This window comes from Streptomyces sp. NPDC048192, from assembly GCF_043202415.1.
Lineage (GTDB): Bacteria > Actinomycetota > Actinomycetes > Streptomycetales > Streptomycetaceae > Streptomyces.
Genome location: NZ_JBIDAL010000003.1, coordinates 222,303 through 279,234, shown reverse-complemented (window position 1 = coordinate 279,234; position 56,932 = coordinate 222,303). Strand labels below are relative to the sequence as shown.

Sequence of the window (56,932 nt, the reverse complement as noted above, 5' to 3'; positions counted from 1 at the left end):
ACCACGGCCCGTGATCTCCCCGTCCCCGGGCGGGAGCTGAAGGGCATCTACCAGGCGATGGAGTACCTGCCGCTGGCCAACAAGGTCCAGGAGGGCGACTACGTCACCGCTCCGATCTCGGCCGAGGGCAAGCACGTCGTCGTCATCGGCGGCGGCGACACCGGCGCGGACTGCGTGGGCACCGCCCACCGGCAGGGCGCGGCCTCCGTCACCCAGCTGGAGATCATGCCCCGGCCGAACGAGGAGCGGAACCCGGTCAGCCAGCCCTGGCCGACCTTCCCGATCCTCTACAAGGTCACCTCGGCCCACGAGGAGGGCGGTGAGCGGATCTACTCCGCCTCCACCACCCACTTCGAGGGCGACGAGGACGGCAACGTCCAGTGGCTGCACCTGACCGAGGTGGAGTTCGTCGACGGCAAGCTGACCCAGAAGCCGGGCACCGAGCGCAAGATCCCGGCCCAGCTGGTCACCCTCGCCATGGGCTTCACCGGCACCGACCGGGAGAACGGCCTGGTGGAGCAGTTCGGCCTGGAGCTCGACGAGCGCGGCAACATCGCCCGCGACGCCGACTTCCAGACCAACGTGCCGGGCGTGTTCGTCGCCGGCGACGCCGGCCGCGGCCAGTCCCTCATCGTGTGGGCGATCGCGGAGGGCCGCTCGGCCGCCCGCGGCGTCGACCGCTTCCTGACCGGCGCCAGCGACCTGCCGGCCCCGATCCGTCCGACCGACCGCGCCCTGGCGGTCTGACGGCACCCCGATAGACGTTCCCGTACAACGGCGTACGGAACACCGACGACGCCTGCCCTGTCCCCGACCGGACGCCTGGGCAGGCGTCGTTGCATGTCCGGGCAAGAGCGTCACTCGTACCAGACGCCGGAAAGCGGCCCCCGCTCGGTGACGGCCCGCACCCCGGACGGCAGCACGGCCCGGCCCAGATCGCCGCGGATGTGCTGGTAGAGCGTGGGCGTGGGCAGTCCGGCGGTCTGGATCCAGCCCCGCCCGTGCACATGCCCGGCCGCGATCAGCTCCTCCGCCTGCCCGGCCGGGGCCAGGTGCTCGTTGTACAGCTGGCTGATCGTCTGGTCGTCGTCGGCATAGGCGAAGCGGGCCGCGTAGGCGTACCGGTCGGCGTTCAGCCAGACGTACAGCACGACGGGCTTGTCCAGGACCGTGCGGAACCAGGCCGCGGACCGGTCGGCCAGCTCCTCGACGCCGCCGGCGGCCTCCAGCGCCCACCGGGAGGGCCGGTCGGTCAGGGTGAACAGCTGGTTGTGCAGACGGTCGCCGCGGACACGGTCGCCGTAGAAGTGCACGCCGACGTCGATCAGATGGAGCCGCGCCGCCGGATCGCTGAAGGACAGGCGGGCCACGAGCGAGTCCCAGTCGTCCGTCCGCAGCAGCTCACTGCCCACGCCGGTCCCGGCCTCGGCCCACCCGGTGGTGCGCTCGCGCAGCGCGGCGGCGAACGCCCGCTCCTCGTCGGTGAACTCGAACTCCTCGTCGTCTTCCGGTTCGATGGCGAACCAGGGATGCTCAGGCATGTCCGGAAGCGTACGGTCGTGTCACCGGTCGGGACACTTCTTTTCAGCCGGTCAGGCGGGCCGCTGCGGCGCGCTGCCGCTCGCTCATCACGGACAGGAAGCGGACGACGGTCCGCAGCTCGTCCGTGCTGAACTCCTCGCACGCCTCGACGACGTCGTGCCTCCAGTCCTCGAAGAACTCCGCGAGTTCGGCGATCTTGTCCTGGTTCAGCTCGACGAGCACCCGGCGCTTGTCGGTCGGGTGCCGGACGCGGTGGACGAAGCCCTTGGCCTCCAGCCGGTCGATCAGCCCCGTGACGGAGGCGGGGGCGAGTCCGGTCAGCTCGGCGAGGTCCTTCGCGGTGAGCGCGCCGTGCCGCTGGAGCAGGTCCAGGGTCTTCTCCTCCGTCGCGTTCAGGCCCTGCTTGGCGGCGATGGCCGAGTGGAACATGACCGTGACCCCGCTGTGGATCCGGCCCACCGTCATCAGCTGCTCCAGCGTCTCCGCCCTGGCCGCCTCGTCCCGCTTCTCGTCTGCCGTGGCCATGACCCCAGGCTAGCAAAAATTTCGTTCGGTCAAACTAAGGACTTGCGGAGGCGGTCCTGCCGGTGCAACTCTTTCGTTAGCTCGAACGAAATAAATCCGGTGGGACGCCGGATCCCGACCACCCAGGAGACCCCCGTGTCCGCAACGCTCACCGAACCCCCCGCCACCACGGCGGAACCGCACCCGCGGCGCTGGGCCGCCGCCGTCGTCATGATGATCGCGGCGCTCATGGACCTGCTCGACACCACGATCGTCAACGTGGCCGTCCCCTCCATCAGCCGCGACCTGCACGCCTCGCCCAGCGACCTGCAGTGGACCGTCTCCGCCTACCTGCTGGGCTTCGCCGCCGCCCTGATCGTCTCCGGCCACCTCGGCGACCGCGTCGGCCGCCGCCCGCTCTTCCTCACCGGCACCGCCGGCTTCGGACTGGCGAGCCTGGCCTGCGGGATCGCCCAGTCACCGGCGCAGCTGATCACCGCACGCGCGGTGCAGGGCGTGCTCGCGGCCGTGCTGGTGCCGCAGGTGATCGGCTCGTTCCGCACCCTCTTCCAGGGCAAGGAACGCGGTGCGGCCTTCGGGATGTACGGCGCCGTCGCCGGCTTCGCCTCCGCCGTCGGACTGCTGCTCGGCGGAGTCCTCACCGACGCCGACCTGTTCGGCTGGGGCTGGCGCTCGGTGTTCCTGGTGAACGTGCCGGTGGCCGCGGCGACCTTCGCCGCCGGATGGCTGCTGGTCCCGGCCACGCGCGAGCGGTCGGCGGGCCGGCCGGACGTCCTGGGCAGCCTGCTGCTCGCCGGCGGCCTGGTCGCGATCGTGCTGCCGCTGGTGCAGGGCCGGGAGAACGACTGGCCGCTGTGGGGCTGGATCTGCCTCGGCGCGGGCCTGCTGACCGTGGCGGGCCTCGGCGTGTACGAGGCCCGGCGGCACCGGCCCGGAACCGTGCCGCTGCTTCCCGCCCGTGCCTTCCGGCTCCCCGCGTTCTCCGTGGGCGTCCTCGTCCAGCTGCTGTTCTCCGTCGGCATGCAGGGTTTCTTCCTGGTCTTCGCCGTCTGGCTGCAGGCCGGCGAGCGGTACACGCCGATGCAGGCCGGGCTGGTGACCGTCGCCTTCTCGGCCGGCGGCTTCCTCACCGCGCCCGCCGCGGACGCCCTCGCCGTACGGTACGGGCGGCTGGTGCTCGGCGCCGGGGCGCTGATGATGGCGGGCGGCCTCGGCTGGGCCGGCGCGGTGATCGACGGCGCGCCCGCGGCGCACACCGGGGCCTGGCCGCTGGTGCCGGGACTCGTGATCGCCGGGGCCGGGCTCGGGTTCCTGGTGGTGCCGCTGGTGAACGTGGTGCTGTCCGCGGTGCCGGGGGAGCTGGCCGGCGGGGCGTCCGGGATCTTCTCCACAGCCCAGCAGTTCGGCGGCGCGGTGGGGGCCGCGGTGGTCGGCACCGTGTTCTTCGGGGCCGTGGGGAAGGGGATGACCGGGGCGCTGGCCGGCGCGATGCCGTGGGTCGTCGGGGCGTTCCTGGTGTGCGCGGGGCTGTGCGCGGCGCTTCCTCGCCGGGCGGTGTCCGAACAGCTCGGCTGACGTGCCCGCACACCCGGGGGCGAAGCCCCGGCCGCGGCGGCGTGCACCTAGGTGTCGCACTCCAGCACCGTCCGGCACAAGCCGCACCGCGCCCGTACCCGCCCCTTCACCGGCACCCGGATCCGCTGGTGGCAGGTCGGGCAGGGGAACGTCACGCGCAGCCGGCCCGCCGGGTCGGGGCTGAAGGCGTAGGGCGCCGTCGGCTGGACCCCGGACGCGTGCCGCCGGTCGTGGGCGTAGCGCCGCCGCCCCGCCCAGCCGGCCCCGGTCAGCGGCGGCTGCTGCCCGTCCCGGCGGGCGAGAGCCATCCCCTCGACGTACGCCTCGTACGCCTGCGGGCTGGTGAACCACACCGAGGGGTCCTCATGGAACAGCAGCGCCCGCTTGGCCAGGACGTACCCGAACTCCTCCGGGGTGAGATAGCCGAGCTTCTGCGAGGACACCCCGTCCTGCCGGAAGGCGTCCAGCAGCAGCCACCCCGCGCCCAGGTAGGTCGTCACCGTGTCCGTGAGGATCTCGTTCTCCGGCGTGCCGGGGAAGGAGAGGTCCAGCCGGTGCAGGTACACGTGCGCCACCTCGTGGGCCAGCGCCGCGCCGATGTCGCGGCGGTGGGTGCGGAAACGGTCGTTCAGTTCCACGAAGTACTCCGGCCCCGCGGCCAGTTCGACGTTCGCCGCGTGGGTCATCTCCCGGAAGCCGACGATCAGCCGCGCGTCCGGGAGCCGGAAGTGCCGCACGATCTCGCGGGCCACCCGCTGCGCGCCCAGATGCAGGTCGTCGGTGTCGCAGAAGGCCACGTCGGCGGGGGCCACGCTGGCCGCGAACGTCCGGACGGTGTCACAGGACAGCCGCTTGTACAGCGCGGTGATGGCGGCCCGCACCGTCTCCAGGTGCGGGTAGCCGTGCTGGACCGGTCCGCCGTTCGCCACCGTCCGCACCCCCAAAGACGCCGGAACTCCCCTCCACTCTAGGCGCGCCGGCCGTCCCGCCACACGGTCCACGGCCGCGGCGCGCACCGGCCGGCCACGTCCGGCTGGCAGCGCTCCGGGCGCCGGGTGACGTGCGGGTCCGCCGCAGCGGGTCCGCCAACACGGTGGGCCGCCTGGGCAGTTCGGGCAGCGGCTCGCCGTGGTACGTGGCCCGCACCTCGCGGAGGTGCCGGACTTCCGCCGGACAGCAGCCGCACCGGCCGCCCGTCCGGCAGGGAGCCGGATCCCCGCACCGTGGACGCGCCCATGCGCCCCGGCCGAGGCTCTTCCGGCCGCCGGCGCCATGGACGAAGATCGGCCCTGCCGGACACCGGAACGCCCTCACGAAACGCCTGGACACAGCGCGCGGCCGCCGACGCCGGGAGGAGCAGCGATGTACCAGACCTGGATGCGGTTCTTCAGCCCCGGCCCCGCGCACCACCGGCTCGGCCTGGTCTGCCTCGGCGTCGGCCTCCAGCACGGCGCGCTGCCCACGGTCGGCCCGCGCGCCCTCGACCACCACGTGGCCGTCGTGATCAGCTCCGGCCGCGGCTGGCACCGGGGCGCCGACGGCCGCCGTACGGCCGTCACCGCTCCCGCGCTGCTGTGGCTCACCCCCGGCGTGCCCCACCACTACGCGCCCGATCCGGACACCGGCTGGGACGAGGGCTTCGTGGACTTCGCAGGACCCGCCACCGCGACGTACACCGATCTCGGCTACATCGAGCCGGACCGGCCCGTCGTGCCGCTCTCCGACGCCTCCGGACCCCGCGCGGTCGTCGCCCGCATCGCCCGCGCCGCCCGCCGCGGCAACCCGCTGCTGGAAGTGGAGACCGGCGCCGCCGTGCACGAACTCCTCGTCGCCCTGCGCCGCGCCCGCGCCGACCTCGCCCCCGACGGCGACCAGGTGCTCCAGGCGCTCGCCCGCGACGCCTGCACGCCGATGAGCGTCGCCGACCACGCGCGCGTGCACGGTATGACCCCCGCCGAGCTGCGCAGCGCCGTACGCCGGGCCGCCGGATGCAGCCCCAAGGACTACCTGCTCGGCATCCGCCTCGGCCGCGCCAAGGAACTCCTCGCCGGCACCGAGCTGCCCGTCGCCGCCGTCGCCCGCCGCGTCGGCTACGACGACCCCGCCTACTTCTCCCGGCTCTTCACCCGCAGGGTCGGCCTCGCCCCGGTCCGCTTCCGCGCCCAGCAGGGCCGCAGCGTGCCCGGCGGCTGGAGCGACCGCGTCCCCGACCCGGACGATCCGCCGGTGATCCACTCTCCGGACAGCCCGGAGGAGCGGCCCGCGAAACCCATAGGGTGACCCGCATGACCACCAGCGACATCGGAACCGGTGACGTGGACCCCGAGGTCCGTCAGGAACTGGAGCGGCTGCGCGACAGCATCGACAACATCGACGCCGCCGTCGTCCACCTGCTCGCCGAGCGTTTCAAGGCCACCCAGCAGGTCGGCCGGCTCAAGGCGGTGCACCAGCTGCCGCCCGCCGACCCGGCCCGCGAGGCCCGCCAGATCGCCCGGCTGCGCCGGCTCGCGGAGAACGCCAAGCTCGACCCGGCCTTCGCCGAGAAGTTCCTGAACTTCATCATCGCGGAGGTGATCCGCCACCACGAGCGCATCGCCGAGGACACGGCCAACGGCCAGCAGCCGGAGGCCCGACCGGAGGCCTGACAGGAGGCCTGACCGGAAGCTGACCGGAGGCCTGGCCGGGGGAAGACACCGGAGGAGTGCGCGGGAAGACACCGGGAGTGGGCGGGGGAGCGGGCGGCACCGGACGGGAACGCGCAGGAACCGCCGGGGAGCCGGACATACACCGTGAAACCGCCCACCCCCTGTGCGCTGTCGGTGCGATCAGGCAGCATGGCCTGCATGTCCGTACTCACGCGCGATGAAGCGCAGCTCCGAGCACAGCTCCTCGACGTCCACCGCTACACGGTCGAACTGGACCTCACCACCGGGGACGAGACCTTCGACTCCCGCACGGTGATCCACTTCACCGCGCGGTCCGCCGGGGACACGTTCGTGGAGCTGAAGCCCGCCGCATTGCGCGCCGCCACCCTCGACGGGCAGCCCCTCGACCCCGAGTCCCTGGACGACGGCCGGCTCCCCCTGCGCCACCTCGCCGCCGGCGAGCACGAACTGCGCGTCGACGCCGCCATGCGCTACTCCCGCACCGGCGAGGGCATGCACCGCTTCACCGACCCCGCCGACGGCGAGACCTACGTCTACACCCAGATGTTCATGGACGACGTCCAGCGCGTCTTCGCCGCCTTCGACCAGCCCGACCTCAAGGCCGTCTTCGAGGTCGCCGTCAAGGCCCCCGACGGCTGGACCGTGCTCGCCAACGGCATCACCGAGCGGCGCCCCGACGGCGTCTGGCAGGCCGCCCCCACCCCCCGGATCTCCACCTACCTCGTCGCCGTCGCCGGCGGCCCCTGGCACTCGGTGCGCACCGAACACCGCGGACTGCCCTTCGGCATCCACTGCCGCCGCTCCCTCGCGCCGTACCTGGACACCGACGCCGAGGAGATCCTCGACATCACGCGCGCGTGCTTCGACCGCTACCACGAGAAGTTCGAGGAGCCCTACCCCTTCGACTCCTACGACCAGGCCTTCGTCCCGGAGTTCAACGCGGGCGCCATGGAGAACCCCGGCCTGGTCACCTTCCGCGACGACTTCGTCTACCGCTCCGCCGTCACCGACACCGAGCGGCAGACCCGCGCCATGGTCATCGCCCACGAGATGGCCCACATGTGGTTCGGCGACCTCGTCACCCTCGCATGGTGGGACGACATCTGGCTGAACGAGTCCTTCGCCGAGTACATGGGCTACCAGACCACCGCCGAGGCCACCCGCTTCACCGACCCCTGGACCGAGTTCGGCGTCACCCGCAAGGCCTGGGGCTACGACGCCGACCAGCGCCCCACCACCCACCCCGTCGCCCCCGAGAAGGTCGACGACACCGCCTCAGCCCTGCTCAACTTCGACGGTATCTCCTACGCCAAGGGCGCCTCCGCGCTGCGCCAACTCGCCGCCTGGCTCGGCGAGAAGGACTTCCTCGCCGGCATCAACACCCACTTCGCCCGGCACAAGTTCGGCAACGCCACCCTCGCCGACTTCATCGACTCCCTCGCCTCCGCCACCGACCGCGACGTGCCCGCCTGGGCCGACAGCTGGCTGCGCACCACCGGCGTGGACACACTCACCCCCCGCATCGCCTCCGCCGACGGCACCTGCACCCTCGCCGTCGAGCGCGCGGGCAGCCGCCCGCACCACCTCACCGCCGGCCTGTACGACCACGACATCGCCGACGAAGGCAGCCTCGTGCTGCGCACACGCCTCGGCCTCGACGTCCCGCAGAGCGCCCCCCAGCCCATCGGCAAGCGCCCCGCCCTGCTCCTGCTCAACGACGGCGACCTCACCTACGCCAAGATCCGCTTCGACGCGGACTCCTTCACCACGCTGCGCAGCAGCCTCTCCGGCCTGCCCGACCCCCTCACCCGCGCCGTCGCCTGGAACGCCCTGCGGGACGCCGTACGCGACGGCGAACTGCCCCCCGCCGCCTACCTGGACACCGCCCGCGCCCATCTCCCGCGCGAAACCGACCTCGCCCTCGTCCAGGGCGTCCTCGCCTTCGCCTCCGGTCAGATCGCCGACCAGTACCTCGCCCCCGAGGACCGCCCGGCCGCCCTGACCACCCTCACCGCCCTCTGCCGCGACCTGCTGCGCCGCACCGAGGACGGCGACCACCCCGGCCTGCGGCTGCTCGCCGTACGGCACCTGATCGGCGTCGCCGCCCACCCCGACACCATCGCCGCCTGGCTCGCCGACGGCACCGTCCCCGGCGGCCCGGAACTCGACCCCGACCTGCGCTGGAGCATCCTCGCCCGGCTCGCCGTACTCGGCGCCACCGACGAAGCCGCCATCGCCGCCGAGCTGGAGCGCGACCCGAGCGCCACCGGCCAGGAAGGCGCCGCCCGCTGCCGCGCCGCCCTGCCCGACCCGGAGGCCAAGCGCGCCGCCTGGGAGGCGATGTTCGCCGGCGACGACCTGTCCAACTACCTCTTCACGGCCACCGCCCAGGGCTTCTGGCAGCCCGAACAGGCCGACCTGGTACGGCAGTACGTGCCCCGCTTCTACCCGGACGCCGTCGCCGTCGCCGCCCGGCGCGGCCCCGCCATAGCGACCGCCGCCGCCCGCTGGGCGTTCCCCGCCCACGCCGTCGACGCCGAGAACCTGCGGCTCGGCCAGGCCTGCCTGCGCGACGCCGACCCCACCCCCGCCCTGCGCCGCACCCTCGCCGACCGCCTCGACGACCTCGCCCGCGCCCTGCGCGTCCGCGGCGACCAGCAGACGCCGGCCGCACAGGAGGCGGAGCCACAGATGGCACAGGAGGCGCACCAGGACTAGGTCCGGCGGCCTGCGGCACGGCTGGTCCCCGCCGACGATGCGGCGGCCCCGACGGCCCTCCCAGGGGCGAGCCGTCAGGACGGCCAGCCACCCCGGAGGCACGTGATCGCAGAGACCGGCGCGACCGGCAACGCCGGCCGTGCCCTCGTCGACCGACTCCCCGCCGCAGGCCGGCCCGTGCGGGCGCTCACCCGCGACCCGCAGCGGGCCGCCCTGCCCGACGGCGCCGAGGCCGAACAGCACATCCGCGACAGCGGCCTCGACCGGACCTTCCTGCGCCCGAACCCCTTCGCCACCAACGCCCTGCAGCGGGCGCCCCGGATCCGCGCCGGAAACACCGTCGCCCAACAGGTCCCCGCCATCGGCGTCCCACCGGAGATCACCGGCACCGTGGAACAGGTGACCGGCACCCCGGCCCGCACCTTCGCCCGATGGGCCCACGACCACGCGGAGGACTTCACCGCACACAGCTGAGCACGCACTTCCGCCGTACCCACTTTCGGGTCTCGCTCGTTGAGCACCAGGGACACACCGGGTTCATCCCGGACAACCCGCAAGCCCACGAGTCGGTCCGCGAGCGGAGGGACAGGCGATGAGCGGTCAAGGACCCCGGCACACCCCACCCCTCGCCTCGGGCCCGCACGGCCCCACCGCCCTGCGCCCCCTCCTCGACACCGTCCTCGACGCCCTCACCACGGGCACCCGGGCACGCGGCGGGCCACTGCCCGGCGGCGGACCGCAGGCCGTCACCGCCCGGGTCACCGCCGTCCTCGCCGACGTTCTGCCCGACCACGGCGACCCCGACGCCCTGCGCGCCCTCGTCCACGCCCTCGCCGAGGGCGCCGCCGACCCCGCCGACCCGCTGTGCGCCGCCCACCTGCACTGCCCGCCCCTCGCCGTCGCCACCGCCGCCGACCTCGCCGTCAGCGCCCTCAACCCCTCCCTGGACTCCTGGGACCAGGCCCCCGCCGCCTCCGCCCTCGAAACCGCCGTCACCCGCGCCCTCGCCCGCACCACCGGACTCGCCGACGCCCTCGTCACCACCGGCGGCACCGAATCCAACCAGCTCGCCCTGCTCCTCGCCCGCGAGACCCACGGCGCCGGCGTACGGCTCGTGTGCGGGGCCAACGCCCACCACTCACTGCCCCGCGCCGCCTGGCTGCTCGGCCTGCCCGACCCCGTCGTCGTCCCCGCCCCCCACGGCACCCTCGACCTCACCGCCCTCGAACAGACCCTCACCACCCTCCCCGGGCCCCTGCTCGTCGCCGCCACCGCCGGCACCACCGACGCCGGCCTCATCGACCCCCTCCCCGAGATCGCCGCCCTGTGCGCCGCCCACGGCGCCCGCCTGCACATCGACGCCGCCTACGGCGGAACCCTCCTGTTCAGCGACCGGCACCGCGACAGACTCCACGGACTCCAAGCCGGCCACACCGTCACCCTCGACCTGCACAAACTCGGCTGGCAGCCCGTCGCCGCGGGCCTCCTCGCCGTCGCCCACCCCACCGAACTCACCGCGCTCCACCACCGCGCCGACTACCTCAACGCCGACGACGACACCGACGCCGGACTCCCCGACCTCCTCGACCGCTCCCTGCGCACCACCCGGCGCCCCGACATCCTCAAGATCGCCGTCACCCTCAAGACCCTCGGCCGCACCGGACTCGGCGCCCTCGTCGACCAGGTCTGCGACCACGCACACCACTTCGCCGACCTCATCGCCGAACACCCCGGCCTCGACCTCTACGACCGGCCGACGATCAGCACCGTCCTGTTCCGGCCCACCGGCGCCGACGACGACACCGTCGCCGCCGTACGCCGCAGACTCCTGCACAACGGCCGCGCCGTCCTCGGACGCGCCCGGCTCGACGGACGCCTCTGGCTCAAAGCCACCCTCCTCAACCCCCACACCCGGCCGGACGACCTGGCCCAGCTCCTGAAACTCGTCACAGAAGGCACCCCCGCATGAGCACCCCCCCACGACACGAGGCCACCTCCCCCCGCGACCTCGTCGGCATCGGCATCGGCCCCTGCAACCTCTCCCTCGCCGCCCTCGCCCACCCGCTCGCCGAACTCGACGCCGTCTTCTACGAACAACGCCCCGGCTTCGACTGGCACCCCGGACTCCTCATCGACGGCGCCACCATCCAAGTCCCCTTCCTCGCCGACCTGGTGACCCTCGCCGACCCCACCAGCCCCTGGAGCTTTCTCAACTACCTCAAGAACCGCGAACGCCTCTTCCCCTTCTACTTCGCCGAGCACTTCCACATCCAGCGCGCCGAATACGACGCCTACTGCCGCTGGGTCGCACAGAACCTCCCCGGACTGCGCTTCAGCCACCAGGTCGACGCCGTCCGCTGGAACCCCGAACGCGACGTCTTCGAAGTCGACTTCACCCAACTCGACACCGAAGGCGAAGCCGAAGCACTCGGCCGCACCTACACCCGCAACGTCGTCCTCGGCGTCGGCAGCGAACCCCTCGTACCCGACCCCCTCAAACCCCTCGTAAACACCCCCGGCGTACCCGTCGTCCACGCCGCCGACTACCTCGACCACCGCACCGAGATCCTCGCCGCCGACCACATCACCGTCGTCGGCTCCGGACAGTCCGGCGCCGAAGTCTTCCTCGACCTGCTCCGCCACCGCCCCGCAGGCCGCGAACGCATCCACTGGATCGGCCGCAGCGAAGCGTTCGCCCCGATGGAATACTCCAAACTCGGCCTCGAACACTTCACCCCCGACTACACCCGCTACTTCCACGCCCTCCCCGAACCCGTACGCGACCGCCTCGTCCCCGCCCAATGGCAACTCCACAAGGGCATCGACGCCGGCACCCTCGCCGCCATCCACGACGAGCTGTACCGGCGCACCCTGCACGGCGGCTGGCCCGACGCCGTCCTCACCCCCGGCGTCCGCGTCCGCACCGCCGGCCGCATCGCCACCACCAAGATCGAACTCCACCTGGAACACCTCCAGCAGGACAGCCGCTCCCGGCTCACCACCGACGCCGTCGTCCTCGCCACCGGCTACCGACCGCGCCCCCTGGACCGCATCCTCGCCGGACTCGACCCCTACCTGCGCCGCGACAAGAGCGAACGCCTGCGCATCGACCAGGACTACCGGCTCGTCCTCGACCCCTGTGTGACCGGCTCCGTCTACGTCCAGAACGCCGAACTGCACACCCACGGCATCGGCGCCCCCGACCTCGGCCTCGCCGCCTGGCGCAGTGCCACCATCCTCAACAACCTCACCGGAAAAGAGCCCTACCCCCAGCCCCCCCGGACCGCCTTCACCACCTTCGGCCTCCAGGAAGACCGCCACCGGGTACCACCCACCCGGCAGGTACGGCACCTCACACCACTCGTCGACGGAACGTGACCGCAGACCCGGCCACCGTCCGGACGGCCACCCGCCCCACGCGGCCCGCATGCAGCCGGCCGCCGGCGGCCGTCCGGACCCGTCCGCCGGAATTCGCTCATCGGAGCGAAGGCTCGCACAATTCAACACTTGTCAATAACGCTTTACTCAAAGGTCCTTGAGTGGTCATGTGCGACCGATTCTCTACCCGCGGGTAAGGCCTAGGCTCGACCCATGCGCCGAGCAAAGATCGTCTGCACTCTGGGGCCCGCCACCGACTCATACGACCAGATCAAGGCACTGGTCGACGCCGGAATGGACGTCGCCCGATTCAATCTCAGCCACGGCACCCACGCCGAACACGAAGAACGCTACCGGCGAGTCCGCAAAGCCGCCGACGAAACCGGCCGCAGCGTCGGAATTCTCGCCGACCTCCAAGGACCGAAGATCCGACTCGGCCGATTCACCGAAGGCCCCGTACTCCTTGAACGCGGCGACACCTTCACCATCACCGTCGAAGAAGGCGCCGAAGGCGACCGCCACCAGTGCGGCACCACCTTCGCCGGCCTCGCCGCCGACGTCACCGCCGGTGAGCGCATCCTCGTCGACGACGGCAAGGTCTGCCTCGAAGTCACCGCCGTCGACGGCCCCCGTGTCCACACCCTCGTCGTCGAGGGCGGCATGATCTCCGACCACAAGGGCCTCAACCTCCCCGGTGTCGCCGTCTCCGTCCCCGCCCTCTCCAAGAAGGACGAGGACGACCTGCGCTGGGCACTGCGCACCGGCTTCGACGTCATCGCCCTCTCCTTCGTCCGCAGCGGCGACGACGCCAAGGACGTCCAGCGGATCATGGCCGAAGAGGGCCGCCGCCTCCCGGTGATCGCCAAGATCGAGAAACCGCAGGCCGTGGAGAACCTCGACGACATCATCGCCGCCTTCGACGGACTCATGGTCGCCCGCGGCGACCTCGGCGTCGAGATGCCCCTCGAACAGGTGCCCATCGTCCAGAAACGCGCCGTCAAGCTCGCCAAGCGCAACGCCAAGCCGGTCATCGTCGCCACCCAGATGCTCGACTCGATGATCGACAACGCCCGGCCCACCCGCGCCGAGGCCTCCGACGTCGCCAACGCCGTCCTCGACGGCACCGACGCCGTCATGCTCTCCGGCGAGACCAGCGTCGGAAAACACCCCGTCGAGACCGTACGCACCATGGCCAAGATCGTCGAAGCGGCCGAGGAGGACATGCTCGCCAAGGGCCTGCCCCCGCTCACCGAACGCAACAAACCCCGCACCCAGGGCGGCGCCGTCGCCCGCGCCGCCGCCGAAATGGGCGACTTCCTCGGTGCCAAGTTCCTCGTCGCCTTCACCCAGTCCGGCGACACCGCCCGCCGCCTGTCCCGCTACCGCTCCCCGATCCCCCTGCTCGCCTTCACCCCCGAACCGGCCACCCGCTCCCAGCTCAGCCTCACCTGGGGCGCCGAGACCTTCCTCGGCCCGCACGTCGACTCCACCGACGCCATGGTCGACCAGGTGGACGAACTGCTGCTGAAGTACGGCCGCTGCGAGAAGGGCGACACCGTGGTCGTCACCGCCGGCTCCCCGCCCGGCGTCTCCGGCTCGACCAACATGGTCCGCGTCCACCGCATCGGCGAGGACGACAGCCCCAGGTAGTTCTTCAGCGCTTGGGGCCGACGCGGGCGTCCATGAGCGCGACGGAGGCCTTCTTGGCGACGGAGACGGTGACGGCGGCGCGGCTCTGGTTCAGCGTCCTCCACTCGACGCCGACCTTGTCGAGGGTGTACGTGAAGAGACGGACGATGTCGGTCGAGGTGTTGGTGAAGAAGTAACGCGGATATTCGTACCGCTTCCGCTCCCCGGCGACCACGCGGGTGGTCCAGTTGGTGATGCGACATCCGTCCGAGTGGACCAGGCCCCGGATGAACTCCCACGGGTGAGCGTCGACGATGGCCTGCTGCCAGGGTTCGAGGACGATCGGACGCTCGTGCTTCCTGCCGGGGCCGTGCTGGGGGAAGAGGCAGGGCAGGTGCTTCGAGTCGACCTTCACGTTGCGGCATCCGGTCTTCCGGACCCGGCACACGGAGTTCTCGGGGAAGACGGCGCGCATGGCTTGCTCGCAGTCGTCCATGAGCCCGGGCCACGATTCCGTGCACGTGATCATGAGGTTCGGCACGCGATGCTCGGAGTAGCGGCTGATGTGGCCATCACCGAGATAGAGGCCGAGCAGGTAGCTGTACGACGATTCGTCCAGGTCGCTCCCGTCGCACCGGGGGCACTTCGGATCGCGCCTGCCGGGGCACTCACCGCGTTTTGCGCGATCGACATGCTTCCAGTAGCCGATGGTGCCGAGCGGAACGTTGAGCCGACGGGCGACATCGGCGTTCTTCGTGCCGTCGCGCAGCAGCGTGAGGGCCTTCTGTCGCACTTCAGTGCCACGGAAGTTCATGCGAGCACTCTGGATAAGTGATCGCGGGGACACGCAGCGATAAGCGGAGAATCACGCGAACGTGATCCTCCGCTTATGCGTGGTAACCTTGGAATCGAAGGAAAAGTGCCCCGGGTGGGACTCGAACCCACACTGTATGGTGTTTGAGACCATCGTCTGCTGCCAATTGGACTACCGGGGCCTGGGAATCGAAGGTTGCCCCCGACTCCCTGCTCCCTACCTTACCGCAGCTAGGTAGGCTCTTGTCAGCAGTACCAGCCTGCCCTGGACCAAGGAGCCTCAGTGACCGCGCCCGAGTCGCCCCAGCCCGTAGACGCGCCCGACGACGACAAGTCGCACGTGCCTCCGCTGACGACCCGTGTCGTCATCGCCGAGGACGAGGCCCTGATCCGGCTCGACCTGAAAGAGATGCTGGAGGAGGAGGGCTACACCGTCGTCGGCGAGGCCGGGGACGGCGAGCAGGCCGTGGCGCTGGCCCGCGAGCACCGCCCGGACCTGGTGATCATGGACGTGAAGATGCCGAAGCTCGACGGCATCTCCGCGGCGGAGAAGATCGCCGAGGAGTCCATCGCGCCGGTGCTGATGCTGACCGCCTTCTCGCAGCGTGACCTGGTGGAGCGTGCCCGGGACGCGGGGGCGATGGCGTATCTGGTGAAGCCGTTCAGCAAGAGCGATGTCGTTCCGGCCATCGAGATGGCCGTCTCGCGCTTCACGGAGCTGAAGCAGCTGGAGAAGGAGGTCGCGGACCTCACGCAGCGTCTGGAGACCCGGAAGCTGGTGGATCGGGCGAAGTCGATCCTGCAGACGGAGTACGGCCTGACGGAGCCGGCCGCGTTCCGGTGGATCCAGAAGACGTCGATGGACCGCCGTATGTCGATGCAGCAGGTCGCGGAGGCCGTGATCGCTGACAACGAGGAGAAGAAGGCGGCCAAGAACGGCTGAGCGGCGTTCTTCGTACGACGCGGCCCGCACCCCGCCAGAGGGGGTGCGGGCCGCGTCGGCGTGTGCGGGCGGGTCAGTCCTCGCCGAGGTAGGCCTTGCGGACGGATTCGTCGTGGAGGAGGTCCTGGCCGGTGCCGGACAGGACGATGTTGCCGACTTCCATGACGTGGCCCTGGTCGGCGAGGGAGAGCGCCGCCTGGGCGTTCTGTTCGACGAGCAGGATGGTGGTGCCCTGTGCCTTGAGTTCGGCGATGGTGGACATGATCTTCTGCATCATGATCGGCGAGAGGCCCATGGAGGGTTCGTCGAGCATGAGCAGTTTGGGCTGGGACATCAGGGCGCGTCCCATGGCGAGCATCTGCTGTTCGCCGCCGGAGAGGGTGCCGGCGGCTTGCTTGCGGCGTTCTCCGAGGATGGGGAAGAGGTCGTAGGCGCGCTGGATGTCTTTTTCGATGCCGGGTTTGTCGTTGCGCAGGAAGGCGCCGAGGCGGAGGTTGTCCTCGATGGTCATGCGCGGGAAGATGTGCCGTCCCTCGGGGGAGTGGGCGAGGCCGAGGGAGACCACCTGGTGGGCGGGGACCTTCTTCAGGGACTTGCCGTTGAAGCGGATCTGGCCGCCGACGGGCTTGAGCAGGCCGGAGAGGGTGCGCAGAGTGGTGGTCTTGCCGGCGCCGTTGGTGCCGATGAGGGTGACGACCTGGCCGGCTTCGACCTTGAAGGAGATGCCTTTGACGGCTTCGATCTTGCCGTAGGCGACCCTGAGGTCCTCCACTTCGAGCAGTGCGGTCATCGGTCGTTCTCCTTGCCGGGCGCGGCGTCGGTGGTGTTCTCGGCGTTGCCTTCGGCCGGTTGGGCCGCCGCGGGTGTGTCGTCGGTGCCGGTGGCCGCCTCGGCTGCCTCGACCTCGGCCGCCTCTTCGTCGCCGGGGGCGTTTTCGAAGGGTTCGCCGAGGTAGGCGGCGATGACGCGTTCGTCGCCCTGGACGGTGGCGCTGTCGCCCTCGACGAGTTTTTCGCCTTGGACGAGGACGGCGACGCGGTCGCAGAGGTTGAAGATGAAGCGCATGTCGTGCTCGATGACGAGGACGGCGATGCCCTTGTCACGGATGGCGAAGACGAGTTCCTCGGTGGCCCGGGTCTCCTGGGGGTTCATGCCGGCGGTGGGCTCGTCGAGGAGGAGCAGGCCGGGTTCGCTGGCGAGGGCGCGGGCGATCTCGAGTTTGCGCTGTTCGCCGTAGGGGAGGTTGCGGGCGAGGTGTTCGGCTTTGCGTTCGAGGCCGACGAACTCGAGGAGTTCCATGGCGCGTTCGCGGGAGGCCTTCTCGGCGCGGTGGAAGCCGGGGCCGCGCAGCAGTGCGGACCACAGGCCTTCTCTGGTGCGGGTGTGGCGGCCGACGAGGACGTTCTCCAGGACCGTCATGTTGGCGAACAGGCGGATGTTCTGGAAGGTGCGGGCGATGCCGGCGGCGGTGACCTTGAAGGATTTGGGCGGCAGGACCTGGCCTTTGTAGCGGACTTCGCCCTCGGTGGGGACGTACAGGCCGGTGAGGCAGTTGAAGAAGGTGGTCTTGCCGGCGCCGTTGGGTCCGATGAGGCCGACGATCTCGCCGCTGTTGACGGTGAGGTCGACGTTGCGTACGGCGGTGAGGCCGCCGAAGCGCATGGTGACGCCGCGGGCGTCGAGGACGGTGTGGCCGGAGGCGGGGGCGCCGGGCGTGGCGTCCTTGGTGGTGGTGTCGGTGGTCATGGTGGTCAGGCCCCTGCCTTGGTGAGGACGGCGGGCGCTTCGGTGTCTTCGTGGAACTCGAGTTGGCGGCGCCGGTTGGGGATGAGGCCTTCGGGGCGGAAGCGCATCAGGAGTACGAGCGCGACGCCGAAGGCGAAGAGCTGGTAGTCGCCCAGGAACTGGAGCTTGGCCGGGATGAGGTAGAGGAGGGCCGCGCCGACCAGGGGTCCGGAGATGGTGCCCATGCCGCCGAGGACGACGGCGGCGAGGAGGAAGGCGGAGTTGGGCGGGACGACGTGGGCGAACTGGTACTGCTCGGGGGTCACGGTGTAGGTGACGTGGGCCTGGACGGAGCCGGCGAGGCCGGCGAGGCAGGCGCCGAGGGCGAAGGCGATGAGCTTGACGCGGAAGCCGTTGATGCCCATGGCGAGTGCGGCGGTCTCGTCCTCGCGGATGGCGATCCAGGCGCGGCCGATGCGGGAGTCGCTGCTGCGCCGGAACACCACGACCACGATGAGGGTGATGAGCAGCATGAGCAGGAAGTAGTTCGCGAAGCGGCCGATGGTGGCGCCGAGGAACTGGTGTTCCTGGCCGAAGTCGAAGCCGAGGATCTTCAGGTTGGGGATGGAGGAGATGCCGTTGGATCCGTTGGTGACGTCGGGGCCGGAGGTGCCGTCCATGTTGAGGACGGTGATGCGGAAGATCTCACCGAAGCCGAGGGTGACGATGGCGAGGTAGTCGCCGCGCAGTCGCAGGGTTGGGGCGCCGATGAGGACGCCGAAGACCATGGCGACGGCGGCGCCGAGCAGTGCGGAGGCCCAGAAGGGCCATTGGACGTGCAGCGGGGAGGAGGGGGAGCCGGAGACCAGGGCGGCGGTGTAGGCGCCGACGCCGAGGAAGGCGACGTAGCCGAGGTCGAGGAGGCCGGCGAGGCCGACGACGATGTTCAGACCGAGGGCGACGGTGGCGAAGATGAGGATGTAGACGCCGATGGTCGCGTACTGGTCGTCGGACTGGGTGAGGGGGAAGGCGGCCGCTGCGACGAAGGCGCCGGTCATGGTGATGCTGCGGTGCCGTGTGGTGATCGCCGAGAGGCGGGAGACGAGTCCGGCCTTGACGAGGGTGGCGAAGCCGAAGCCGGCGGTGATGAGGAAGCCGATGAACAGCTCGTCGTAGGAGGTGTCGATGCCGTAGGAGAAGACCGCCAGGCCGATGGCCATGGCCGCGGCGATGACGAGGATCTCGGCCCAGGCGGGGAGCCTGCGGCCGGGGCGCGGGGTGTCGGCGGCGAAGGAGGCCTTGAAGACGTTCCAGTTCTGCCGGGTGTTGTGCTTGAACAGTTCCCAGCCGGTGTCGTCGGGGTCGGCGGGGTCGGGTTCGGGCCGTTCGAAGGGCAGGGCGAGTGCGCCGACGAGGGCGGCGAGGGTGGCGACGGCGACGATGAAGCCGCCGGGTTCGAGGTTGACCAGTCCGCCGAGTTCGGTGCTGATGGCGATGACGGTGTACCAGGCGGTGGCGAAGGTGCCGAGCGCGGCCATCTTCAGGGCGGCGTCGGGGGTGCCGGGGGTGAGCCAGCCGAGGCCTTTGACGCCGTAGGAGGCGATGCCGAAGAGGGTGGTGAGGATGCCGCCGATGAGGACGAGGACCTGCAGGCCGCCGGGGTAGCCGTAGACGGTGAGGTCGCCGGGGAAGTCGGTGGTCCAGGTCCAGGACAGGAAGGTGGAGGCGATCGCGAGGGCGCCGCCGCCGGTGGCGAGGGCTCGTCCGAGGGGGGCCGGCAGACCGATGAGGCCGGAGCGGGTGGCTTCGGGTGCGGTGGTGGTCTGCGGGGTCTCGGGGGAGCCGGATGCGGTGGTCTGTGTGGTCATCGCGATCACGCCCTGTCCGCGACGCGCTCGCCGAGCAGGCCCTGTGGCCTGAACAGGAGCACGAGGATGAGGAGTACGAAGGCCCAGACGTCTGCCCAGGACTGGCTGCCGAACTTGTCCATGCCGGGGATGTCCGCGATGTATGCGGTGGAGAGGGCCTCGGCGACGCCGAGGACGAGTCCGCCGAGCATGGCGCCGTAGATGTTGCCGATGCCGCCGAGGACGGCCGCGGTGAAGGCCTTGAGGCCGAGGATGAAGCCCATGCGGAAGTCGATCTGACCGTATTTCAGTCCGTAGGCGACGCCGCCGACCGCGGCGAACGCGGCGCCGACGGCGAACGCGACGACGATGATGCGGTCGGTGTTGACGCCCATCAGCTTGGCGGTGTCCGGGTCCTGGGCGGTGGCCTGCATGCCGCGGCCGGTGCGGGTGCGCATCACGAAGTAGGCGAGGATCGCCATGCTGATGGGGGCGGCGGCGACCAGGAAGATGTCACCGGTCTGGATGGTGACGTTTCCGATGTTGAAGGGGCCGCCGGGGATGCTGGGGAAGGTGCGGGCGGACTTCGCCTGGGGGTACCAGGCCCAGACGGCCTGCTGCAGCGCCAGGGAGAGGCCGATGGCGGTGATGAGGGGCGCGAGGCGCGGGGCGGTGCGCAGGGGGCGGTAGGCGAACCGTTCCGCTCCGACGGCGACGGTGACGGCGACGAGGATGGCGCCGATCAGCATCAGCGGCAGGGCCACCCACATGGAGGTGCCGTCGGGAAGGATGTACGCGTAGACCGTGAGCGCGCCGAAGGCGCCGGTCATGAAGATCTCGCCGTGGGCGAAGTTGATGAGCTGGACGATGCCGTAGACCATTGTGTAGCCGATGGCGACCAGCCCGTACATGGATCCTAGTAGCAGGCCGTTGACCAGCTGCTGCGGCAGCTCGTTCACCGCAAGTCCTCCGGGACGTTCGGGAAGTTCGACGGATGAAGCCGGATGCGAGTCCGCGCGGGGCGCCAGTGGAACAGCGCCCCGCGCGGCTCTCGGCAGGTGCGGGTGTGGGGGTCAGCCGCCGTTGTAGGTGCCGGACTCCACGGCCTTCCAGGCGCCGTTCGTCACGGAGTAGACGGTGAGCTGCTTGTTGGTGGCGTCACCGTACTGGTCGAAGGAGACCTTGCCGGTCACGCCGTCGAAGGAGACGTTCTGGACGGCGGCGGTGACCTTGGCGCGGGCGTCGGAGGGCAGCTTGCCGCCGTTGTCGTCGACGACCTTCTTCACGGCCTCGATGATCGCCCAGGCGGAGTCGTAGGAGTAGCCGCCGTAGGCCGCGTACTCCTCCTTGTAGCCGGCTGCCTTGTAGTTGGCGACGAAGTCCTTGGCGGAGGGGAGGGTCTCGACCGGGGCGCCGACGGAGGTGGCCATGTCGCCGGTGGCGGCACTGCCGGCGAGCTTGATGAAGTCGTCGGCGTAGATGCCGTCACCGCCGACGAGCGGGATGTTGGCGCCGGCGGACTTGATCTGCTTGCTCAGCGGGCCGGCCTGCGGGTACTCGCCGCCGTAGTAGACGACCTGGGCGCCGGAGTTCTTGACCTTGGTGGCGACCGCGGAGAAGTCCTTGGTGTCCGGGTTGATGTGCTCGGTGCCGACGACCTTGCCGCCGAGCTTCTTGAACTCCGAGGTGAAGGTGGCGGCGAGGCCGGCGCCGTAGGTCTTCTTGTCGTCGATGACGAAGACCTTGGTCTTCTTGGCCTTGTTGTAGACGTACTGCGCGGCGAACGGGCCCTGGATGGCGTCGGTGGTCGCGGTGCGGAAGTACGACTTGTACGGGCGGGACTTGGTCTTCTGCCAGTCGGCGCCCTGGGTCAGGGCGGGGTTCGTGTTGGCGGGCGAGACCTCGACCAGCTTGGCGTCGTCGAAGACCTTCTGCATCGACTCGGCGACGGAGGAGTTCAGCGGGCCGACGACGCCGAGGACGCTGTTGTCGGAGACGAAGGCGGAGGCGTTCTGCTGGCCCGAGGAGGGCTGCGCCTGGTCGTCCTTGGCGGCGATCTTGAAGGTGACGCCCTTGACGTAGTTCTTCTTGTTGGCCTGGTTGACGGCCAGGTCGACGGAGTTCTTGATGCCCAGGCCGAGCGCGGACAGGTCGCCGGTCAGTGGGGCGTCGACGCCGATGGTGACGGTGGTGCCACCACCCTTGCCGGAGTCGGAGCCCTTGTCGCCGCTGTCGCGCGAGCCGCAGGCGGTGAGGGTGAGTGCTCCCGCTGCCAGCGCGGCGGTGATGGCGATGAGCGAACGTTGACGCACGATCAGTCCTTTCCCCTGGACGACCGCCTCCCCCTGGAAGCGGTCGAGCCGCGCGCCCGACCGAAGTGACAGGCCCAGTGGGCAATTGGGGGGCGCGGTGACTGGCCGTGACTCTAAGCGTGTGTGGGGAACGTGGAGGAGTGTCTGACCAATGCTGTGACTCTCTTGTTATGACACGACGTAATGCAGAGCGGTACGGCGTGGGAGTTAGGGCGGAATTCCGGCCGATTCGCCCCGTCCGCAATGTGAGAATCCGCAGGACCCACCATGATCAATTCAGGTGTCTCGAGGGTTTTGGTGATGACGAGGTGTTGTTGCCGCAGGCGTCTTTCAGTGCCCGGGAGAGATGCCGGGCGTAGCGCGTGCCGAGGATGTAGCTGTGAATCTGTATTGCGCGCGCATTACGCAGAGTTACGTCCAGGAAAGGAAGCCCGGCGTCCATGGGCAGATTTCCGCACCGGATCACGTGCATGGTTATGGTGATCTTGCGGTCCGAACCTGCCTTTGTCCGGAAGGGCGTCGGCGGGTCCGTCACCAGCGAGAGTCCCGCGTACGGCTGGGTCACCCGGGTCACGGTCACCGGGGGCCCGGAGTCCACGCTCAGTAGCACCGCGAAGCTGAAGCTGCGGGGCGGGGCGCCGGCCGGGGTGGGACGCCCGCTGGCGTACTCGACCTCGACCACCTGGGCGGGGTACGGCGCCGGGGGCGGCGGCTGCTGCCGGGGCCGGGCGGCGTAGAGGTAACCGCCGCCGGCCAGGAGGACGGCCACCGCGGCGAACGCCAGCATGGCGCGCCGGTGGCGGGCGTAACGGGTCGCCAGTAAAGACCGAACTCGGGGCGCGCGGCCGGTGGTTGGGGACGCGGAGGGCTGTGTGTCCCACGCGTGCGTGCCCTCGCCCGGCTCCAGCGGGCCGATGCCGCTCATCGCCAGGGGCCTCCGCTCGGGGTTCCGTGCCGGTACCGCTCGGCGCAGGCCGCGTGCGCCTGACGGTCGATCAGCCGCTCGGCAGCAACAGTGCCCTGACGCTGTTTCACGGCCCGCGCCGCGTCGACGACCTCGCGCAGGATCGCGTACTGCCCGTTGGACAGGCCCATCGACTGGTAGTCGCCGTAGGTGCCGCTGTCGAGCACCTCACGGGCCCAGTGCGCGACGAGGCGGGTGCACAGGGCGGCGGGAGAGGTGGGCATGGGGGCGGCGGAGGCCGAAGCGCCGGGGGAGTCGGCCGGGGCGGGGGTGGCGGCCGAGGTGGTGCCGGCACCGGAGGCGGTGGAGTGCGCGGGGGCGGCGGTCCGGCCGCAGGCCGTCGCGCCGAGCAGCGCCGGAAGCGCCAGACCGACCCCCAGGAGCCTCGCCCCCGGCCGGGGGTTCCCTCGCCGTCCCATGACCAGAAGCTAAGGGGAGGGACGGCGGAGAGCAACGGGCCGACACGGGCGGGCCGGGGCGGCGGGAGCAGGGGGCCGCCGGAAGTGGGCCGACGGGAGTAGCGCGCCGGTGCGGGCGGATCGGGGCGGCGGGAGCAGCGGGCCGGTGCCGCCGGGCCGAGGTGTGGGTGGGCCGGGTCGGTCAGGCGCCGGTGGGCGGGATCTGGGCCGCGTCAGCGGGGCGGGCGTCGCGCAGGAGGCAGGTCAGCCGGGCGGTGCACACGCGGCGGCCCTCCTCGTCGCTGATCACGATCTCGTACGTCGCCGTCGACCGGCCCCGGTGCACCGGCGTGGCCACCCCCGTCACCAGACCCGAACGGACCCCCCGGTGGTGCGTGCAGTTCAGGTCCACGCCGACCGCGATCTTCGAGCTGCCGCCGTGCAGCATGGAGCCGACCGAGCCCAGGGTCTCCGCCAGCACCGCGGAGGCACCGCCGTGCAGCAGGCCGTACGGCTGGGTGTTGCCCTCCACCGGCATGGTCCCGACGACCTTCTCCGCCGAGGCCTGAAGGATCTGCACACCCATCCGCGTGCCGAGGTGTCCGGCGGAGAACAGGGCGGGCAGGTCGACACCGAGCGCCGCGTACTCGTCGACGACGTCCTGCGGGAACTGAACTTCCTGCTGCTCACCCATGGGCCCGGCTCCGTTCTTCGTGCGGCTCTCTGCTCGCTGAGCAAACGCTCAGCCGGTCGCCGATTGTTCCAGACGGCCGCCCGCACCGGCGGTGTGATCTTCGAGACGTACGACCACGGACTTGCTGGCCGGCGTGTTGCTGGTGTCGGCGGTGGCGTCGAGCGGGACCAGGACGTTCGTCTCGGGGTAGTACGCCGCCGCGCAGCCCCGGGTCGTCGGGTAGTGCACGACCCGGAAACCGGGCGCGCGCCGCTCCACGCCGTCCTTCCACTCGCTGACCAGGTCCACGTACGCCCCCTCGGCGAACCCGAGCGCCCGCGCGTCCTCCGGGTGCACCAGCACCACCCGCCGGCCGCCCGTGATCCCCCGGTAGCGGTCGTCCAGACCGTAGATCGTGGTGTTGTACTGGTCGTGCGAGCGCAGGGTCTGCAACAGCAGCCGGCCCTCGGGCAGTTCGGGGTACTCCACCGGCGCCGCCGTGAAGTTCGCCCTGCCCGTGGCGGTCGGGAAGCGGCGCTCGTCGCGCGGCGCGTGCGGCAGCGCGAAGCCGCCCGGCCGGGCCACCCGCGCGTTGAAGTCCTCGAAACCGGGGACCACGCGCGCGATGCGGTCACGGATCGTGGCGTAGTCCTTCTCGAACTCCTCCCACGGCACCACGCTGCGCTCGCCGAGCACGCGGCGCGCGAGACCGCAGACGATGGCCGGCTCCGACCTGAGGTGCGGGCTCGCGGGCGCGAGCCGCCCGCGCGAGGCGTGCACCATGCCCATCGAGTCCTCGACGGTCACGAACTGCTCACCGCCGGCCTGCACGTCCCGCTCGGTGCGCCCCAGCGTGGGCAGGATCAGCGCACGCGCGCCCGTGACGACGTGCGAGCGGTTCAGCTTGGTCGACACGTGCACGGTCAGCCGCGCGCGCCGCATCGCGGCCTCGGTGACCTCGGTGTCGGGAGAGGCGGAGACGAAGTTGCCGCCCATGGCGAAGAACACCTTCGCCTCGCCGTCGCGCAGCGCGCGGATGGCCCGTACGACGTCGAAGCCGTGCTCGCGCGGCGGCGCGAACCCGAACTCCTTCTCCAGCGCGTCCAGGAAGGCGGGCGCGGGCCGCTCGAAGATGCCCATCGTGCGGTCGCCCTGGACGTTGCTGTGCCCGCGCACCGGGCACACGCCCGCACCCGGCCGGCCGATGTTGCCGCGCAGCAGCAGGAAGTTGACCACCTCGCGGATGGTCGGCACGGCGTGCTTGTGCTGGGTCAGGCCCATCGCCCAGCAGACGATGGTCCGCTCCGAGGCGAGCACCATGGCGAGGGCCTGCTCGATCTCCGCGCGGGTGAGGCCCGTGGCCCTGAGCGTCTCGTCCCAGTCGGCGCCACGCGCGACCTCGGCGAACTCCTCGAACCCGTGGGTGTGCTCGCGGACGAACTCCTCGTCGACGGCGCCCTCGGTCTGGAGGATCAGCTTGTTGAGCAGCCGGAAGAGGGCCTGGTCGCCGCCGATGCGGATCTGCAGGAACAGATCGGTGAGGGCGGCGCCCTTCAGCAGGCCCTGCGGGGTCTGCGGGTTCTTGAACCGCTCCAGGCCGGCCTCGGGCAGCGGATTGACGCTGATGATCTTCGCGCCGTTCGCCTTCGCCTTCTCCAGCGCGGAGAGCATGCGCGGATGGTTCGTCCCCGGGTTCTGCCCGGCGACGATGATCAGGTCGGCCTGGTACAGGTCCTCCAGCAGGACGCTGCCCTTGCCGACGCCGATGGTCTCGGCGAGCGCGGAACCGGACGACTCGTGGCACATGTTGGAGCAGTCCGGCAGGTTGTTCGTGCCCAGCTCGCGCGCGAACAGCTGGTACAGGAACGCGGCCTCGTTGCCGGTGCGGCCCGAGGTGTAGAAGACGGCTTCGTCGGGGGAGGAGAGGGCGGCGATCTCCTCGGCGACGATGTCGAAGGCACGGTCCCAGCCGACCGGCTCGTAGTGCGTGCCGCCCTCGGGCAGGTACATGGGGTGGGTGAGCCGGCCCTGCTGCCCCAGCCAGTACCCGCTCCGGGTCGCCAGGTCGGCGACGGAGTGCGCGGCGAAGAACTCCGGGGTGACCCGGCGCAGGGTGGCCTCCTCGGCGACCGCCTTCGCGCCGTTCTCGCAGAACTCCGCCTTGTGCCGGTGGTCCGGCTCCGGCCAGGCGCAGCCCGGGCAGTCGAACCCGTCCTTCTGGTTGACCCGCAGCAGCGTCAGCGCCGTGCGCCGCACGCCCATCTGCTGCTGGGCGATGCGCAGTGTGTGCCCGATCGCCGGCAGTCCCGCCGCCGCGTGCTTCGGCTCCACGACCTGCGGCGCGTCCTGAACCGGATCACCCTTGGGCGGCTTCGTCGCCATCGCACGCTCCCCTTCGACTGCGTGTGACAAGTACGACGCCGATCCTGCCATGCGGCACCGACAGCCGTGCCCCCCGGGACTCGACGCCGACGCCGGCACGCTCGGTGACCGAGGGACACGCTGCGCAGCCCCTCCGCTCCCCGGCGTCCGTCCCGGACCGGACTGTCAGTGCGGCGTGGCAGGATCGGGGGCGTGGCAGAGACAGCATCGAAGCAGACCGACAAGACCCCCGGCGGCACCCGTCCCCGGCTGATGCTCATGGACGGGCACTCGCTGGCCTACCGCGCGTTCTTCGCGCTGCCCGCGGAGAACTTCACGACCGCGACCGGCCAGCCGACGAACGCGATCTACGGTTTCGCGTCGATGCTGGCCAACACCCTGCGTGACGAGGAGCCCACGCACTTCGCGGTGGCCTTCGACGTCTCGCGCAAGACCTGGCGCTCGGAGAAGTTCACCGAGTACAAGGCGAACCGCTCCAAGACCCCGGACGAGTTCAAGGGGCAGGTCGAGCTGATCGGCGAGCTGCTCGACGCGATGAACGCCCCCCGCTTCGCCGTGGACGGGTACGAGGCGGACGACGTCATCGCCACCCTCGCCACCCAGGCCGAGGCCGCGGGCTTCGAGGTGCTCATCGTCACCGGCGACCGCGACTCCTTCCAGCTGGTCACCGACAGCATCACGGTGCTCTACCCGACGAAGGGCGTCTCCGAGCTGACCCGGTTCACACCGGAGAAGGTTTTCGAGAAGTACGGCTTGACGCCCGCCCAGTACCCGGACTTCGCGGCGCTGCGCGGCGACCCGTCCGACAACCTCCCCGGCATCCCCGGCGTCGGCGAGAAGACCGCGGCGAAGTGGATCAACCAGTTCGGCTCGTTCGCGGAGCTGGTGGAGCGCGTCGACGAGGTCAAGGGCAAGGCCGGGCAGAACCTCCGCGACCACCTGGAGTCGGTCAAGCTCAACCGCGTCCTCACCGAGCTGGAGCGCCAGGTCGAGCTGCCGAAGTCGGTCGCCGACCTGGAGCGGACCGCGTACGACCGCAAGGCCGTCGCGATGATCCTGGACACCCTGGAGATCCGCAACCCGTCCCTGCGCGAGCGACTCTTCGCCGTCGACCCGGGCTCGGTGGAGGCCGAGGCCACGCCGGTCGCCACCGACGGCGTGGAACTGGACGGCACGATCCTGCGCACCGGCGAGCTGGCCGGCTGGCTCGCCGGGCACGGCGCCGAGACCCTCGGCGTGGCCACCGTCGACGCCTGGGCGCTGGGCGCCGGCTCGGTCGCCGAGGTCGCCCTGGCCGCGGCCGGGGGAGCGGCGGCCTGGTTCGACCCGGCCGAGCTGGACGAGGCCGACGAGAACGCGTTCGCGGCCTGGCTGGCCGACCCCGCCCGCCCCAAGGTGTTCCACAACGCCAAGGGCGCGATGCGGGTCTTCGCCGAGCACGGCTGGTCCGTCGAGGGTGTGACCATGGACACCGCGCTCGCCGCCTACCTGGTCAAGCCGGGCCGCCGCTCCTTCGACCTGGACGCGCTGTCCCTGGAGTACCTCCACCGCGAGCTGGCCCCGGCCGCCGCCGCCGACGGCCAGCTGGCCTTCGGCGCCGACGAGGGGGCCGAGGCGGAGGCCCTGATGATCCAGGCCCGCGCGGTCCTCGACCTGGGCGCGGCCTTCGAGGCCCGCCTGGCGGAGGTCGGCGCCGCCGACCTGCTGCGGGACATGGAGCTGCCCACCTCCGCCCTGCTCGCCCGCATGGAGCGCCACGGCATCGCCGCCGACCGCGCGCACCTGGAGGCGATGGAGCAGATGTTCGCGGGCGCGGTGCAGCAGGCCGTGAAGGAGGCGCACGCGGCCGCCGGCCACGAGTTCAACCTGGGCTCGCCCAAGCAGCTCCAGGAGGTCCTCTTCGGCGAGCTGGCCCTGCCGAAGACCAAGAAGACCAAGACCGGCTACACCACCGACGCCGACGCCCTGGCCTGGCTCGCCACCCAGACCGACAACGAACTCCCGGTGATCATGCTCCGGCACCGTGAGCAGGCGAAGCTGAGGGTGACGGTCGAAGGCCTGATCAAGACCATCGCGGGTGACGGCCGTATCCATACGACGTTCAACCAGACGGTGGCCGCGACCGGCCGTCTGTCCTCCACGGACCCCAACCTGCAGAACATCCCGGTCCGCACGGACGAGGGCCGGGCGATCCGCCGCGGTTTCGTGGTCGGCGAGGGCTTCGAGTCCCTGATGACCGCCGACTACAGCCAGATCGAGCTGCGGGTGATGGCGCACCTCTCCGAGGACGAGGGCCTGATCCGGGCGTTCACCTCCGGCGAGGACCTGCACACCACGGCCGCGTCCCAGGTGTTCGGCGTCGAGCCGGCCGCGGTGGACGCCGAGATGCGCCGCAAGATCAAGGCGATGTCGTACGGCCTGGCCTACGGCCTGTCCGCCTTCGGCCTCTCCCAGCAGCTGAACATCGAGGCGGCGGAGGCCCGCGCCCTGATGGACGCCTACTTCGAGCGTTTCGGCGGCGTCCGCGACTACCTCCGCCGCGCGGTCGACGAGGCCCGGGCGACGGGCTACACGGCGACCCTCTTCGGCCGCCGCCGGTACCTGCCGGACCTCAACAGCGACAACCGCCAGCGCCGGGAGGCCGCCGAGCGCATGGCCCTCAACGCGCCCATCCAGGGCACCGCGGCGGACATCGTGAAGATCGCCATGCTCAAGGTGGACAGCGCGCTGCGGGCGGCGGACCTGAAGTCCCGCATGCTCCTCCAGGTCCACGACGAAATCGTGCTGGAGATCGCCCCGGGCGAGCGCGCGGCCGCCGAGCGGATCGTCCGCCAGGAGATGTCCAGCGCCGTCCAGCTGCGAGCCCCCCTGGACGTCTCGGTCGGCGTGGGCCCGGACTGGGAATCAGCAGCGCACTAGCCCACGGCGCTCGGCCGGAGGGGGCGCTGCGGCGAACCAGCACCGCAACGCCCCCTGCGTCACCCCGGCCCTCACCCCCACCGGTGCAGAACCCGGCAGCCGCCCTCGGCAAGCCGGCCGAGCCCCCGGAGGGATCCGTCACTCACGTGGCCCCCGTCAAAACGCCCCTCCGCGGCGGGCCGCGCAAAACTGCGGGCATGGGTATACGCATGCTTCACCGCCGGACGCCCGAGGCAGACATTCGGGCCTGGGCGGACACCGCCTCGGCGCAGGCCATGCTCGCCTCGCCGGTCCCGGCCCTCGCGGCCGACGCAAGCACCGCCCGCATTCCCGCCGACCTGACCCAGACCGTGCGCAGGGCCGCCGCCGGCCTCCGGCACAGACTCACCGGTCTGACCGCGCACGCGGAGCACGCCCCCGACTGGCGTCAGTGGGCCGACCTCGCCCGCGGCTACCTCGCCCTCGCGCTCGCCGCGCTTCCGAGGCCGCGCCCCCGGCACACCCTCACGGTGTTCGTCGCGTCCCTCACCGAGCGGCCGGCCGCCCCCGCCCCGCACCGACCACCCCGCCAGGACCACCAAGAGCACCGGGACCACGGCGATCACCGGGACCGCCCGGATCCCGGCGCCGGCCCCACGCCCTGATCCCGCCGGCGTACAGCGCCAGCCCCAGGACGAGTCCCGCGCCCGCCCCGAAGCACAGGGTGGGCACCAGTTCCCACGGCCGCTCCGGCGCCCCCGTGAGCGCCCACCAGCGCGCCGCCCGCTGTACCGCCCCGGCCGCCGCACAGCCGCCGATCACCGCGCCGGCCCACCACCGGTCCCGCGCGGACAGCACCGGCACCCCCGCCGGCCACCCGTCCGCCGCACGCCGTAGCGCACGCGCGGCGAACGCCGCGATCGCGATCACGCCCGCCACGGACGAGCCGTACTGCAGCCAGGTGAACAGCGGCGCGCCCGCCGGCCGGTCCCGCCCGATGGCCGGAACCAGCCGTGTCCCCCACCGCCCCTGATGGGTGAAGGCGTCCCACACCACATGGGTCAGCGCGCCCAGCACCGCGGAGACGTACCACCGCAGCACCGTGGCGGCGTCCGCACGCGCGCGTGGCGCACCGCAGCGCAGCAGCACGGCCGGCCGCCCCTGCCGGCTCCGGGGCAGCAGCGCGAGCAGCGGCTCGCGGACCAGCAGCCACAGGCCCACCAGCGCCCAGGAGATGGGCACGTCGACGGTGCAGACCCCGGCGAACGCGTGCGTGACCGCACCGAATTGCATGGCACCGGGCAGGACATTCGCCGCATAGAACGGCATGTCGGGCGCGAAGGATCCCGCGATCAGCACCGCCGGCACCAGCGGACCGCGGCCGGTCCCGTCCCGGCGGACCGCGGGCAGGACGGCCGCCGCATGGCTGAGAGTGAACGGCAACAGGTCCCCCGGGAAGCGGTCGTGGACGCGGTGCGCGCACCGGTGATCGGGCCGGTCCAGTATGCGCGCCCTCCCGGCCGGACCGGCGCGCGGCAACGCGAGGTGGCCATCCGGTGAAAACGGGGCTTGAACGGGTCCCGATGCACAGCAAGTTGTCGTAGGGTCACCTGCGGTGCCGTGCCGGGCGCACGGCCGGAACACGGGTCACAGCGCGGAAAGGGCGTCACAGGGGCAACCAGAACACCGGGTCAACCGTCACACCACAGCGAGGCAGACAGACGGAGACGGACGCACGGCGTCCACGGGAGGGTTCACTCGATGGCGGCGCATTTCGGAAGGCGGCTGCGCAAGGGGGCGGCGACCACCGCCGTGGCCGCGGCGGCGGTCGCGGCTCTGTCGGCGTCCCAGGCTCCGGGAGCACCCGGCGAGGACCACGGGAGACAGGCGACGGCCGGCGCCGCCGCCCCCGTGCCCGACGCGGCCTCCGACGGCAACGCCACCGGCAACTCGCCGTACTACACGGACCTCCCGCCGCTGAACAGCCCGAACCCCAGCCCCTCGCCGAGCGCCACCGGCACCCCGGTCGCCCAGGGCGACGCCGAGGCCGGCATACCGGCGACGGTCCTCGACGCCTACAAGAAGGCCGAGGCCGAACTGCGTTCGTCCAAGCCCGGCTGCAACCTGCCCTGGCAACTGCTCGCCGCGATCGGCAAGGTCGAGTCGGGCCAGGCCGAGGGCGGCCGGGTCGACGCGGACGGCACCACGATCGGCAGGATCCTGGGGCCGGCCCTCGACGGCAACGGCTTCGCGCTCATCAAGGACACCGACCACGGCGCCTACGACGGCAACACCCGGTACGACCAGGCCGTCGGCCCCATGCAGTTCATCCCCTCGACCTGGGCCTGGGCCGGCCGCGACGGCAACGCGGACGGCAAGAAGGACCCCAACAACGTCTACGACGCCGCCCTCGCCGCGGGCCACTACCTGTGCCGCAACGGCTGGGACCTCTCCCGCGAGAGCGACCTGCACAGCGCGATCCTCAGCTACAACAACTCGCAGGACTACCTGAACACCGTCCTGTCGTGGCTGGAGTACTACCGCAAGGGCACCCACTCCGTGCCCGACGGCACCGGCAGCGTGCCCACCCACCGCAGCGACGACGGCTCCCCGCACGCCGAGTCCCCGAAGCACACCAAGGCGCCGAAGACCAAGCCGGACCCGAAGCCGGACCCCACGCCCAGCACCCCCGGCGGCGGCAGCCCCAGCCCGACCCCGCCGAAGACGCCCGCGCCGCCGACCACTCCGCCGACCAACACCGACACCGTGGACCACCTGGCGGACGCGGACACGGCCAAGCTCACCGCGATGGCCGGCCACGGCTTCGACCAGCGGATCGGCACCCGCGCGGTGACCAAGTCCGGCAAGGCCGTCGCCAAGGTCAGGATCCGCTTCACCATCTCCGGGGACACCGACGCCACCTTCACCGGCGGCGAGACCGTCGCCACGGTCGCCACCGACGCCCAGGGCGTCGCCCTCGCACCGGCGCTCCAGGCGGGCGAGAAGACCGGCGACTTCCAGGTCACCGCGACCGTGGTGGGCCGCTCGGTCAAGGCCCTCGGCTACACCGCCACCGTCACCCCGCGCGCCGCCGACACCCTGACCCGCACCGCCGACACCCCGCTGACCTGCACGCCGGGCGGCGAGTTCGCCGACCAGGTCCAGGTGAAGGCGACGTACAAGGGCGCCGTCGCGGACAAGGTCGCGGCCACCGCCACCCTGATCAAGTCCGGCACGGACGCGACCGAGAACGACAAGGGCCCGTACTTCAAGGACGCCGACGGCAAGCCCGTACGCACGCTCACCGGACTCCAGACGGACGCCAAGGGCCTGCTGACCCTGCCCAAGCTGTACGCGGACGACGCCACCGGCACCTTCCTGCTCCGCATCACCACCACCGGCGGCGCGACACTCACCGTCGAGCTGAAGGTGGCCGCCGCGGACTCCACGGCGACGCCGTCCCCGTCGCCCAGCCCGTCCGCCTCCTGACCCCGACGGGAACCGGCAGGGCGCCCTCCGCCGCACCAGCGGCAGGGCGCCCTGTTCCGTGCGTGCCTCGCTGTCGCCACGGCACCTGACCTGACGACCCATCAGGATCCGGCGGGTGCTGCGCGGATCGAGCCTGAACCGGTCAGCGCCCGAGCCGCGCGTTCGTGTGCCGGGTGGGCTCGGCGGTCGCCGGGTCCTCGGGCCACGGATGCTTCGGGTACCGGCCGCGCAGCTCGGCCCGCACGCTCCGGTAGCCGTCCTTCCAGAAGGAGGCGAGGTCGGCCGTGACGGCGGCGGGCCGTCCGGCGGGCGAGAGCAGATGCACGAGCAGCGGTACGCCGGCCACCGTCGGCGTCCGGTGCAGCCCGAACATCTCCTGCAGCTTGACGGCGAGCACCGGCTGCCGAGGATCCCCGTAGTCGATCCGGATCCTCGACCCGCTCGGCACGGTGATCCGCTCGGGCGCCAGCTCCTCCAGCCGTGCCGCGTCCCCGCTCGCCCAGGGCAGCAGCCGTGCGAGCGCCTGCCCGGCGTCGATCCGCCCGAGATCGGCGCGCCGCCGGCACCTGCTCAGCTCCGGTTCCAGCCAGTCGTCCACGCGCGCGTACAGCGCGTCGTCGGACACGTCCGGCCACGGCTCGCCCAGGTGGGCGTGCAGGAACGCGAGCCGCTGCCGCAGCGCCCGCGCCTCCGCCGGCCATCGCAGCAACCCGAGCCCTTCCTGCCGCAGCCCGTCCAGCAGGGCCCCGCGGACGAGCGACGGGTCGGCGTCCTTCAGCGGCCGTACGGCCAGCTCGACGGCGCCGAGCCGTTCGACGCGCCGGGCGACGACGTCCCCGTCGGCCCAGTGCACCTCGTCCCGCTCCTGAAGCAGCGCCCCGGCGGCGCCGACCGCCACCCCCTCCTCCACGGCGGCTCCGAGCAGCACGCACGCGTGCCCCTTTCCGGCGGGCCGGTCGGCAGCCGCGACGACGATCCAGGGCGCACCCCGCAACGCCGACCCGTCCCCGAGCCCGGCCCGGGTGCCGGAGGCCATGAGGTACGACCCGCCGTCCAGCCTGGCGACACGCTCGGGAAAGGCGAGGGCGGCGACGAGCCCGGCGAGCCGCTCCTCCCCGGCACCCTCCTCCACCAGGCGTGCGGCGGCCTGTTCGGCGGCTTGTGTCCGACGGTCACGGGCGGGCGAGCGGGAGAACTCCGCCGAGACGGCCCGCAGCCGCCGCACCTCCGCGGCCCACCGCCCGGCGTAGGCGTCACCCCCGCGCCGGGCCCGCCGCAACGCACCGGCGAGGTCATCGCCGTAGTCCCGGGGCACTTCCTCGGACAGCAGGGCGACGACCTCGGCCCCCGCAGCGGAGGTGTCCAGCAGCGCCCGCCCCAGCCGGGGGTGCACACCGAGCCGGGCCAGCCGCACCCCGGTGTCCGTGGCCCGGCCGGCGCCGTCCACCGCCCCCACCGCCGCCAGAGCCGAGCGCGCCGCCGCCATCGCCCCGCCCGGCGGGGGATCGAGCAACGCCAGCCCGGAGGCGTCCGGATCGCCCCAGCAGGCCGCCTGCAGGGCGAACGCGGTGAGGTCGGCCACCTTGATCTCCGGCGCCGGGAAGGCCGGCAGGCGGACGTCCTCGGCCTGTGTCCAGCACCGGTACACCCAGCCCGGCGCCTCCCGCCCGGCCCGCCCCGCCCGCTGCCGCCCGGCCGCCCGCGACGCCCGTACCGTCGTGAGCCCGCTCAGCCCCCGCGCGTGATCCACCCGCGGCTCCCGCGCCAGCCCCGAATCCACCACGACGCGCACCCCGGGCACGGTCAGCGAGGACTCCGCCACCGAGGTCGCCAGCACCACCCGGCGCCGCGTCCCGGGCGCCAGCACCGCGTCCTGCACGGCGGCCGGCGCCCGCCCGTGCACCTGGAGCACGTCGACGCCGTCCAGCTCGCCGAGCCGGCCCGCGACACGCGCGATCTCTCCCACCCCGGGCAGGAAGCACAGCACGTCCCCGTCCCGCTCGGCCAGCGCCCGCCGCACCACCGACGCCACGTGCGCCAGCAGCGCCGGATCGACGCGCATCCCGTGCGGCGGCCGTACCGGACGCGCCGGAGGCGCCCACACCACCTCCACCGGATGCGCCACGCCCTGCGCCTCGACCACCGGCGCCCCGCCCAGCAGCCGCGCCCAGCCCTCGGCGTCCGTCGTCGCCGACGCGGCCAGCAGCCGCAGCTCCGGCCGCAGGGTCTGCCGCACGTCCCACAGGAACGCGGCCGCCGTGTCGGCGTCCAGATGCCGCTCATGGCACTCGTCGAGGACGACGGCGTCGACGCCGGGCAGCTCCGGGTCGCGTTGCAGCCGCTGCAGCAGCACACCGGTGGTGACGACCTCCACCCGCGTGTGCCGCCCCACGACACGCTCGCCGCGCACCGTGAAGCCGACGCTGTCGCCGGGCTTCTCGCCCAGCAGCCACGCCATGCGCCGGGCCGCCGCGCGCGCCGCGATCCGGCGCGGCTCGGCCACCACGACCCGTCGCACGGGGCCGTCCCCGGTCAGCCCCGCCAGCACGAGCGGCACCAGCGTGGTCTTGCCGGTGCCGGGCGGCGCCACCAGCACGGCGGCGCCGGCGTCCTCCAGGGCGTCGGTCAGGGCGGGCAGCGCGGAGCGCACGGGCAGCGCGTCCAGGGCGTCGTAACGGATCACGCCCCCAGTGTCGTACGACGACGGAAGGCACCTTCGCGCGTGTGTGGCACGCAGGCACGCGCGTGCGACGGCGTAACCGCCCCTACACGCGCGCGCGTGTACGTGCGCGGACCTTAAAGAGAGAGCGTCAGTCGCGCTCGCAGACGAAGATCGCCGTGCCCGGGATCAGGCTGCCCCGCAGCGGGGACCAGCCGCCCCACTCCGAGGTGTTCCAGGCCGGCCACTCCGGCTCCACCAGATCCACCAGGCGGAAGCCGGACGCCACGACGTCCCGGACGCGGTCGCCCAGCGTCCTGTGATGCTCGACGTAGACCGCGCGGCCCTGCTCGTCCTGCTCCACATAGGGCGTGCGGTCGAAGTAGGACGCCGAGACCGACAGGCCCTCGGGGCCCGGCTCGTCCGGGAACGCCCAGCGGATCGGGTGCGTCACCGAGAACACGAACCGGCCGCCCGGCCGCAGCACCCGGCGCACCTCGCGCAGCACCAGCCGCGGATCGGCGACGAAGGGCAGTGCCCCGTAGGCCGAGCAGGCCAGGTCGAAGGAGCCGTCGGCGAAGGGCAGCGCGCAGGCGTCCGCACAGACGAGCGGAAACGATCCGCCGATCCGCAGGGCGTGCTGGAGCTGGCGGTGCGAGAGGTCCAGCGCCACCGGGCGGGCCCCCTGGGCGGCCAGCCAGCGCGCGCACTGCGCCGCGCCCGCGCCGATCTCCAGGACGTCCCTGCCCTTCAGCTCCTCCGGCGGGCCGAGCAGCTCCGCCTCCACTTCGTCCAGGCCCTCCGGGCCCCACACGAAGCGGTCGTCGCCGAGGAACGTGCCGTGCTCGACCTGGTACTCGTCCGCGTTGCGGTCCCACCAGCCCCGGTTGGCCCGTGCGCTCTCCGCGACGCCGGCGTCACGGCGTGTCGCCTCCGCTTCGAAGGCCTCGGTTCCCTCGCGCTCGTAGGCTTCCGGCTCTTGGATGATCGGCTCCCTCGTCGTACTCTTCCGTCCAACCCGCCGGGGTTCGTCACGGAACCGGGTCCTCGGGCCTGCGTGGCCTCAAGGGACGTTTCTTCTGCCGGTTATGGGGTGATCTGCCCCGGGTGTGCGCCTTCGCGCATTGACCATGTCCGGCTGCCCCCGTATGCTACAAGTTGCGCTGCGGGCCTGCGCACCTCAGACGTAGCAGGCTGCGCTCGCATCTGTTGTATGTCCCCTCGGTTGTCGAGGCGCCACCGGGCACCCGGTGTCCACAAGGTGGCGCTTCCTTGGCTGTCCGGCTTCTGCAGAGCGAAACGGGCTCCCGGCGTAAGCAGTACCTACGACTTCAATGTCCGTACCGGAGCCCTTTCCCACATGACGAGCAGCACCGAGACCACCGCCACCACCCCGCAGGTAGCGGTCAACGACATCGGTAACGAGGAAGCCTTCCTCGCAGCGATCGACGAGACGATCAAGTACTTCAACGACGGCGACATCGTCGACGGCGTCATCGTGAAGGTCGACCGGGACGAGGTCCTGCTCGACATCGGTTACAAGACCGAAGGTGTCATCCCGAGCCGCGAGCTCTCGATCAAGCACGACGTCGACCCGAACGAGGTCGTCGCCGTCGGCGACGAGATCGAGGCCCTTGTCCTCCAGAAGGAGGACAAGGAAGGCCGCCTGATCCTCTCGAAGAAGCGCGCCCAGTACGAGCGTGCCTGGGGCACCATCGAGAAGATCAAGGAAGAGGACGGGATCGTCACCGGTACCGTCATCGAGGTCGTCAAGGGTGGTCTCATCCTCGACATCGGCCTCCGCGGCTTCCTCCCGGCCTCCCTGGTCGAGATGCGCCGTGTCCGCGACCTCCAGCCGTACGTCGGCAAGGAGCTCGAGGCCAAGATCATCGAGCTGGACAAGAACCGCAACAACGTGGTCCTGTCCCGCCGCGCCTGGCTCGAGCAGACCCAGTCCGAGGTCCGCCAGACGTTCCTCACGACCCTGCAGAAGGGTCAGGTCCGCTCCGGTGTCGTCTCCTCGATCGTCAACTTCGGCGCCTTCGTGGACCTCGGTGGCGTCGACGGCCTGGTCCACGTCTCCGAGCTGTCCTGGAAGCACATCGACCACCCGTCCGAGGTCGTCGAGGTCGGCCAGGAGGTCACCGTCGAGGTCCTCGACGTCGACATGGACCGCGAGCGCGTCTCCCTGTCGCTGAAGGCGACCCAGGAAGACCCGTGGCAGCAGTTCGCCCGCACCCACCAGATCGGCCAGGTCGTGCCCGGTAAGGTCACGAAGCTGGTGCCGTTCGGTGCGTTCGTCCGCGTGGACGAGGGCATCGAGGGCCTGGTCCACATCTCCGAGCTGGCCGAGCGCCACGTGGAGATCCCGGAGCAGGTCGTCCAGGTCAACGACGAGATCTTCGTCAAGGTCATCGACATCGACCTCGAGCGCCGCCGCATCAGCCTCTCGCTGAAGCAGGCCAACGAGTCCTTCGGTGCCGACCCGTCCGCGGTCGAGTTCGACCCGACCCTGTACGGCATGGCCGCGTCCTACGACGACCAGGGCAACTACATCTACCCCGAGGGCTTCGACCCGGAGACCAACGACTGGCTGCCGGGCTACGAGAAGCAGCGCGAGGAGTGGGAGCGCCAGTACGCCGAGGCGCAGGCCCGCTTCGAGCAGCACCAGCAGCAGGTCATCAAGTCCCGCGAGGCCGACGCTGCCGCCGCCGCCGAGGGCGGCGAGGCCGCGGCTCCGGCCGCGACCGGCGGCTCGTACTCCTCCGAGGGCGGCGACCAGTCCGGCGCCCTGGCCTCGGACGAGGCGCTGGCCGCGCTGCGCGAGAAGCTGGCGGGCGGCCAGAGCTGAACGCTCGCCGCTGGGCTTAGCCGATAGCTGGTTCTGAGGGGCCGCACCTTTCGGGGTGCGGCCCCTCAGGCGTGCTCGGGGGCCGTGCCCCGCATACCGCTCCCGAGAGCCTGGTCGACGGCGTGTCGCGGGAATGCCCACCCTCCAGGCCGTGTTGACCATGTCGAACACGAGGAGGAGCGGTCACTGTGCTTGATCCGCAGGGTTTGTACGCATGGGAGCCGAAGGGCCTCGCCGTGGTGGACATGGCGCTCGCCCAGGAGTCGGCCGGCCTTGTCATGCTCTACCACTTCGACGGATACATCGACGCGGGCGAGACCGGCGACCAGATCGTCGACCGGCTGCTCGACTCACTGCCCCACCAGCTCGTCGCCCGGTTCGACCACGACCGGCTCGTGGACTACCGCGCCCGCCGGCCCCTGCTGACCTTCAAGCGGGACCGGTGGACCGACTACGAGGTCCCGGCCATCGAGGTCCGCCTCGTCCAGGACACCACGGGCGCCCCCTTCCTGCTGCTCTCCGGCCCCGAGCCGGACGTGGAGTGGGAGCGCTTCGCGGCGGCCGTACGGCAGATCGTGGAGCGGCTCGGCGTCCGCCTGTCCGTGAACTTCCACGGCATCCCCATGGGCGTACCGCACACCCGCCCGGTCGGCCTCACCCCGCACGGCAACCGCACCGACCTGGTCCCCGGCCACCGCAGCCCCTTCGAGGAGGCCCAGGTGCCCGGCAGTGCCGAGGCGCTGGTGGAGTACCGCCTGATGGAGGCCGGCCACGACGTCCTGGGCGTCGCCGCGCACGTCCCGCACTACATCGCCCGGTCCCCGTACCCGGACGCCGCGCTGACCGTCCTCGAGGCCATCACGGCCGCCACCGGGCTGGTGCTGCCGACGGTCGCCCACTCACTGCGCACCGACGCGTACCGCACGCAGACGGAGATCGACCGCCAGATCCGGGAGGGTGACGAGGAGCTGACCGCGCTCGTCCAGGGTCTGGAGCACCAGTACGACGCCGCCGCGGGCGCCGAGACCCGGGGCAACATGCTCGCCGAGCCCGTGGACATCCCGTCGGCCGACGAGATCGGGCGCGAGTTCGAGCGGTTCCTGGCGGAGCGCGAGGGCGACAACTGACCTCCGCCGGTCCCGCTGTCAGTGGCAGAGCCTAAGCTGGCGCCCATGCTGAAAGTGGGCCTGACCGGTGGGATCGGCGCCGGCAAGAGCGAGGTGTCGCGGCTGCTCGTGGAGCACGGGGCCGTGCTGATCGACGCGGACCGCATCGCGCGCGAGGTCGTCGCGCCGGGCACGCCGGGTCTCACCGCCGTGGTGGAGGCCTTCGGCGAGGACGTCCTCACCGCGGACGGCAGCCTGGACCGGCCGAAGCTCGGCTCCATCGTCTTCGCCGACCCCGGCAGACTCGCCGTCCTCAACCGGATCGTGCACCCCTTGGTGGGCGCGCGTTCCCGCGAGCTGGAGGAGGCAGCGGCCCCCGACGCCGTGGTGGTCCACGACGTGCCTCTCCTCACCGAGAACGGCCTGGCACCGCTGTACGACCTCGTGATCGTCGTGGACGCGAGCCCCGAGACCCAGCTCGACCGGCTGGTCCGGCTGCGCGGGATGACGGAACAGGACGCACGCGCGCGCATGGCCGCCCAGGCGACCCGTGAGCAGCGCAGACGGATCGCGGACATCGTGATCGACAACGACGTCCCGCTGGACACCCTGCGCAAGCGCGTCGCTCAGGTGTGGGAGGACCTCGTACGGCGGGCCCGGGAGAACTCCGCGGAACAGGCGCCGGAATAGCGGCCCCCTCCGCGGGCGTTGAAGGGGTGGAGTGAGGGAAGGACTCTGCCGTGCCCGAGACCAGCGGTTCCACCGGACCTACTCCGGAGACGCATGTCATCGACTTCCGCGCAGCCGAGCATCTGCTCAATTCGCGGGACCCGCGGGGCGCGGTGAAGCTGCTCGACGGAGTCATCGCCGCGCACCCGGAGAACACCGCGGCCCGGCTGCTGCGCGCGCGTGCGTTCTTCGCCGCGGCGCAACTGCGTCCCGCCGAACTGGAATTCACGATCGTCCTGGAGCGCGAGCCGGACAACGCGTTCGCGCACTTCGCCCTGGCCCGCACCTACGAACGCCAGGGCCGCCCCGACCAGGCCAAACGTCATTTCCGGCTGGCGGCCGCGCTGGACCCGAACCCGCAGTACGTGAAGGCGGCCCGCTTCGACGACTGAGCCGCCGGCGACGGGCGCCGCTCCGTACGCCGTGCCGGTCACGGACGCGGGTCGGCGTGCTGCCCGTCCCGCGTGCCGGATGATCGGGGCACGGCGGTCACGGATGCCGGTGTCTGGGCGGGCGCCGGAACGGCGGGCCGTCGTCCGGCGGCGGGTACGGCGGGACGTCGCGGCCAGGCTGGTAGTGCGGGCCCTGCCGGATGTGCCGCAGCACCATGGTCATGTCCGCGGTGACCACCAGCAGCAGCACCCCGCAGGCGACCGCCCAGCCGGGGCGCCCGACGAGCGCGAACGCCGCCGTGCCGAAGACCGCCCAGGCCAGACCCCACACGCACAGCCAGAGCCGCGCCCGCAGAGCACTGCGCGCGGTCGCCGGTTCACTGCCCGTACGCATCGGACCACCACTCCTTCTTGCACCGTACTCTTCGAGGACGACGCTCACCAACGGCGCTCGTCCGCCGCTCGTCGAAGGGGGAACCAGTGCTGCCGGACGCCGACGACCTGCCCGAACTGCTCCTCGACCTGGCCGTACCGCACGAGGACATCAACGCACTGGTGGCCGGGCGGCGCCGGGTCACCGGCGACCCGGGTGCGCTGAGACTCCTGGCGGAGTGCGTCGAGGAGTTGTTCCGCGACCCGGACGACACCGGCCGCACACCCGACCTGGCCGAACTCTTCGCCGCAGCGCCCGCCGAGCAGGCCGGGACCTTCCCCGTGTACGTCTTCGTCGCCGCCGTCCCGCACACCCTCGCCCGGCACCGGGAGCGCGGCATCCCGGCCGAGGTCTCCCGGCGCACCCTGGCCGACCTGGGCCGTCACATGGCGGTGCACCGCAGACGGCACGGCACGACCGGCCTGCTGTCACGGCGCTGGCTGGTGCGGCACTTCCGGGGCGAGCTGTACCAGCTGGGCCGTCTGCAGTTCGAGCGGGCGCGGCACGGACAGCGCACCTCAGCGGTGATCGCCGCGGCCGGACTGGACGTGGCGCCCGGCACGCCCTGCCTCAACCTGCACATCCCCGACTTCCACGGCCCGCTGACCCCGTCCGCCTGCGACCGCTCCCTGGCGTGGGCCCGGGAGTTCTTCGCCCGGCACTTCCCCGAGGAGCGGCCGGTGGCGGCGCTCTGCCACTCCTGGCTGCTGGACCCGCAGTTGAAGCGGTACCTGCCGGCCGACTCCAACATCGTCCGCTTCCAGGACCGCTTCCGCACCGCCCGCGAGGACACCGAGCCGTCCGACACCGAGCCCGTCCAGTTCGTCTTCGGCGACCCCGACCTGCCGGTCGCGGAGCTGCCCCGGCGCACCGCCGTGGAGCGGGCCGTCGGAGACCATCTGCGGGCCGGCGGGCACTGGTACATCGGGCACGGCTGGTTCCCGTTCCCGGACGAATCGCGCCGACCGGCCCCGCCTCACACGAACGAGTGAACCGGCGGCGGAGGGGAACGGCTGTGCGGGGACCGGCCGTTGTCCGGGCATGACGATCGAGATGCGTGAGGGATACGAGGGCACCGGACCCGGTGCGATCACCCCGGACGGCTGCGCGGTCGAGCTGTACGAGCGGCTGCCGGTGGGCGAGGAGCCGGACATCGTCGCCGCGGCGGTACCGGCCGGGGCGCACATCCTGGAGCTGGGCAGCGGAGTGGGCCGGATGACCCACCCCCTGATCGAGCGCGGGTTCACGGTGACGGCGGTGGACGAGTCCGCCGACATGCTGAGCCGGGTCCGCGGGGCGCGCACGATATGCGGCCCCATCGAGCAACTGGACCTGGGCGGCGAGGAGTTCGACGTGGTCATGCTGGCGTCGTTCCTGGTGCACGCAGGCGACGAGGAGGTGCGCAGAGGCCTGTTGCGCACCTGCGCCCGGTATGTGGCGAAGGACGGCTGCGTGCTCATCCAGCGCGAGGGCGAGGACTACCACACCAACGTGCCCCGGGAGCGGGCCGACCCGAGCGGCTTCACGGTGCGGGTGCTCTCGGCCAAGCCGCTCGGGAACGGAGCGAATTCGGTCCACGTCGAGTACGTCTTCCCGGACGCGCGATGGACCCAGACGTTCCTGTCCCGCCCGTTGACACGAGAGCAGTTCGAGTCGGCACTTGAGGAAGCGGGGCTGGAGGTGGAGTCGTATCTGACACCCGACCGGATGTGGGCGCGGGCGGTGCCGCGGGCGTAGGCCGGCACGCGGTCGGAGATGGTCCCCGCCACAGCGATGAGTTCCCGGACCGGGCGCCGTCTACTTCGGTGACAGCAATCGACGATCGGCACCGCTTCCCCAGGAGACCCTCATGTCCGAGTCCACCGCTCCCGTCGCCCGCACCGCTTCCGTCACCGACGGTTCCCGCAGCGGCAGCAGGCGCGCCGCCCGGGTCGCCCTGCGGACCGTACAGGTGCTGCTCGCGCTGTTCTACGGCATCGCGAGCGCGCTGCCCAAGCTCATCGCGCACCCGTCGGCCGTCGACGCCTTCGACAGGATCGGCTGGGGCAGTGGGGCCATGTACACCATCGGCGCGCTCGAACTCGCCGGAGCCGTCGCCCTGTTGGTCCCCGTGCTGCAGTCCGCCGCGGCGATCGCGCTCAGCGCGCTGATGGTGGGCGCGTTCATCGTCCAGCTCACCGTCTTCGCCGGCCAGAACGCCGCGACCCCCCTGATCCTCATAGTGCCGCTCGCCCTCATCGCCTGGACCCGCCGCGAGCACAACGCGGAACTCCTGCGACTGATACGCCGCCACTGACCGCGCGTATCGGCATCGACGCCGACCGGCGGGGCGGGCGGGGGGCTCGGTCGGCGGTGTCGGTGTGTGCCGGGGTTCGGTGGGTTGTGGGGCTGGGGGTGATGCGTCGGGGTGACGGAGCGGGGGTGAGGCGGGGTCGCCGGGTCTGCGGACCGGCATGGGTATCGGCCGGTGGGGGGAGAGCCTGCCGGCGGTGTCGGTGCGTGTCCGGTCTCCGCCGGCGCGTCGAGGGGGGCCGGTCGGCGGTGCCGGCGGGTGAGCGTCCGGCGGGGACGGGGCCCGGGCCGACCGTGCCGGTGGGTATCCGGTCGAGGCCTCGCTGCTCTCCGGCGGCTTCAGCGGAGCCCTGCCTCGGTCAGCGTGCTCGGGGGCGCCCGGTGGTTCCGCCGGAGCCGGAGCCGCCACGCCTGCCGGGTCTGCCGGCTCCCCGGGAGCCGCCGGTTCCGCTGCCTGCGCCGGACCCGCCGCGGGCCCCTGACCTGCCGCGGCCGCCCGACTCGGAGCCGCCCCGGCCCGCGGATCCGCCCGGCGTGCCGGGTCCCCCGAAACCACCGGGGTCTCCGGCGGAGCCGAACGCCGGAAGGCCCGGGCCGGCGAGACCGCGGAGGCGTTCCATCTCGCGGCGGTCGCGCTTGGTGGGGCGGCCGGCGCCTCGGTCACGGATGCCGGCGGGGGCGACGGCCTCGCGGGGCGGCGGCGGGGGCGAGTTGTCGATGTAGCACTGGGCGGCCACCGGCGCCCCGACCCGCTTGCGGATGAGGCGCTTGACGATCACGACACGCTCGCGGCCCTCGTGCCGCAGGCGTACCTCGTCGCCGACGCGCACGGAGTAGGCGGGCTTCACCCGCTCGCCGTTCACGCGGACGTGACCGCCCCGGCAGGCGGTCGCGCCGAGGGACCGCGTCTTGATCAGGCGCACGGCCCAGATCCAGCTGTCGATCCGGACCGTCTCGCCCTTGCCGGGCCCTGCGGCCTCGGCGGCGGCCACAGCGGCGGCGATCTTCGGATCGACGGGCTGCTCGGCGGCGGCGCCGGAGCCGTGGGAATCGGCGGCGTCCTGGGCGGGGCCGGGCCCGTCCGGTCCACCGGTCCCACGGTTCACGTTCTCGTCCGCATCCTCGGAAGCCATGCCCCCGACCTTAACGCTCCGGGCGACGTGAGCCGGAGGCGTTTGTTGCAGGGGGTGGGGGAATGCGGCAGGGCCGCTGATCTGCGGATCGGCGCCGCCGGGCGCCGGGCGCACCCGAGCCGACGGGGCATACGGTGGCCGTATGGACGACAGCAGCGCCCTCGCTCGGCTCGACCGGCGTGTCGCGGAGTGCCGGGCCTGTCCTCGGTTGGTCGAGTGGCGGGAGGAGGTGGCCCGGACGAAACGGGCCGCGTTCGCCGACTGGACGTACTGGGGGCGGCCGGTGCCCGGCTTCGGTCCAGCCGACGCCCGGCTGGTGATCATCGGGCTGGCCCCCGCCGCGCACGGCGGGAACCGCACCGGCCGGATGTTCACCGGCGACCGTTCCGGCGACGTGCTCTACCAGGCGCTGTACGACGTGGGGCTCGCCTCCCAGCCCACCTCCGTCCGTGCCGACGACGGGCTGGAACTGTACGGCGTCCGGGTCACCGCGCCGGTGCACTGCGCCCCGCCCGCCAACAAGCCGACCCCGGGCGAGCGGGACACCTGCCGCCCCTGGCTGGTGCAGGAGCTGAGGCTGCTGCGGCCGACGCTGAAGGCCGCGGTCGTGCTCGGCGCCTTCGGCTGGCAGGCCGCGCTGCCCGCGTTCAGTGAGGCGGGCTGGACCGTGCCCCGGCCCCGTCCGGCCTTCGCCCACGGCACCCGCGTCGCCCTGGACGGCCTCGACCTCTTCGGCTGCTTCCACGTCAGCCAGCGCAACACCTTCACCGGCCGGCTCACCGCGGAGATGCTCCGCGAGGTGCTGAGCACGGCGGCACAGGCGGCCGGACTCCGGTAACCGCCACTCGTCGACGACACCGCGGCCCCTTCCAACGGCGCTCGCCCCTCAGCCGGCGTCGGTGCTGCCGTCGTCGCCGGCCTCCGGGTCCGTCCCGAACAGGTGCCGGACCGTGGACCGGTAGTTGGCGCGGACGTGGGCGAGGGCGTGGGTGCGGGCCCGGGCGGGGTCGCCGGAGGCGATCGCCTCGTACAACTCGCGGTGTTCGGTGAGGAGTTGGGGCCACTCCTCGTTGCGCCGGGTGAGCCAGCGCAGGCGGCCGTCGACCGGTTCCATGACGGAGATCAGCAGGCTGTTGCCGGCCAGGGCGCGGATGCGGTCGTGGAAGCGGGTGTTGATGTCCGTGATCGCCTCGGCGTCGCCCTCCTTCGTGGCCCGCGCGGCCTGGTCGAGCAGGTCCCGCAGCTCCGCCAGGGCCTCGGGGGTCACCCGGGACGCCGCCAGCCCGGCCGCGTACACCTCCAACGCCTCGCGCAGTTCGAAGAGTTCCCGGACGTCGGTCGGGGTCAGCCGGCGTACGACCGTACGGCGGGCGGACTCGAAGAGGACGAAGCCCTCGGCGACCAGTGCGCGGATCGCCTCCCGCACCGGCACCCGGGAGACGCCGAAGCGCTCGGCGAGTTCCCGTTCGACGAGCCGGTCACCGGGGGCGAGGCGCCCGGCGATGATGTCCTCCCGCAGGCTCGCCAGGACCCGTTCGCGCACCGCGCCCAGGGGTTCGATCTTCGTCATGGGCCCATCTTCGCCGACGCTAGGGGACTTTTACGGGGCCGTAACGGCAACGACATCGGTCCGAACGCTTGACGGCGGCACCATGTCCGCAGTTTGGTATACCAAACGCGACGGGCTTCCGTGCCTGACGCTGCCGCTCCATCGGCCTGCCCGCCGATGGTCCGTCCTCCGAGTTCCTGCGGTATGGCCCCTTCGTCCCCCGTTCAGGAGGCCCCGTGTCCCTCGCCGACCGCGCCGAAGCCACCGGCGCCCCCGCGTTCGCCCCCGACCCCCGCCTCGTCAACGAGGACCTCGCCCCCGCGAAGCAGCGGAACTGGAAGGTCTTCGACCTCTTCGCCATGTGGATGTCCGACGTCCACAACCTCGGCAACTACACCTTCGCCGCCGGCCTGCTGGTCCTCGGCATGAACGTCTGGCAGGTCTTCACCTCCCTGCTCGTCGGGTTCGTGCTCATCTATGCCGGCATGAACCGGATGGGCCGGATCGGCCAGCGCCACGGCGTGCCCTTCCCGGTGGTCGGCCGCATCAGCTTCGGCGTCTGGGGCGCCAACATCCCCGCGCTGATCAGGGCAGTGATCGCCATCATGTGGTACGGCATCCAGACCTATCTGGCCTCCGTCGCCGTCAACGTGATGCTGCTGGCGGCCTGGCCGGGCCTGGCATCCCTCACCCACCACTCCTTCCTCGGCCTGGACGCGCTCGGCTGGATCTCCTTCGTCTCGCTCTGGCTGCTCCAGGCGCTGATCATCAGCCGGGGCATGGAGGCCGTACGGAAGTTCCAGGACTTCTGCGGCCCGGCGATCTGGCTCGTGATGATCGCGCTGGCGCTGTGGGTCCTCGCCAAGGCCCACTGGAGCATCTCGCTCACCTCCACCCCGCATCCGGTGTCCACGGGCGAGCAGTGGCGGCAGTGGTTCGGCGCGATCGGCCTGATCCTCGCCACCTACGGCACGCTGATGCTCAACTTCTGCGACTTCTCCCGCTTCGCGCCCGACGACCGGACCGTCCGGCGCGGCAACTTCTGGGGCCTGCCCATCAACTCCACCGCCTTCGTCGTGGTGTCGGTGATCGTCACGGCCGGCTCGCTGAAGGCGTTCGGACAGGCCATCACCGACCCCGCGGAACTGGTCGCCAAGGTCGGCAACACCTGGGTGCTCGTCGTCGCCGCGTTCACGTTCGCCGTCGCCACCATGGGCGTCAACATCGTCGCCAACTTCGTCTCGCCGGCGTACGACCTCGCCAACGTCTGGCCGCAGAAGATCACCTTCAAGGTCGGCGGCATGATCAGCACGGTGGCCGCCCTGGTCGTCACCCCCTGGAACCTCTTCTCCAACCCGACCGTCGTCAACTACTTCCTCGGCGGTCTCGGCGCCTTCCTCGGCCCGCTGTTCGGCGTGATCATGGTCGACTACTACTGGGTCAAGCGCGGCAGGGTCGACGTCGACGCACTGTTCGACGCCCGCCCCGGCACCCCGTACCACTACCGCAAGGGCGTCAACCCGAAGGCACTGTGGGCGTTCCTGCCCTCCGCAGCGGTCGCCGCCGTGGTCGCGCTGGTGAAGAGCTTCAGCGATGTCGCGCCGTACTCCTGGTTCATCGGCACCGCGCTCGCCGCCGCTCTGTACGCACTGCTGGGCCGCCGAGAGCGCGCGATGCCGGCGAAGGAGGCCTGACAGGCGTGCGCATCATCGTCACCAACTGCAACACCACCCAGGAGATGACCGAGGAGATCGTCCGCGGCGCCCGGGCCGCCGCGGGCCCCGGCACCACCGTGACCGGCCTGACCCCCGCCTGGGGCCCGGCGTCCGCCGAGGGCTGGCTGGACAGCTATCTCTCCGCGGCCGCCGTCCTGGACACCCTGCGCACGTACGACGGACCCGCGTACGACGCCGTCGTCCTGGCCGGGTTCGGCGAGCACGGCCGGGAGGGCGTACGGGAGTTGGTGGACGTCCCGGTCGTCGACATCACGGAGGCGGCCGCCCACCTCGCCTGCCTCCTCGGTCGCCGCTACGGCGTCGTCACCACCCTCGACCGCTCCTGCGGCCAGATCGAGGACAGCCTGGAGACCGCCGGGGTGGCCCGCAACTGCGCCGCCGTCGTCGGCACCGGCCTCGGCGTCCTCGACCTCGCCGCCGATCCCGGCCGCACCGAGACGGCGTTCCTCACCGCGGCCGAGCGGGCCCGGGACGCCGGCGCCGAGGTCCTCGTCCTGGGCTGCGCCGGGATGACGGGACTGCAGCGGACGGTGGGGGAGAAGCTCGGACTGCCCGTGGTCGACGGCGTGGCGGCGGCGGTCAAGCTCGCCGAGTCCCTGGTCACCCTGGGCCTGACGACCAGTCGCGTGGGCAGCTACCAGCCGCCGCTGCCCAAGGCGAGGACCTGGGGCCACCCGGCCCGCTGAGTCGGCCCGCCGTGGCTCCCGTCCGCCAGCGTGGGCAGGCAGACCGGCGGTGACGGGGCCGTGCGCCCCGCCGCGCCCCACTCGCGGCGGGGCGCACGCTTGCCTGGCCGGTCAGAGACGCCGGACGTCAGGTCAGGCTGAGGGCCGGGAGGGCGCACTGCACCGTGCCGGTCACTGCCGTACGCCGCTCGGGGCAGGTCCCTCACGCCTGCCGTGCTGGTCACGGGCGCCGGAGGTCGCTCGGGCGGAGCGCGCGCCTGCCGCGTTCCTCATGGGCACCGAACGTGACTCGGGGCTGCCCGGCCCGGCGGGCACGGCGCCGGCCCCGTGCGCCGCCCGACCCAGGCGGCCGGCGTCGCCTGCCCCGCCGCCCGGCGCACGCCGGCATCACGCCGCCGGCGCGCGGTGCCGGTGAGGGCGGGGGCGGGCGCGGGGGAGTGCGCGGCGACGGTGGCCAGTCGGTGCTGCAATCGCCGAAGCCGACGGCCGCGCGCAGTGCCGTCGGCGTCCGGCGTCGGTCACGTGGTGCCGTCGTAGCTCACACCTGCGGTGTCCCTCGCGGGCGCCAGACGTACCGCACGTCCGGTTCCCGCTCCTCGTTGCCGCTGCCGTCGGTGAACTCGACGGCGGTGAAACCATGGCGCTCGTAGAACCGGTGGGCGGGCTTGTTGACCTGGAAGGTCCACAGGGTCAGCCCGCCCGGGCAGCGCTCCTTGGCCAGCGCGACGAACCGGTCGCCGATGCCGCGCCCCCGCCACTCGGGGTCCAGATAGAGCTGCGACAGCAACTCGCCGTCCAGCACCATCAGCCCGGCGATCGTCCCGTCACCGGCCTGCGCCACCCACGTCTCGCGCAGCGGCACGACCACGTCCCGGATGTACGCCCGCACCTCGTCGTCGGTGTGCGGCCGGACGACGGCGGGCAGGGCGGCACGGAAGGACCGCAGATACACATCGGCGGCGGCCGCCGCGTCCGCCGCCACGGCCCGGCGCAGTACGACGTCACCCGGCATGAGCGTCCCCCTCCCGCTCCGGCACCACGGCGGTGGCCGTGATCTCCACCAGCTGCCCGGTGTAACCGAGGCAGGCGACACCGAGCAGCGTGGACGAGTGCGGCCCCGCGCTCAGCCCGGAGGCCTCCACGACCTCCCACACCGCGGACAGCGCCGCGGGCTCGCCGCTCACGACGTACACATCCGTCGCCACCACATGCGCCAAGTCGCTTCCGACGGCGCGCAGTTGCTCCCGGAGGTTGGCGATCACCTGCTCCGCCTGCCGCACCGGATCACCCGGTCCGACGATCTCCCCCTTCTCGTCGAGCGGAACGGCCCCGGCGAGAAAGGCGAGCTTCGTCCCGGCCTCGACGACCGAGGCGTGGGAGTAGGTGGGTGGCGGGAAGAGCGCCGGAACGGTGACGCGCTGGATCATGAGGACTGTCCCCCGGAGACGGCGGTGAGCAACTTCCCGATGATGGCTCCCCTTCCGCCCGCCCGCATCCGAATTCTCGTGCACCGCCACCGGCGGAACACCTGCAGCACGCCGCTGACGACGGCCGCCGGCCGGCGAAGCGGAGGCGCCAGAAAACCGGTGGCCGTACGACCGCGCCGAGCGCTCCCATGAGACCCATGACCGACGACACCGACTTCCTCCGGAACGTCACCCACCACCTGGCCGCTCTTCCCACGGTCAGGGCGGTGGCTCTCGGCGGTTCCCGCGCCCAGGGCACCCACCGCCCCGACAGCGACTGGGACCTGGCGATCTACTACCGGGGCCCGTTCGACCCGGACGACCTGCGCGCCGTCGGCTGGGAAGGCGAGGTGTCCGAGGTCGGCGGCTGGGGCGGCGGGGTCTTCAACGGCGGGGCCTGGCTGACGATCGACGGGCGCCGGGTCGACGTCCACTACCGGGACCTGGACGTGGTCGAGCACGAACTGGCGGAGGCCGAGGCGGGACGCTTCCGGGTGGAGCCACTGCTCTTCCATCTCGCCGGAATTCCCAGCTATCTGGTCGTGGCCGAACTCGCCGTCAACCAGGTGCTCAGCGGCACCACGCCCCGCCCGGCCGGCTATCCGGCCCGGCTGCGCGCCACCGCCGCCGAGCGCTGGCACGGCACCGCCCGCGCCACCCTGCACTACGCCCGGCACAACCACGCTCCGCACGGCCGCGTCACCGAGACCGCCGGCTGCATCGCCACGGCCGCCGCCCAGGCCGCCCACGGAGTGCTCGCGGCCCGCGGCGAGTGGGTGACGAACGAGAAACGCCTGCTGGAACGGGCCGGACTGCGGGAGATCGACGACGTGACGGCCGCCCTGCGCCGCGAACCCGACGCGCTCGTCCGTGCCGTCACCGAAGTCGAGCGGATCGTCGGCGCGTCGCGTTCCCGGCGACTCGCCGTGCCCGGTGCACAGGACGGTCGCGCGGACGGCCGGGAACAGGACTGAGAACGAACGCCGCAAAAACGGTCATCCGGGCGGTCATGAAGAATCGCCGCGTTGCGTTCATTGAGAAAACGGCCCGCGCCCCACCTTTCACACGCGCGAAACGTGAGCGCTCCGTTCCCCGCCCCGTCGCCCCCTACCGTGGAAGCACCGCCCACCCGGCCGCCGTCGTCCGAAGGCGAGGCACACCCCGCCCGCGTACGACAGGAGGCCCGTGTCCCGGTCCGCCGTACCCCTCTGGCTCGCCCATGCCCTGCGCGCGCAGCGCGGTCCCGTTCCCTGGAGCGCAGTGGTCCGGGGTGTGCTCGGCTGCGGGCCGCTCCTGCTCGCCGGTGTGCTCGCCGGGCGGACGCCGCTCGGGGTGCTCGCCGCCATCGGCGCGATGCTCGCCGGGATCAACGACCGGCCGGGCAGCCGGCGCGCCTCCGTGCGGCGGCTCGGGGTGCCCGCGCTCGCCGGCGCCCTCGGGCTGCTCGCGGGGACGTACGCCGGGCAGGGGCCGGCCGCCGTACCGCTCACCCTCGTGCTCACCGCGCTCGGCCTGGTCGCCGGCGGCATCAGCGCCATCGGGCCCGTCGCCTCCGCCGCCGGCACGCACCTGCTCGTCGGCGCCGCGATCGGCGCCGGGATGCCGGCGGCCGAGAGCGGCCGGCAACAGGCCCTCGCCTTCCTCGCCGGAGCCGGCTGGCTGCTCCTGCTGCGGCTCGGCCTGCCCACGCCCGGCTCGCTCGCCGGGGACTTCCGGTTCGACGGGGAGCGGGAGGCGGTCGCCGGCGTGTACGACGCCATCGCCGCGCTGGTCGAGGCCGTGGGCGGGGCGCAGGCCACCACGCGACGGGCCGCGCTCAGCGCCGCCCTCGACCACGCCCAGGACGCCCTCGCCGGGCCGCGGCTGCGCCGGTACGCCAGTTCCGCCGCCGAGCGCCGGCTGCACGCCCGGTACGCGGCCGCGCTGCCCCTCGCCGAGGCCGCCACCGCCCTGTTCTGGGTGGGGGAGCCGGTGCCGGCGCGGGCCGCGGAAGGTCCCCGGCGCCTCGCCGCCGCCGTCCGCGCCGACACCGCCGCCGGCCCGCTCCCCGCCCCACCCGTCCCGCACACCCCCCGCCCCGGCCCTCGTCCGCACCGGACCGGAAGGCGCCCCGACGACCCCACGGGCCACCACCCCGCCGGAACGTCCCTCGCCCCGGCCCTCCGCGCCCTCGACGACGCCCTGCTGTCTGCCGCCGAGGCCTTCGACCGGGGGGACGGCGCCCAACGGCGGCTCCTCACCCGGCGCCTGGGTCTGCGGGGGGCGCTGCGCGCCGTGTTCGGCAGTGGCGGGCGCGAGTACGGGATGCGGGTCGCCCTCTGCTTCGGGGCCAGCGCCGCCATCGCCCAGGCGCTGCACCACACCCGCTGGTACGGCCAGCACCAGCACTGGTACTGGATGCCCGCCACCGCCGTCTTCCTCGTCAAGCCCGACCTCGGTCCGCTCGCCTCCCGGGTGCTGTGCCGGGCCGCCGGGACCGTGCTGGGCGCCCTGGTGTTCGCCGGGCTCGCCGCGCTGCTGCCCCGGCCGGCGGGGCTGATCGCGCTGGTCGCGGTGTGCGGGGCGCTCGTCCCGGTCGCCACCCGGCACTTCGCCGCCCTGACGGCCGTCGTCACCGTCCTCGTCCTCGCCCTGGTCATGGCCGGCGGCGAGCCGCAGGCCTCCGTCAGCCGGATCGGGGAGACCCTGCTGGCCTGCGCGCTCGTACTGGTCGTCGGCCATCTGCCCATGCCGGGGCAGCGCGGCGGCGCGGTACGCGCGCGGCTCGCCACGGCCGGGAACGCCGCACACGCCTACCTCACGCACGTCCTCGACGAGTCCGGCGGACGCGACGAGTTCGGCGGGTCCGGCGGGTCCGGGGAGTCCGGCGAGTCCGGGAGGTTCGGCGAGTGCGGCGGATCCGGAGAGTCCGGCGGGTCCGGGGGATCCGGGGAGTGCGGCTGGTCCGGCGGATCGGACGGATCTGGTGAGTCCGGCGGGTCCGGCAGGTACGGGGGGTCCGGGGCGCCCGGCGGATCCGGGAGGTTCGGCGAGTGCGGCGGATCCGGCGGGTCCGGCGGGTCCGGGGAGGCCGGCGGATCGGGAGGGTCCGGAGACTACGGCGACCGTGCCGAGCGGTGGGCGCTGCGCCGCGAGGCCTACCGCACGCTCGCCGAGGCCCGTACCGCCATCGCGCTCGCCGCCGCCGAACTGCCCTCCCTCGCCCGGCACACCGCGGGCGCGGACGCCGTCGCGGACGTCCTGGAGCGACTTGTCGACACGACCACCGCCTGTGCCGTGCACCTCGACGACACCGGCCGCCTCACGTCGCGGCACGTCGAGCAACTCCGGACGGCCCTGGTCGAGTTGGAGCTCCAGGGAGTCGAGCTGCCGCCGCACGGCCGTACCGCGGCCCTCGTCTGAGACGCCGTCGCAGAAGCGTGCGCCGCCGTGCGGGAGTTGAGGCGCGGCTCGGGTGTTGACGGCTCCTCGGCACCGGGAGCCGTGCCGCGGAAAAAAATCTTCGCGTCCGGCGATGAGTTCCGCTGCCCGCGACGGTCAGCACCTCGAACCGACCGTCGGACAGGAGGGCCCATGTCGCTTCCGGAGATCGTCTCTCGTGAGCAGTGGCACGCGGCGCGCGAGGAGTTGCTGCGCAAGGAAGAGGCGGTCAGACGGGCGCGCGAGGTGCTCGGCGCGGAGCGGCGGCGGCTGCCCATGGTCGAGGTCGACCCGGAGTACGTCTTCGAGGGCGGTGACGGCAAGGCCACCCTCCTCGACCTCTTCGAGGGCCGGGCCCAGCTCGTCGTGCAGCACTTCGTGTTCGCCCCGGAGCGGGAGACCGGCTGCCCGTGCTGCTCGGCCCTTCTCGACCAGGTCGGCCACCTCGCCCATCTGCGTGCCCGGAACACCTCGTTCGCGGCCGTCTCCCGGGCGCCGTTCACCAGGATCCTGCCGTTCAAGGCGCGCATGGGCTGGACGGCGCCCTGGTACTCCTCCTCCCACGGCGACTTCAACCTCGACCTCGAGGCCACCGTGGTGACCGACCAGGGCCTGGTCGACCGTCCGGGCATCAGCTGCTTCCTGCGCGAGCACGACCGGGTCTTCCACACCTATTCGGTGTACGGCGACGCGGACGACGGCTCGGGCGGACTGGGCGGCCTGGACGGACTCGGCACCCTCGCGGGTCTGCTCGACCTCACCCCGCTCGGCCGCAACCCGTCCGGAAGCGACCGGCTGCGCCTGCACGACGAGTACGACCACTGACACCGAGCGTGCGCGTCGTGCCACAAAGTGAACGGACTCTCACGGTCCGCCCCGAACGGGTGTAGGTAATGTCTCAGTCCCGTCACTGAGCGAGCCGTTTTCCTTCTCCAGGGCGTTAACTCCTACGAGTACGACGCTCTTGGAGGTGCGAGATGGTGAACGGGCGAACGGTGCTCGAACGCTTTCCCGCCGGTGGTCCGCGGGGATCCTGGCCCGCGGAGGAGTTCGCGCAGGCGCGGCGTCAGGAAGGTCTGGCCGCCGAGGTCGTCATGGACCTCGCGACGGACGCGTTCCTCGTCATCGTGCGGGGGACCGAGGCCGCCGAGTGAGCGGACCGGCACGGTCGTCGGCCGCACGGTGACCTGCCCCGCCTGCGGCCGTACCGGGGGTCGTGGACACCGCCGCCCCCGGCCGGTGACGAGGACAGGGCACGTGCCGGAGCGCGGGCACCTGACGGGCGTACGGCCAGGCTCGGTCAAGTCGTGACATGAGGGCGGCGCGGCCCGGTGCTAACGCTGGGAGGCCGCCCGAGACCAGTCCGGGGCCGTCCCGGTCACCCGGCACAGGGCCAGGTAGAGCGGGATCGGGGGCGTGTACGGCACCGTGCCCTCCGGGCGGTGGATGAGCCGGGCCGCGCCGGTGACCAGGGCGCCGGGGGCGTAGTGGGCCGGGGACGGCCAGGGCAGGGCGTAGTCGGAGTCCGAGGGGACGATCCACCACCAGCGGGCGCCGTCGGCGTACACACAGCCCAGCCGCGGCAGCCGGGGTACGACGAGCGGGCCGAGCCGGTCCGGCACCGCCACGGCGTCACAGCCGAGCGGCACGGTCATGCCCTCCGGCACCGCGAGCCTGCGGGGCGCCTCCGGGGCGGACCTGCGCCGCTGCAGCCGCACCAGGGTGTCCAGCCCGAGGGACGGCCCGGAGGACTCGCCGACGACACCGACACCGGGGGCACCCGGGCCGAGGGTCCCGCCGGTGACGTCCTGCCCGTGGGAGCCGCGGTCGGAGTCACGGCCCCGCGGGTCGTGGCCGCGAGAGCCATGGCCGCCGGTCACGGACGTTCCCCGGCGCGCTGCTGCTCATGGCGGTGATCGCCCGGATGAACCCCGCCGCGGTGCTGGTCGGGGATCCGGTGCTGCTCCGGCCGATGCTCTACGGCCCCAAGCTGCTCGACGACCGGGTGTTCCCCGGTGCGATGGTGCTCGGCGCCGTGGTGCGGAGACTGGTGCGGCGGGCGGTCCAGGAGCCGGTGCCGGTGGAGCTCCGGTGTTCCATGGCTGTGCTGGTGCTGGTGCTGGTGCTCAGGTGGGCGAGTGCTGAGGTGCCCGGCGGTGTGATGCCGGCCCTCCGGGGAGTCGTCCTCATCGGAGTCGTCCGGGCGGTCCGGCTTGGGGCGGGCGCCCCAGCCCAGGTCGTCCCGCGGAGCGGCGGTGTCGCCGGCCGTGTCCGTCCGGCGTGCCAGTTCGGCCCAGACCAGCAGTCCGGCGCCGTGTTCCTGCGCGCCCCAGGACAGGCACAACGCGTCGACGAGAAGCAGTCCTCTCCCGTGCTCCTCCTCGGGGCGCTGCGGGGAGGGGTGGGGTTCGCCCGGAGCACAGCCCTCGTCCCGTACGGCTATGCGCACGGTGTCGGCCTGGTCGTGCAGCTCGCACACCACACGCCTGCTCGCGGTGTGCACGATCGCGTTCGTGACCAGCTCGGATATGACCAGGGCCGCGCTGTCGCAGGTGTCCGCGCACACCGACCAGCCGGCCAGCCGGGCGTGCGCGAGGCGTCTGGCCTGGGCGACGGAGCCCGGATGCGCGGCAACCTCGAAGCGGAACCGGCGCTCGGCAGCGCCCCCGTCGGGGGCTGCTCCCTGCCCCGCTCCCGAACCGGCTCCCGCGGGGATACCGCCATCGGCGCCAAGACCGGACCGGTCTGCGGCGGCGTCTGTTCCTAAGGGCGCGGACGGAATCACGCTTGCCACTATCTCCCCGGCGGGAACACTTGGCAAGTGTCACTCTGAAAATTGCAGAGTGCCGTGTGACTCGGTCGGATGCCGTGGCACACTGCTCGCAACAGCACGTCGCGCGGCGCCAATTGGAGGCACCGGAGACCACCCAGGTCTTCGAATGCACCTTCGAATGGCGCCGCAGGCCTGTCGGGGAACGTCCGTCCGGAACCGTCCGGCAGGACGGGGACAGGGACAGGGACAGAGGTTGAGGCGGAGCAACCGGTGGAGGTGAGAGCGTGAGCGAGCCGCGGTCCGCGCCGACGGTCGGGCAGGTCGTCCTCGGGCGACGCCTGTTGGACCTCCGGGAACGTGCCGGGCTGAAGCGCGAGGAAGCCGCCCGTGTGCTGCGCGTCGCGCCCGCCACCATCCGCCGCATGGAGACGGCCGAGGTCGCCCTCAAGATCCCGTACCTGCAACTGCTGCTGAAGGCCTATGGCGTATCCGACGACGAGGCCGAACTCTTCGTCCAGCTCGCCGAGGAGGCCAACAAGCCCGGCTGGTGGCAGCGTTTCCACGACATCCTCCCCGGCTGGTTCTCGATGTACGTCAGCCTCGAGGGCGCGGCCGGCCTGATCCGCTCCTACGAGCCGCACTTCGTCCCCGGCCTGCTCCAGACCGAGGACTACGCGCGCGGTGTACTCAAGTCCGGCGCCATCGGCCAGACCAGCCCCGAGGACATCGAGCGGCACGTCGCCCTGCGCATGCAACGCCAGGAACTGCTCACCCGTCCCGACGCCCCCCGCTTCTGGGCGGTGATGGACGAGACCGCCCTGCGTCGCCCGGTCGGTTCCCCGGAGGTGATGCGCGCGCAGATCGACAAGTTGCTCGAGGTCACGAAGCTGCCCCGGGTGACGCTCCAGGTCGTCCCGTTCGACAGCGGGCCGCATCCGGGGACGTACGGGCCCTTCGTGCTGTTCCGATTCGCCATGCCGGAGCTTCCGGACATGGTCTACAGCGAGTACCTGACCGGCGCCGTCTACCTGGACGCGCGCGCCGAGGTGGCGACCCATCTCGAGGTCATGGACCGCATGGCGGCACAGGCCGCTACGGCACAACGCACGAAGGAGATCCTCCGGGATCTCCGCAAGGAGCTGTGAATGGATCGCATCACGCCGCGCGGACACGTGTACAACGGCATGCCCGCGCGGGAGTTGGGCAGCGAGGGCTGGCACAAGCCCTGGA

At 72.2% G+C, this 56,932-nt stretch carries 51 protein-coding genes, 1 tRNA gene and 1 pseudogene (2 of these 53 only partly in view); 29 read left to right on the top strand and 24 right to left on the bottom strand.

The window, feature by feature from the left end:
* Positions 1–747 carry the 3' portion of a glutamate synthase subunit beta gene (locus tag ACGFZN_RS06910; protein ID WP_393857429.1) on the top strand. Its footprint begins 717 nt before the window's first position, so the window shows 747 of its 1,464 coding nt (coding positions 718–1,464); its start codon lies beyond the left edge, outside the window; it ends in the stop codon at positions 745–747.
* A gap of 110 nt (positions 748–857) precedes the next feature.
* Here the strand turns inward: ACGFZN_RS06910 and ACGFZN_RS06905 are convergent, their stop codons facing one another.
* Entirely contained in the window at positions 858–1,541 is a 684-nt protein-coding gene (locus tag ACGFZN_RS06905; RefSeq protein ID WP_393857428.1) for a hypothetical protein, read from the bottom strand.
* A gap of 43 nt (positions 1,542–1,584) precedes the next feature.
* Positions 1,585–2,067: a MarR family winged helix-turn-helix transcriptional regulator gene (locus ACGFZN_RS06900; RefSeq protein WP_393857427.1), complete on the bottom strand. Its 483-nt coding sequence runs from the start codon at positions 2,065–2,067 to the stop codon at positions 1,585–1,587.
* 135 nt (positions 2,068–2,202) lie between these two features.
* Between ACGFZN_RS06900 and ACGFZN_RS06895 the strand changes: the two genes are divergently transcribed.
* A complete protein-coding gene (locus tag ACGFZN_RS06895) occupies positions 2,203–3,642 on the top strand; it encodes an MFS transporter (protein ID WP_393857426.1) in 1,440 nt (479 codons plus the stop codon).
* A 47-nt stretch (positions 3,643–3,689) separates the two neighbouring features.
* Here ACGFZN_RS06895 and ACGFZN_RS06890 read toward each other — a convergent pair whose 3' ends face one another.
* On the bottom strand, positions 3,690–4,571 hold the full coding sequence (locus ACGFZN_RS06890; RefSeq protein WP_393857425.1) for a hypothetical protein: 882 nt from the start codon (positions 4,569–4,571) through the stop codon (positions 3,690–3,692).
* 433 nt (positions 4,572–5,004) lie between these two features.
* Here ACGFZN_RS06890 and ACGFZN_RS06885 point away from each other — a divergent pair, with 433 nt between their 5' ends.
* The 7 genes from ACGFZN_RS06885 to pyk all read left to right on the top strand — a co-directional run bounded on the left by ACGFZN_RS06885 (position 5,005) and on the right by pyk (position 14,054).
* A complete protein-coding gene (locus ACGFZN_RS06885) occupies positions 5,005–5,922 on the top strand; it encodes a helix-turn-helix domain-containing protein (protein ID WP_393857424.1) in 918 nt (305 codons plus the stop codon).
* A 5-nt stretch (positions 5,923–5,927) separates the two neighbouring features.
* Positions 5,928–6,287 (top strand): chorismate mutase, encoded by a 360-nt coding sequence (locus tag ACGFZN_RS06880; RefSeq protein WP_393857423.1) that lies wholly within the window; start codon positions 5,928–5,930, stop codon positions 6,285–6,287.
* A 198-nt stretch (positions 6,288–6,485) separates the two neighbouring features.
* Complete coding sequence (gene pepN / locus ACGFZN_RS06875) at positions 6,486–9,026, top strand: aminopeptidase N (RefSeq protein ID WP_393857422.1); 2,541 nt, start codon at positions 6,486–6,488, stop codon at positions 9,024–9,026.
* Positions 9,027–9,128: 102 nt separating this feature from the next.
* Positions 9,129–9,500: an NmrA family NAD(P)-binding protein gene (locus ACGFZN_RS06870; protein ID WP_393857421.1), complete on the top strand. Its 372-nt coding sequence runs from the start codon at positions 9,129–9,131 to the stop codon at positions 9,498–9,500.
* Positions 9,501–9,618: 118 nt separating this feature from the next.
* Entirely contained in the window at positions 9,619–10,995 is a 1,377-nt protein-coding gene (locus ACGFZN_RS06865; protein WP_393857420.1) for a pyridoxal phosphate-dependent decarboxylase family protein, read from the top strand.
* Positions 10,992–12,404, top strand: coding sequence for a lysine N(6)-hydroxylase/L-ornithine N(5)-oxygenase family protein (locus ACGFZN_RS06860; protein ID WP_393857419.1), 1,413 nt, complete (start codon positions 10,992–10,994; stop codon positions 12,402–12,404). Before ACGFZN_RS06865 ends, ACGFZN_RS06860 begins: the two co-directional genes overlap by 4 nt.
* Positions 12,405–12,617: 213 nt before the next feature.
* A complete protein-coding gene (gene pyk, locus ACGFZN_RS06855; protein ID WP_393857418.1) occupies positions 12,618–14,054 on the top strand; it encodes a pyruvate kinase in 1,437 nt (478 codons plus the stop codon).
* Positions 14,055–14,058: 4 nt separating this feature from the next.
* On the opposite strand, the gene ACGFZN_RS06850 is transcribed toward pyk, so the two are convergent.
* Positions 14,059–14,847, bottom strand: a complete 789-nt coding sequence (locus ACGFZN_RS06850) for a helix-turn-helix domain-containing protein (protein WP_393857417.1) — start codon at positions 14,845–14,847, stop codon at positions 14,059–14,061.
* A 106-nt stretch (positions 14,848–14,953) separates the two neighbouring features.
* Positions 14,954–15,028, bottom strand: a tRNA-Leu gene (locus ACGFZN_RS06845).
* Positions 15,029–15,129: 101 nt separating this feature from the next.
* Between ACGFZN_RS06845 and ACGFZN_RS06840 the strand changes: the two genes are divergently transcribed.
* Positions 15,130–15,789 (top strand): response regulator, encoded by a 660-nt coding sequence (locus tag ACGFZN_RS06840; protein WP_330340663.1) that lies wholly within the window; start codon positions 15,130–15,132, stop codon positions 15,787–15,789.
* A 73-nt stretch (positions 15,790–15,862) separates the two neighbouring features.
* Here ACGFZN_RS06840 and ACGFZN_RS06835 read toward each other — a convergent pair whose 3' ends face one another.
* The 9 genes from ACGFZN_RS06835 to ACGFZN_RS06795 form a co-directional block, all read right to left on the bottom strand.
* Positions 15,863–16,579 carry an ABC transporter ATP-binding protein gene (locus ACGFZN_RS06835; RefSeq protein WP_330340664.1) on the bottom strand — a complete coding sequence of 239 codons (717 nt, stop codon included), beginning with the start codon at positions 16,577–16,579 and terminating at the stop codon, positions 15,863–15,865.
* Positions 16,576–17,535 carry an ABC transporter ATP-binding protein gene (locus ACGFZN_RS06830; protein WP_393857416.1) on the bottom strand — a complete coding sequence of 320 codons (960 nt, stop codon included), beginning with the start codon at positions 17,533–17,535 and terminating at the stop codon, positions 16,576–16,578. The genes ACGFZN_RS06835 and ACGFZN_RS06830 overlap by 4 nt, the downstream gene beginning before the upstream one ends.
* Before the next feature lie 5 nt (positions 17,536–17,540).
* On the bottom strand, positions 17,541–19,382 hold the full coding sequence (locus ACGFZN_RS06825) for a branched-chain amino acid ABC transporter permease (RefSeq protein ID WP_393857415.1): 1,842 nt from the start codon (positions 19,380–19,382) through the stop codon (positions 17,541–17,543).
* Positions 19,383–19,387: 5 nt separating this feature from the next.
* Positions 19,388–20,320, bottom strand: a complete 933-nt coding sequence (locus ACGFZN_RS06820) for a branched-chain amino acid ABC transporter permease (protein WP_393857414.1) — start codon at positions 20,318–20,320, stop codon at positions 19,388–19,390.
* 114 nt (positions 20,321–20,434) lie between these two features.
* Positions 20,435–21,673 (bottom strand): branched-chain amino acid ABC transporter substrate-binding protein, encoded by a 1,239-nt coding sequence (locus tag ACGFZN_RS06815; protein ID WP_393857413.1) that lies wholly within the window; start codon positions 21,671–21,673, stop codon positions 20,435–20,437.
* 271 nt (positions 21,674–21,944) lie between these two features.
* On the bottom strand, positions 21,945–22,598 hold the full coding sequence (locus ACGFZN_RS06810) for a Tat pathway signal sequence domain protein (protein WP_393857412.1): 654 nt from the start codon (positions 22,596–22,598) through the stop codon (positions 21,945–21,947).
* Positions 22,595–23,056: a hypothetical protein gene (locus ACGFZN_RS06805; protein WP_393857411.1), complete on the bottom strand. Its 462-nt coding sequence runs from the start codon at positions 23,054–23,056 to the stop codon at positions 22,595–22,597. The genes ACGFZN_RS06810 and ACGFZN_RS06805 overlap by 4 nt, the downstream gene beginning before the upstream one ends.
* A 181-nt stretch (positions 23,057–23,237) precedes the next feature.
* On the bottom strand, positions 23,238–23,729 hold the full coding sequence (locus ACGFZN_RS06800) for a hotdog fold thioesterase (RefSeq protein WP_393857410.1): 492 nt from the start codon (positions 23,727–23,729) through the stop codon (positions 23,238–23,240).
* A 48-nt stretch (positions 23,730–23,777) separates the two neighbouring features.
* Complete coding sequence (locus ACGFZN_RS06795) at positions 23,778–26,090, bottom strand: FdhF/YdeP family oxidoreductase (protein WP_393857409.1); 2,313 nt, start codon at positions 26,088–26,090, stop codon at positions 23,778–23,780.
* A 192-nt stretch (positions 26,091–26,282) separates the two neighbouring features.
* Between ACGFZN_RS06795 and polA the strand changes: the two genes are divergently transcribed.
* Positions 26,283–29,009 carry a DNA polymerase I gene (polA, locus tag ACGFZN_RS06790; RefSeq protein WP_393857408.1) on the top strand — a complete coding sequence of 909 codons (2,727 nt, stop codon included), beginning with the start codon at positions 26,283–26,285 and terminating at the stop codon, positions 29,007–29,009.
* 197 nt (positions 29,010–29,206) lie between these two features.
* A complete protein-coding gene (locus ACGFZN_RS06785) occupies positions 29,207–29,653 on the top strand; it encodes a hypothetical protein (RefSeq protein ID WP_393857407.1) in 447 nt (148 codons plus the stop codon).
* Here the strand turns inward: ACGFZN_RS06785 and ACGFZN_RS06780 are convergent.
* Positions 29,535–30,431 carry a DUF4184 family protein gene (locus ACGFZN_RS06780; RefSeq protein ID WP_393857406.1) on the bottom strand — a complete coding sequence of 299 codons (897 nt, stop codon included), beginning with the start codon at positions 30,429–30,431 and terminating at the stop codon, positions 29,535–29,537. The genes ACGFZN_RS06785 and ACGFZN_RS06780 overlap by 119 nt on opposite strands.
* Before the next feature lie 318 nt (positions 30,432–30,749).
* On the opposite strand from ACGFZN_RS06780, the gene ACGFZN_RS06775 reads away from it, so the two are divergent.
* Positions 30,750–32,477, top strand: coding sequence for a lytic murein transglycosylase (locus ACGFZN_RS06775; protein WP_393857405.1), 1,728 nt, complete (start codon positions 30,750–30,752; stop codon positions 32,475–32,477).
* A 142-nt stretch (positions 32,478–32,619) separates the two neighbouring features.
* Here ACGFZN_RS06775 and hrpB read toward each other — a convergent pair whose 3' ends face one another.
* On the bottom strand, positions 32,620–35,160 hold the full coding sequence (hrpB, locus tag ACGFZN_RS06770) for an ATP-dependent helicase HrpB (RefSeq protein WP_393857404.1): 2,541 nt from the start codon (positions 35,158–35,160) through the stop codon (positions 32,620–32,622).
* A gap of 127 nt (positions 35,161–35,287) precedes the next feature.
* Positions 35,288–36,124, bottom strand: a complete 837-nt coding sequence (locus ACGFZN_RS06765) for a class I SAM-dependent methyltransferase (RefSeq protein ID WP_393857684.1) — start codon at positions 36,122–36,124, stop codon at positions 35,288–35,290.
* 372 nt (positions 36,125–36,496) lie between these two features.
* On the opposite strand from ACGFZN_RS06765, the gene rpsA reads away from it, so the two are divergent.
* The 4 genes from rpsA to ACGFZN_RS06745 all read left to right on the top strand — a co-directional run bounded on the left by rpsA (position 36,497) and on the right by ACGFZN_RS06745 (position 40,214).
* Positions 36,497–37,987, top strand: coding sequence for a 30S ribosomal protein S1 (gene rpsA, locus ACGFZN_RS06760; RefSeq protein WP_330340677.1), 1,491 nt, complete (start codon positions 36,497–36,499; stop codon positions 37,985–37,987).
* Positions 37,988–38,175: 188 nt separating this feature from the next.
* The gene (locus tag ACGFZN_RS06755; RefSeq protein ID WP_330340678.1) at positions 38,176–39,114 is read left to right on the top strand and encodes a PAC2 family protein; all 939 of its coding nucleotides are present in this window, start codon (positions 38,176–38,178) and stop codon (positions 39,112–39,114) included.
* A gap of 45 nt (positions 39,115–39,159) precedes the next feature.
* The gene (gene coaE / locus ACGFZN_RS06750; RefSeq protein ID WP_393857403.1) at positions 39,160–39,783 is read left to right on the top strand and encodes a dephospho-CoA kinase; all 624 of its coding nucleotides are present in this window, start codon (positions 39,160–39,162) and stop codon (positions 39,781–39,783) included.
* 50 nt (positions 39,784–39,833) lie between these two features.
* Positions 39,834–40,214, top strand: a complete 381-nt coding sequence (locus ACGFZN_RS06745; protein WP_393857402.1) for a tetratricopeptide repeat protein — start codon at positions 39,834–39,836, stop codon at positions 40,212–40,214.
* A gap of 97 nt (positions 40,215–40,311) precedes the next feature.
* On the opposite strand, the gene ACGFZN_RS06740 is transcribed toward ACGFZN_RS06745, so the two are convergent.
* Positions 40,312–40,608 (bottom strand): DUF6343 family protein, encoded by a 297-nt coding sequence (locus tag ACGFZN_RS06740; RefSeq protein ID WP_393857401.1) that lies wholly within the window; start codon positions 40,606–40,608, stop codon positions 40,312–40,314.
* An 86-nt stretch (positions 40,609–40,694) separates the two neighbouring features.
* Here ACGFZN_RS06740 and ACGFZN_RS06735 point away from each other — a divergent pair, with 86 nt between their 5' ends.
* The 3 genes from ACGFZN_RS06735 (at position 40,695) to ACGFZN_RS06725 (ending at position 42,943) form a co-directional block, all read left to right on the top strand.
* Positions 40,695–41,639, top strand: a complete 945-nt coding sequence (locus ACGFZN_RS06735; RefSeq protein WP_393857400.1) for an acyltransferase domain-containing protein — start codon at positions 40,695–40,697, stop codon at positions 41,637–41,639.
* A gap of 49 nt (positions 41,640–41,688) precedes the next feature.
* Complete coding sequence (locus tag ACGFZN_RS06730) at positions 41,689–42,384, top strand: class I SAM-dependent methyltransferase (protein ID WP_393857399.1); 696 nt, start codon at positions 41,689–41,691, stop codon at positions 42,382–42,384.
* Positions 42,385–42,496: 112 nt separating this feature from the next.
* Complete coding sequence (locus tag ACGFZN_RS06725) at positions 42,497–42,943, top strand: DoxX family protein (protein ID WP_393857398.1); 447 nt, start codon at positions 42,497–42,499, stop codon at positions 42,941–42,943.
* Positions 42,944–43,298: 355 nt separating this feature from the next.
* On the opposite strand, the gene ACGFZN_RS06720 is transcribed toward ACGFZN_RS06725, so the two are convergent.
* Complete coding sequence (locus tag ACGFZN_RS06720) at positions 43,299–44,072, bottom strand: RNA-binding S4 domain-containing protein (protein WP_393857397.1); 774 nt, start codon at positions 44,070–44,072, stop codon at positions 43,299–43,301.
* A gap of 142 nt (positions 44,073–44,214) precedes the next feature.
* Between ACGFZN_RS06720 and ACGFZN_RS06715 the strand changes: the two genes are divergently transcribed.
* Positions 44,215–44,910 (top strand): uracil-DNA glycosylase, encoded by a 696-nt coding sequence (locus ACGFZN_RS06715; RefSeq protein ID WP_393857396.1) that lies wholly within the window; start codon positions 44,215–44,217, stop codon positions 44,908–44,910.
* A gap of 48 nt (positions 44,911–44,958) precedes the next feature.
* Here the strand turns inward: ACGFZN_RS06715 and ACGFZN_RS06710 are convergent, their stop codons facing one another.
* Positions 44,959–45,642 (bottom strand): GntR family transcriptional regulator, encoded by a 684-nt coding sequence (locus ACGFZN_RS06710; protein ID WP_393857395.1) that lies wholly within the window; start codon positions 45,640–45,642, stop codon positions 44,959–44,961.
* Between the two features lie 215 nt (positions 45,643–45,857).
* Between ACGFZN_RS06710 and ACGFZN_RS06705 the strand changes: the two genes are divergently transcribed.
* On the top strand, positions 45,858–47,315 hold the full coding sequence (locus ACGFZN_RS06705; RefSeq protein WP_393857394.1) for an NCS1 family nucleobase:cation symporter-1: 1,458 nt from the start codon (positions 45,858–45,860) through the stop codon (positions 47,313–47,315).
* A gap of 5 nt (positions 47,316–47,320) precedes the next feature.
* The gene (locus ACGFZN_RS06700; RefSeq protein WP_393857393.1) at positions 47,321–48,043 is read left to right on the top strand and encodes an aspartate/glutamate racemase family protein; all 723 of its coding nucleotides are present in this window, start codon (positions 47,321–47,323) and stop codon (positions 48,041–48,043) included.
* A gap of 538 nt (positions 48,044–48,581) precedes the next feature.
* On the opposite strand, the gene ACGFZN_RS06695 is transcribed toward ACGFZN_RS06700, so the two are convergent.
* Both ACGFZN_RS06695 and ACGFZN_RS06690 read right to left on the bottom strand, forming a co-directional pair.
* Entirely contained in the window at positions 48,582–49,055 is a 474-nt protein-coding gene (locus ACGFZN_RS06695) for a GNAT family N-acetyltransferase (RefSeq protein ID WP_393857392.1), read from the bottom strand.
* Positions 49,045–49,470, bottom strand: a complete 426-nt coding sequence (locus ACGFZN_RS06690) for a RidA family protein (RefSeq protein ID WP_393857391.1) — start codon at positions 49,468–49,470, stop codon at positions 49,045–49,047. Before ACGFZN_RS06690 ends, ACGFZN_RS06695 begins: the two co-directional genes overlap by 11 nt.
* Positions 49,471–49,658: 188 nt before the next feature.
* Between ACGFZN_RS06690 and ACGFZN_RS06685 the strand changes: the two genes are divergently transcribed.
* The 4 genes from ACGFZN_RS06685 to ACGFZN_RS06670 all read left to right on the top strand — a co-directional run bounded on the left by ACGFZN_RS06685 (position 49,659) and on the right by ACGFZN_RS06670 (position 54,083).
* Positions 49,659–50,483 (top strand): nucleotidyltransferase domain-containing protein, encoded by an 825-nt coding sequence (locus ACGFZN_RS06685; protein WP_393857390.1) that lies wholly within the window; start codon positions 49,659–49,661, stop codon positions 50,481–50,483.
* Positions 50,484–50,694: 211 nt separating this feature from the next.
* A complete protein-coding gene (locus ACGFZN_RS06680) occupies positions 50,695–52,911 on the top strand; it encodes an FUSC family protein (protein ID WP_393857389.1) in 2,217 nt (738 codons plus the stop codon).
* A gap of 171 nt (positions 52,912–53,082) precedes the next feature.
* Positions 53,083–53,754 (top strand): DUF899 family protein, encoded by a 672-nt coding sequence (locus ACGFZN_RS06675; RefSeq protein WP_393857388.1) that lies wholly within the window; start codon positions 53,083–53,085, stop codon positions 53,752–53,754.
* 152 nt (positions 53,755–53,906) lie between these two features.
* Positions 53,907–54,083, top strand: a complete 177-nt coding sequence (locus tag ACGFZN_RS06670; RefSeq protein WP_393857387.1) for a hypothetical protein — start codon at positions 53,907–53,909, stop codon at positions 54,081–54,083.
* Between the two features lie 180 nt (positions 54,084–54,263).
* On the opposite strand, the gene ACGFZN_RS06665 is transcribed toward ACGFZN_RS06670, so the two are convergent.
* Both ACGFZN_RS06665 and ACGFZN_RS06660 read right to left on the bottom strand, forming a co-directional pair.
* Positions 54,264–54,659, bottom strand: a complete 396-nt coding sequence (locus ACGFZN_RS06665; RefSeq protein ID WP_393857683.1) for a hypothetical protein — start codon at positions 54,657–54,659, stop codon at positions 54,264–54,266.
* A gap of 419 nt (positions 54,660–55,078) precedes the next feature.
* Positions 55,079–55,723, bottom strand: a pseudogene (locus ACGFZN_RS06660) (ATP-binding protein); the annotation flags it as partial.
* Positions 55,724–55,986: 263 nt separating this feature from the next.
* On the opposite strand from ACGFZN_RS06660, the gene ACGFZN_RS06655 reads away from it, so the two are divergent.
* Together ACGFZN_RS06655 and ACGFZN_RS06650 are read left to right on the top strand one after the other, a co-directional pair.
* A complete protein-coding gene (locus ACGFZN_RS06655) occupies positions 55,987–56,847 on the top strand; it encodes a helix-turn-helix domain-containing protein (RefSeq protein WP_393857386.1) in 861 nt (286 codons plus the stop codon).
* Positions 56,848–56,932: the start of a DUF397 domain-containing protein gene (locus tag ACGFZN_RS06650; RefSeq protein WP_071375516.1), read on the top strand. The gene runs 170 nt beyond the window's last position; only the first 85 of its 255 coding nucleotides appear in the window; its start codon is at positions 56,848–56,850; the stop codon falls past the right edge of the window.

Bases quoted from the DNA above. Each gene is read 5' to 3' on its own strand.
- ACGFZN_RS06905 (WP_393857428.1), bottom strand. From the start codon at position 1,541: ATGCCTGAGCATCCCTGGTTCGCCATCGAACCGGAAGACGACGAGGAG.
- ACGFZN_RS06900 (WP_393857427.1), bottom strand. From the start codon at position 2,067: ATGGCCACGGCAGACGAGAAGCGGGACGAGGCGGCCAGGGCGGAGACG.
- ACGFZN_RS06885 (WP_393857424.1), top strand. From the start codon at position 5,005: ATGTACCAGACCTGGATGCGGTTCTTCAGCCCCGGCCCCGCGCACCAC.
- ACGFZN_RS06880 (WP_393857423.1), top strand. From the start codon at position 5,928: ATGACCACCAGCGACATCGGAACCGGTGACGTGGACCCCGAGGTCCGT.
- pepN (WP_393857422.1), top strand. From the start codon at position 6,486: ATGTCCGTACTCACGCGCGATGAAGCGCAGCTCCGAGCACAGCTCCTC.
- ACGFZN_RS06865 (WP_393857420.1), top strand. From the start codon at position 9,619: ATGAGCGGTCAAGGACCCCGGCACACCCCACCCCTCGCCTCGGGCCCG.
- ACGFZN_RS06860 (WP_393857419.1), top strand. From the start codon at position 10,992: ATGAGCACCCCCCCACGACACGAGGCCACCTCCCCCCGCGACCTCGTC.
- pyk (WP_393857418.1), top strand. From the start codon at position 12,618: ATGCGCCGAGCAAAGATCGTCTGCACTCTGGGGCCCGCCACCGACTCA.
- ACGFZN_RS06850 (WP_393857417.1), bottom strand. From the start codon at position 14,847: ATGAACTTCCGTGGCACTGAAGTGCGACAGAAGGCCCTCACGCTGCTG.
- ACGFZN_RS06835 (WP_330340664.1), bottom strand. From the start codon at position 16,579: ATGACCGCACTGCTCGAAGTGGAGGACCTCAGGGTCGCCTACGGCAAG.
- ACGFZN_RS06830 (WP_393857416.1), bottom strand. From the start codon at position 17,535: ATGACCACCGACACCACCACCAAGGACGCCACGCCCGGCGCCCCCGCC.
- ACGFZN_RS06825 (WP_393857415.1), bottom strand. From the start codon at position 19,382: ATGACCACACAGACCACCGCATCCGGCTCCCCCGAGACCCCGCAGACC.
- ACGFZN_RS06810 (WP_393857412.1), bottom strand. From the start codon at position 22,598: ATGAGCGGCATCGGCCCGCTGGAGCCGGGCGAGGGCACGCACGCGTGG.
- ACGFZN_RS06805 (WP_393857411.1), bottom strand. From the start codon at position 23,056: ATGGGACGGCGAGGGAACCCCCGGCCGGGGGCGAGGCTCCTGGGGGTC.
- ACGFZN_RS06800 (WP_393857410.1), bottom strand. From the start codon at position 23,729: ATGGGTGAGCAGCAGGAAGTTCAGTTCCCGCAGGACGTCGTCGACGAG.
- ACGFZN_RS06795 (WP_393857409.1), bottom strand. From the start codon at position 26,090: ATGGCGACGAAGCCGCCCAAGGGTGATCCGGTTCAGGACGCGCCGCAG.
- ACGFZN_RS06785 (WP_393857407.1), top strand. From the start codon at position 29,207: ATGGGTATACGCATGCTTCACCGCCGGACGCCCGAGGCAGACATTCGG.
- ACGFZN_RS06775 (WP_393857405.1), top strand. From the start codon at position 30,750: ATGGCGGCGCATTTCGGAAGGCGGCTGCGCAAGGGGGCGGCGACCACC.
- rpsA (WP_330340677.1), top strand. From the start codon at position 36,497: ATGACGAGCAGCACCGAGACCACCGCCACCACCCCGCAGGTAGCGGTC.
- coaE (WP_393857403.1), top strand. From the start codon at position 39,160: ATGCTGAAAGTGGGCCTGACCGGTGGGATCGGCGCCGGCAAGAGCGAG.
- ACGFZN_RS06740 (WP_393857401.1), bottom strand. From the start codon at position 40,608: ATGCGTACGGGCAGTGAACCGGCGACCGCGCGCAGTGCTCTGCGGGCG.
- ACGFZN_RS06730 (WP_393857399.1), top strand. From the start codon at position 41,689: ATGACGATCGAGATGCGTGAGGGATACGAGGGCACCGGACCCGGTGCG.
- ACGFZN_RS06725 (WP_393857398.1), top strand. From the start codon at position 42,497: ATGTCCGAGTCCACCGCTCCCGTCGCCCGCACCGCTTCCGTCACCGAC.
- ACGFZN_RS06720 (WP_393857397.1), bottom strand. From the start codon at position 44,072: ATGGCTTCCGAGGATGCGGACGAGAACGTGAACCGTGGGACCGGTGGA.
- ACGFZN_RS06715 (WP_393857396.1), top strand. From the start codon at position 44,215: ATGGACGACAGCAGCGCCCTCGCTCGGCTCGACCGGCGTGTCGCGGAG.
- ACGFZN_RS06710 (WP_393857395.1), bottom strand. From the start codon at position 45,642: ATGACGAAGATCGAACCCCTGGGCGCGGTGCGCGAACGGGTCCTGGCG.
- ACGFZN_RS06695 (WP_393857392.1), bottom strand. From the start codon at position 49,055: ATGCCGGGTGACGTCGTACTGCGCCGGGCCGTGGCGGCGGACGCGGCG.
- ACGFZN_RS06690 (WP_393857391.1), bottom strand. From the start codon at position 49,470: ATGATCCAGCGCGTCACCGTTCCGGCGCTCTTCCCGCCACCCACCTAC.
- ACGFZN_RS06685 (WP_393857390.1), top strand. From the start codon at position 49,659: ATGAGACCCATGACCGACGACACCGACTTCCTCCGGAACGTCACCCAC.
- ACGFZN_RS06675 (WP_393857388.1), top strand. From the start codon at position 53,083: ATGTCGCTTCCGGAGATCGTCTCTCGTGAGCAGTGGCACGCGGCGCGC.
- ACGFZN_RS06670 (WP_393857387.1), top strand. From the start codon at position 53,907: ATGGTGAACGGGCGAACGGTGCTCGAACGCTTTCCCGCCGGTGGTCCG.